Genomic DNA, 57,671 nt, shown 5'->3' with positions numbered 1-57,671 from the left:
CATTAAACATGACACCAAATCATAAAGTATAAAAATTTTTCATCATTCAGTTTTCATGTAGAACATCAGGGTTCTAAACTCTAGGAAAAAAGAACCCTGTTCTCTACAATTTAAGAAGAATACATTGACACCAAAATTTACATTATATTATCAGAAAAACCGAGTCTTATCTAAGGCTCGGTTTTTTTATGTTCTGTAAAATTGATATTACAAGATTTAATTGAAAATAAAAAGTGTAGATAATGAGAGAAGTTGAAATTTATTTAGAGTAAAGCTCGGTAATTAATCCGTTTCCTATGATCCCTGAATTATCGGATATTTCAAAGTCCATTCCTGTATATAATTTTCCGAGGAATAGTTCAGCACCGATTAAAGTAACATCCACAGCAATAGAATCTCCGGGAAAAATAAGTTCGTTTTCGGTAAATGTCTGAACTCCTAGATACGATACTAATTCGAAAGGAAATTTGAAAGACGCACGAAATCCTGTAGATACCGGCGTAACTAATCCTCCTTTTTCTGTTGTATGGTAATTGATTAAAGCCTTAAAATGAGTAAGTTTTTTCATAAAATTTAGATAAAACAAATGTAAAAAAATTAAATGAGAACAATTTTGAGCTTCTGGTAACCGCTTGATATTCATTAAAAACTTCTAATTATGATCATGCATCAGATGAGATTATTCAAATTTATAATTGACATTGCAGATATAATTTAACTCTTGTGGTATCAGGTATTTAAAGAATTCAATGATTAGCATAAGAAAAAAATATTTTCAACAAAAAATTAAATTTCTTGTTAATAATTTTAATATATGATAAGATTCACTTTTTTGGGAAATCGTCACGTAAGATTTTTATTTTTATGATTGATTTATCTAATTTTGTGCCTGAAAACTGAAATTTTTTAATGATGAAGTACCTCTTAGTTCTGGCTGGACTAGGAAGCTGCTCACTATTATTTGCTCAAAAACCCGTGTCGAGAATCTACTCTGATTATGCAGGATTTTGGGATAGTGAAACCAGTGCAGTTACAAAGCCAGACAACAGTCATAATTTACTAGCATTTACTTGGGATCCTGATGGTGCAGGACCGCTTCCCGAAAAAACCTTTAGCACCGGTGTCAACAACGGAATTCTTAGCACGAAAGGAGTGTCTTTCACTGCTGGCAGCTACATTGCATTGCCGGCATATACAATTCCTACTCCAAACAGTGATACCTATATAGGGGTGGGGCAGATGTATGGCGGAGCGGGTAATGTATCGCCTCTTCCCGTTAATAACAACTTGGTACAGTATCTTTCCGATGGAGTTCAAGGGCTTGATCTGGGCACTGCTTTGTTCAATATTACTTCTGGATCCAGTATTAGTCTGAACACGTTGGGAATTGTACCTTCTTCGATTGGTGATAATGTCCCGGACTTGATTTTTACCCAGGTTGGAACAATAAATAATACAACATTACCTGATACATTTAGATTTGTAAACCAGGCAGGCCAGAACGTAGGAACTCCCTATGTGGTTTCGTTCAGTTCGGTGCCGGTTATCGGTAATGCCTGCTGGAAATTTTATAATGCCAATACAAATCCTCCCACCTACAACGCAAACACCTCTAATTCATGTACTAGGGTGATTCGTGTTTTAGCTGCTGACTGGTCAGAATTTGGAATTACCAGTAGCAATTATTCACAAGCGGTACAGCTTATACAGACATTTTCAGGATCATCTGATTTGGCTTTTATAGGTGCTTACAATGAGCAATCGATTACATTTGCTGCAAGTTTCAATGGTTCTGTTTATAATGATAATAATGCAGGTACACCAGATGGTTTAGGAATTAATGGAGCATCATTAAATTTATACAGCAATGGAACTTTGGTGAAAAATGCCGTTACAAACAGTTCAGGATTTTATTTTTTCGATAATATTAACACCAATACTTATCCGGGACCTTACACGATACAATTGAACTTGCCGCAAGGTTTTTCTGTCGTTGGAAATCGTATGGGAACTACCTCCAATAGTATATCTGCTGTACTTTCTACAGGGTCGTCGCAAGGAAATAATTTTGGTATAAACCGTCCTCCTGTTGCAGGGAATGATATTTTAGCTGCTCCTAAAAACATCACAAAAACTTTTAATCTAATTGCCAATGATAATGATTTTGATGGTGGAGTGCTGGTTCCTGCAAGTATAAACCTGATACCGCCGGGAAATTCAATCAATATTGTAAATACGGGTGGAAATATTAAGGGCTTTACGATTACTAATCAGGGAACTTGGAATGTCGATAATTTTGGAATTCTGACATTTACGCCTGCGCAAAATTTTTATAATACTGCATCAACTGTACAATACACAATTAAAGATAATGCAGGACTTGTAAGTAATGCGGCAAATATAAGTATCGATGTTAACTATTGTTTTAAACCGGGAACAGCGGGTACACCATCGTCTTATACCAATTTGGGTATTTCAACACTATCTGAAAGGTACAAGAACTGGCCTGAGGGCCCCGGAATATCTCAGGGAGGAATTCCTAACGGATTTTTAGCACTTAATTCTACGAATAAAGGAATGGTTATCAGCAGGGTCTCAAACTCATCAGCCGTTTTGGAGCCTAAGAAAGGAATGATTGTTTATGACATCGCTGCCCAATGTGTAAAACTTTACAACGGTTCCGGCTGGAATTGTATCAAAAGAACCTGTAACGAACCCAACTAAAAAGATGAAAAAAACTCTAATATTAGCAATCACTGCATTTTTCTCCATTGCAAATGCACAGGTAGCGATAGGGAAAACAGAATTATCAGGAATCGGATCATTGATGGAATTTGCAGGCAATACTGCGACAAACGATACTTCCAATACCAAAGGCATTATTTTACCGGCTGTAAATACAGTTCTGTCACCGGCAAATTCTCAAAACGGAACATTTATTTTTGATAAACAAAGCAGCAAAACAAAGTTTTATGAAAATGGTACCTGGAAAGATATGTCAGATGAGGGAAGTGTTGCTGCATTGGTACCTGCAAGCGGAAATGAAGTAGGTAACGGTGTTATCATCGGTTCAGCTTCAAGTGCTGCAAAAGGAGTATTGATTTTTGAATCTTCAAACAAGGCTTTAGTAATTCCTCATATTAAAAATCCTCATGAATCTGTTTTGAGTCCTTATCCCGGGATGATGTGCTACGATACGGTAAGCAATTCGATAGCAGTTTTTGACGGGCTCAACTGGAGTTATTGGAAATAGGTTTCAGGTAAAAATCTACGTATGAAAAATTGAGAATCGTGCAAAAATTATACGTTTAAATTCTATAAAAAATTTATATCTAAAGATTTATTAAAACTATAAAAAGTGAAAATTACTTGTAGAATAGTTACAATAAGCTATCCTACAAGTAATCTTTCTATCTTGGAAGAAATATCGTCCATATCGAATGGTTTTGCTATAAACGTATCTGCACCTGCACTACTTGCTATCTCCTTACCATCTACACTCGCTGAAAAAATAATTACAGGTAAATTTTTCAACTCACTTGTCGTTCTGATTGTTTTAAGCAATTGATCTCCCGAAAGTACCGGCATCCAAAGATCCATCAGCAAAAGATCGGGGTTTACATTATTTATTTGTTTAATCAGATTGGTGCTGTTGTTTTCCAGAAAAACGGTGTATCCATCAAACTCAAGCATCATTTGAAGAACTTCCAGTATGCTGTCATCGTCATCGCAGATCATTATTTTTTTACCTTCCATTTCTATTTTCTTTTATAATTGGTAATGTGAAATTAAAGGTAGAACCTGCACCAATTTCACTTTCTACCCAAAGTGTACCATTATGCTTGGCGATGATCTCATGACATATATAAAGGCCAATTCCCATTCCCGGAAATTTTTTCTGAATATCTCTAGCTCTGAAAAATCTTTCAAATATTTTAGACTGATCCTGCGGGCTGATTCCCATGCCATAATCTGTTACTGAAACCTTTACAAAGTGTCCGACTCTGTTACAATAAACATCAATTTTATCAGACCCGGGTGAATATTTGATAGCATTTGAAATTAAATTATTAATCACCTGAGAAATCTGCAGCTCATCCCCGAAAATCGTAGCATTGGTATTGCTGCTGATGTTAATTTTGTAATCCGTCGCCAGAGAAAGATTCTCCACCGTATCTCTGATCAGGGTGTCAATTTTAAAAGGTTCATTATGTATCTCAATATGTCCAGACTGTATTTTGGAGGTATCCAACAACTCAGAAATTAAATTATTTAGCCTTTCAACATTTACAGATACTTTATCTAACGTGGTCAAAAACTTGTCTGAAGCTTCTTCAGGAGCCATTCGCTTAAGCAGCTGTACAAATCCTTTAATTGTAGTTAACGGTGTCTTTAATTCGTGACTTGCAATAGAAAGAAAATCATCTTTTCTACGGTCAATTTCCTTTTTTTCGGTAATATCTTCAATTGCAATCAATATTCTGTCTTTATACTGACCTTCAAACTCTACTCGATAGGCATTAACCAGCATAATTTTTCTTCCGATATAAGGGAAGTCGTGTTCTACCTCAAAATCGATTACAGGATTATTTGTTGGAAGAATTTTCGTTAAAAGCTCTTTTAAAGGTTCAATATCCCATTGATGATTTCCTAATTCAAAGAGTATTCTACCTACAGTATCTTCCGGTGTTACTTTAAAAGAATTCAGAAAGTGAGTATTGGCACTTAAAACCTTATAATCGGAATCTAATACTAAAAGAGATTCTCTTACGGTTTGAATAATACTCGAAAGAAATGCTTCATTATCATGAAGTTCCTTGGTACGTTCGAGGATCTTTTTTTCAGCTGACGCTTTTTCTTCCCGTAATTCATTTTCTGCTTTTTTTCTGTCGGTAATATCATTTTGAACTCCGATAAAATGAGTTACCTCACCTTCTTTATTCCTTACTGGAGATATGATAAGTTCGTTCCAGAACAATGTTCCGTTTTTTCTGTAATTCCTGATTTCCAAATGGCATTCTTTACCATTTTTTACTGCATCTTTTATCATTTCCCGTTCAGGTTGGGTGCGGTCTTGTGCCTGCAGAAAACGGCAATTATGACCAATTATCTCATTGTGCAAATAGCCTGTAATTTCTTCAAAAGACTTATTGCAATAGATAATTGGATTATCGGGCTGTCGGTTGTCAGTAATGATAATTCCCGATTTTGCAGAATTCAATGCCTGAAGATAAATGTTGTTATCCAGATTGTCATTAATCGAATTAAGATGATCGTATATTGTTTCCAAAATCTTTCTGTTTTAAATAAATAATTAAAAATCGGAACTGCAGATTTGACTTTAATTATTTTCAAGTTCACTTTTTGTTTAACCAAAATTTGCGCCAGATCTATTAATTGATGCTATTTGTGTTTACTATTTTTTAATTTTTTATGATTATTAATTACAATCGTCTGTGAATTAAATTTCCACTTGACAATTGCTTCATCATCTTTAATCTCAAATTTGATATTATATAATTTTGAAAAACATGCTCTATTTGGTAGATATGACAGTTATAATAACGGAGCCCAATATTATCAATAAGATTACAGAAAATTAAGCAATTTTAAAGTTTACTATTAATGTAAGTATTTAACATTCAGTGTTTTTTAAATAGTTTGATATTATTCTCTTTTTGTATTTAGTAATTTTATTTACAAAATTATTATTTGTTAAAAAAATCATAAAAAAAATTATTTCAATTGGTGAAATATTCTATCTTTGTCGAGTTATGCATTTTTAATAATAATTGATTATTACTTAATGATGGTATAATGTATTGAGATTATTTTCATCAAATTTTCATTTTAACACCAAATCAGATTAACAGAATATTATTTGAATATAACAGTTCAATATAATTTAGATACGATTTAGGATGAATTACAAAGAAGCATTGGCCAGAACTTTAAAGTTACAGGAATACGCTGCCGAATATAATCATAAGGATATACAATATATTGTAGTTCCGGCAGCTTATCAAGAAATGGAGAAGTTTCTTAAAGATTATAAAGATCATAAAGATCCCGACTGCAGACAATACTCTGTTGATGGAAATTTTTCGGTGTATAGAACAGAGATTTCAACTGATAGCTTAAAAGATTTTGCAAATAAGTAGAGGCGTGTAACAATGTGTAATTTGGCAGGTATAATTTTCTTTAATCTGCAACACTAACGTGTAGTTATTAATTTATTATAGACACAATAGCCAGATCTAATCTGAAATTGTTCCCCTAAATTGTATTCAAAAATTCACTTAGGTCTTCTTCTTTGGGCAATCCGATTTTTGATTTTATTTTCGCTTTATAAACTCTGATACTGCCGACTGTGAATTTTTCCAACAGAGCAATTTCCTTTCCAGATAAATTGAGTTTAAAATAAACGCAGAGCTTCAACTCCTGCTGAGTAAGAACAGGAAACCTTTCAGAAAGATTATCCATGAATAATTTATTTTCCAGCGAACTTTCATTAATAAGCTCAATATCTTTTTTATCAAGTTGTATTAAATTATTTATTTTAAATTGTAGATCTCTTAAAATTTCCTCAGGCTCGATGTTCTTCGTTTTCTTTATCTTTTTCAGATTTTCCAAAAATGCCCTTTGGGTTTCTGTTTTCAGATTGAGATTAAGATGAAGATTCTTTACCTTTTCTTTTTGCAATTGAAGATCTTTCTCTAGAATTTCTTTTGAAGTCTCAAATATTATTTTTTCTTTTTCTGTAAGTTCTTCTTTTTTCTTTTTTCTCATTCTCAAAATGATTATACAACCCGTAAAAACAGCTGTTATAAGGAATATGAAAAAAATCAGGAATACGTTTTGCTTCTTTTGATCCTCTTTATCTTTATTGATCTCTTTAATGATATAGCTGTCAATGGCATCTACTGTTTCACTTAGCGCTTTTTGAGACAAATGATCCTGCTCATCATTGAGATCGGCTAATTTCATCGAAATGCCTTTAAAATCTTTGAAATTATCATTTCTTAAATAATAATCTTTAATTAGTTTGGTCAAAATTATCTTATCTTCTACTTTTTCTAGCTTAGGTTCGATAATTTTAAGAGATTCGATAATTTCATCTTCATCAGATCTTTTGCCTGTAATATCATAGATATTCAAAATATCTTTAGCTGCAAAAAGTGCCATTCTGTTGTTTCCGTTTTTAAAGGAAAAACTCCATTTTTCTAAGAATAATTTTTCAGAAATATCATATTTTTTTAGTTCTAAATAATATTGAGCAAGGCTGCCCTTCATATAATATATAAAAACCCTTTGCTCATTATTTAATATGTTTTTCTGTGATAATATCTGTATAGCTTTATTAGTTTCCGAAATAGCAAGATTCAGTTTTCCCATTTTTGCATAACACATTCCAAAATTATTATGCATTGATGCAATATAGAGCAGTTCTTTCTTTTTGTTATAAGTATTTAAAGCTTTTTTAAAGAAAACCAATGCATTGGGATAGTCTGCTTTATTATACAACAGTCTACCCTTAAAATGATATAAATGAGGAAGATAATATTTGTTTCCTACTTTTTCATTGAGTTCTATTGCTTCATTGATATGCCGCATAGACCAATCGGGAGAACTGGTCTCAAACTGAGTTGCCAGATTGTAATTACAGGCAATACTTACATAATTATACTTCCCGTCACTCAGTCTTAAAAGTTCATACACAAGCGGAATCTGCTCATTTCTTTTATCTGCGAAGTAAAGCACATTTACATATTTACTGCTGATGAGATAAAGCTGTTTTTTGTCTTCATTATATTTTTGCAGTTCTTCATTATAAAATCTTTTAATAATAACATGACGATCTTCTTTTCGAGCAGCCAGAGATGTATTAATTTTCTTATTTAATATATCAAAATAATCATCTTCGCTGGAAGAATTGCAGGAAGTAAATAAAAAACTAAAGAATAAAAAATAAAGTAAATATTTAATCATATATGGCAAATGGCTTTACAGTGTCAATATCAGTAAATTTTTTTTATTAAAGATGTGCTAAAAAAAATATTAAAAAAAAACTTTTATAAAATTAATGCTTTTATTATATTAAAATATTGTTTTTCAGTTGATTGCTTTTTTAAAATTAATGTTTTTTTTTGATTATTAACAGTTTTATTAATGTTAATTAATGGCTCTATTCTCGTTTTTTGATTTTCCAGCATTTAATTTCGTTTTCGACAGGATTGAGAAAAGCAATTTCTGTCTGGAAAATAAAAATTTAATAAAACAGATGAGTCATTCTGTGAATGATGATTTATGAAAACGATGATTAAAAAATGAAGTTCGATTATAAAAAAATACACATTGGAAATTTAATTCAAAAAGAGGTCATTACAAAAAAAATTGAAAATGACCGAATATGTAATTTTATGAATTGTAATGAAGATGAAATAGAGGAGATGTATCGGTCAGTTGACCTTCCAACCAATATCATGTTAAAATGGTGTAAACTTCTTGAATATGATTTTTTCAGGCTCTATTCGCAACATCTTATTTTATTTTCTCCACAAAAGTCACCAAATGCAGGAAGTCATGAAAATAAAACTTCTCTACCTAGTTTCAGGAAAAACCTCTACACAAAAGAGATTATCAACTTTGTTCTGGAGCTTGTAAGAACAGGGAAAAAAACAAAGACAGAGATTATGGAAGAATATAAAATTCCTAAAAATACTCTGCTGAAGTGGATTGAAAAATATTAGATATATAAATGTAACTGCAAATGTTGGAACTATACTCATACTGAACATAGAGCAATCTTATTAATAAAAACACAAAAAAATGATTCGACCTGATTATCAAAGGATCTATAAAGATCTTTTAAAAATGAAATTTCCTGATAAGGAAAAAGATAGCGTAATAAAAGCTTTGTTAGAGAAAGAAAATTTTTCTCAGTTGGATGTTATTAAACTTGAAAGTATTTTATTTGGAAATACACAAAATGATAAACTGCTAAAAAACGGGAGTCATCGCTCTTATGATAAATCAACAATTTTTAAGATTCTGGAGTATCAAAAGAAAAATAATCTTAGCAATATAGAACTGGCAAAACATTATGGACTCAGCAGAAATACCGTTGCCAAATGGAAAAAGTATTTCTTAGTCTGATCATAATAATCTAAAAACACATAATAACAGAAGTATTTAATAATTTTCACTCAATTATTTTATAAAATATTCAGCAACTCTATCTTACAGTTCTGAATATTTAAAATGTACAATGTCAATAAGATCTATTGACGTTGTTTTTATATTTTTATACGGTAATGGCGTTTTTTGTTTAACTAAAAATAGAAAATGTTACTTATTTTCTTGAATTTTCTTAGCTGATAAAGTAATTTTTATTATCTTCATCCCATTAACTATAGACCAAATCATCAATGAATTTCGACAAACTAATAGATCATTTTAGACTCGACAAACAAGAATTTTATTTCCAGTTCAACTCTCATCCCAACTATCCTTCAGCTTTAGCGTTTAGCGACACACTCAATTTTTTGGGTTTAAAAAATGACGCTTATGAGCTGGATAAAGAATATTGGGACGAATTACCCGATGAATTCATGGCCTTGGTCGATAATTCCTTTTCCCTAGTAAAAAAGAAAGACAACGAGTTTACTATTTATTCTGATAAGGTAAAGAATATAAGTAAAGAAGAACTTTATAAAAACTCAGGTGATTTTGTGCTTCTTTTTGAAAAAACGGAGAATGTAAAGACGACAACATTTTTCGATTTCAAACCGTTTATTTATGTGATTTTCGGGTTCATTCTTCTTTATTCGTTTTTGCAGTTTACCTGGTACGAAAGCATTTTTAATCTATTGTCGTTACTCGGAATTTACATTTCTTTAGAACTTTTTAATCAAAAATTCGGGCAAGAATCTGTAGTAGTTAACAATATTTGCGGTGGCGCTTCAAACAGTAATACCCAAAGTGCATGTGCAACGATTTTTTCTTCAGATAAGACCAATATTTTAGGATTGAAGCTTTCTGATTTTAGCTTAATCTATTTCTTGGGAATAACTTTTATCGGGCTATTGTTTCCGAGTGCTCAGTTTGCTTTAAGAATTATTTCATTAATTTCCATTTTGGTTATTTTATATTCCCTGTATGTACAGGCTTTCGTAGAAAAATCATTGTGCAGAGTTTGTCTATTTATTATTTTTATTCTGCTGTCACAGATTGTAATCAGCAGCTTCTATTTTAGTCTAGAAGTTTACCTACCAATTGTCTTTATTGGCATTATTGCATTTATTTCGTTGTTTTTTACAATTGCTTTCCTAAATAATTTGATGAATCAAAAAGAAGAGCTCAAAAAATCGAATGCAAAAAATCTTAGATTCAAAAGAAATTATGATCTGTTCAAAAGAGAGCTTTTAAGTAATGAGAAAATTGAATTTTCAGATAAGAATACGTTTTTCTTAGGTAATAAGGATGCAAAACTTCACATTTCTGTGGTTTCTAATCCATATTGTGGTTTTTGTAAAAATGCGCATAAGATTCTTGAAGATTTATTAGCTAAATATCCCGATGAGATTTCTGCCCAGATTAGATTTAATTATTCAGGTGAAAGTGCCGGTGAAAAATATACCCAGCTTATTTCAGACTTTTTGAGCATTTATCAAAACAAATCACAACACGAGTTTTTAAATACTGTTGATATCTGGTTTGAAAATAGAAATGAGGATGAAATTAAGAGAAAATCGGGAACCAATCAACCGCAAAATCTTACCAATATTATTCAGATGACTTCAGAAAACAGTTCTGCCGGACTTACTTTCACACCCGTTTTTATTCTTAACGGTTATCAGTTTCCAGATAAGTATGATCGCGAAGACATCCATTATTTTATTAATGAATTAATTGAGGATGAAGATTTTTCTGCTTAAATTATTTCCATTTAATTAAAATTGATTAATTTTAAATGAATTAAAAGCGAGATCCGAAAAGCTTAAAAAGAGTAGGAAATTACCAAATTCAATTTTTATGAAAAATCTAAAAAAAATCAACCGACAGGAAATGAAAACCATTCAAGGTGGTATTAATTGCCAAGGCGGGCAAATTTGCCTGATCAACGGAAAATGGAAATGCATGCCATACGATGGATGCGGTGGCGGAAATCAGCCATAATTTAATCATCAAATCAAACTAAATTACAGTATTATGAAAAATTTAAAAAAAGTATCAAGAAATCAGATGAAAGACATTAGCGGAGGGGCTTCTGGTTGCTCTCAAGCATGTTGTCCTCCTCCGGGAATAAAAAGATGTCCTAATATTATTTGTATTATAGCATGTCCAGTAGAATCTTAAAAAATTAATGTTATGAAAAATTTAAAAAAAATTTCAAGAAATCAGATGAAAAATATTACCGGAAGCGGTGGAATAATTGTAAAACAATGCGTAAATATCTGTTGTCCGCCTCCTGGGCAAGTTAAATGTCCAAAATTGATTTGCCCGGCAGTAGTTTGTCCGCAGTATGTATAGAAATTTTGTACTATTCGACGAGATTAAAAAAAATCGAATAATTTTATTTTTTTATTAGATATAATGTTTGTATTTAAAAAAAATCCCTAAATTGGGATAAAAATAAAGCGGCATCCAAAAAGCTTAAATAGAGTAGGAAACCAAACATTATATTTATGAAAAACTTAAAAAAACTTACAAGAGAAAATCTTAAAACTGTACAGGGAGGAATTACTCTTGAATGTGTACAAGGGCAAGCTGCATCTGCAAAGTGCTACAACACAAACACAGAATGCGTAAATGATCCTAATTCAGGTGGTTTTTGCATTCGTTATTGCAATAAGTCTTGCTACTAAAGTCTAAAAGCTTATAAATTAGAAGAAAAATTGTCGTCTCTGAGGCGACAATTTGTTTTAAATAATTTGAATTAAATTTTGAAAAAAAAATTCCCAAATTACATACAGCCCGATTCCAAAGATTGTGGCCCCACTTGTCTCAGAATTGTCAGCAAACACTATGGAAAAAGTATTTCGCTGCAGCAGATTCGTAACCTTTCAGAAACAACCAGAGAAGGCAGCAGTCTGCTTGGTTTAAGCGATGCAGCCGAAGACTTAGGCTTCCGTTCTTTGGGAGTGCAAATTGACTTTAATACATTAGCTGAGGAAGTTCCTTTCCCTAGCATTGTTCATTGGAACAAAAATCATTTTGTAGTCGTTTACAAAATTGATAAAAATAATACGGTTTACATTTCAGATCCAAGTTACGGATTGATTACTTACTCCAGAGAAGAATTTATCAAAAGATGGATTGGCGAGAACGCTAACGAAAACACTGAAGAAGGAATTGCTTTAATCCTTGAAACAACACCGGCATTTTTCCAGACTGAGTTTGACGATAAAGAAAGTAAAGCAAGTTTTTCTTTTCTTTCAAAATATCTGCTGAAATATAAATCTTTAATCGTTCAGTTGGCTGTAGGCTTGCTTGCCGGAAGTTTACTTTCACTTATTTTGCCATTCCTTACTCAAAGCATTGTCGATGTTGGTATTCAGAATCAGGATCTGAATTTCATCTATTTGGTTCTTCTCGCTCAGGTGATGCTTTTTCTGGGTAGAATGGGAATTGAGGTCATCCGAAGCTGGATTTTACTTCATCTTTCCACCAGAATTAACATTTCAATCATCTCAGATTTCTTTATTAAATTAATGAAACTTCCGATTAGTTTCTTTGATACAAGAATGACAGGAGATATTATGCAGAGAATCAATGACCATCACAGAATCGAACAACTTCTGACTAATTCCTCCCTGAATACATTGTTCTCTTTAGTCAATTTAATTATTTTCAGTATTGTCTTACTGTTTTATGATTACAGGTTGTTTATTGTCTATATAATCGGAGCCGTTCTATACATTGGGTGGATTACTTTTTTCCTTAATAAAAGAAAAGAGCTCGATTATAAAAGGTTCTCGCAGGTTTCACAGGAACAGAGTAAAGTCATTGAACTGATCAACGGAATGCAGGAAATAAAAATGCATAACGCCGAAAAGCAAAAACGTTGGGACTGGGAGTTTTTACAAGTAAAACTTTTTAAGCTAAAAATAAAATCGTTGTCATTGGAGCAGTGGCAATCGGTTGGTGGGAATTTCATTAACCAGATGAAAGATATTTTGGTGAGTTTTCTTTCTGCTAAATTAGTATTAGAAGGAAATCTTACTTTGGGTATGATGCTTTCTGTTCAGTACATTATTGGACAGTTAAACAGTCCATTATTACAATTGATTGACTTTATCAAACAAACTCAGGACGCTAAAATTTCTCTGGAAAGGTTGGGCGAAATTCATGATAAAGAAGATGAAGAAAATAAGGATGAGCAGTATGCTACCGAAATTCCCGAAAAAGATATAGAAATTAGTAATATATCTTTCAGGTATATTGGTTCCGATATTCCTGTTTTTGAAAACTTAAGTTTAAATATTCCTCACCAAAAAACAACAGCAATCGTCGGAGCCAGTGGAAGTGGAAAAACAACACTTTTAAAACTGTTGATGAAATTTTATGAACCAAATGATGGCGAAATAAAAATAGGAAATACCCAGATGAAAAACATTTCACCAAGATTCTGGAGAGATCAATGTGGAGTTGTGATGCAGGAAGGATATGTTTTTAATGATACGATTGCCAATAATATTGCTGTAGGTGAGGATTATGTAGATAAAACTAAGTTAAGAAAAGCGGTAGAAATTGCTAATATTAAGGAGTTTATAGAAGGTTTACCCTTAAGCTATAATACAAAAATAGGAAATGAAGGCGTTGGCGTAAGTGGCGGACAAAAGCAAAGACTTTTCATCGCAAGAGCGGTTTATAAATCTCCTGAATACATTTTTTTCGACGAAGCAACGAGCGCTTTAGATGCGAATAATGAAAAAGTAATCATGGAAAATCTGGAGCAGTTTTTTAAAGGAAAAACAGCCATTGTAATAGCACACAGATTATCGACGGTAAAGCATGCCGATAAAATTATTGTTTTAGACAAAGGAAAAGTTGTTGAAGAGGGAAGTCATGTAGAATTGGTAGCTTTAAAAGGAGAATATTACAGACTCGTTAAAAATCAACTTGAATTAGGTAATTAATTTTAAAATAAATCATCTATATCAGAATTATTTTTTATATTTAATTTTTACTAAAAGCGTTATCCGAAAAGCTATAATAGAGTAGGAGAAAATAAAAACATTTATTATGAAAAATTTAAAAAAGATTTTAAGAAAAGACCTAAAGGAGATTAAAGGCGGTAGTCCAGGAGTGATCAATTTAGGAGGTAATGGGGGTTCAAAGAATAATCCATTGTGCTATCAAAATATGGATCAATGGTATTTTGACTGTAATTCTGATCCAGACAATGAAATATGTCGTTTATGTTTTAATCAACATTAATACAAATTTGCTAAATCCTCTATTTAGAGGATTTAGCATTCTTACAATACGAGGCTAAACTAAAATGTACCGAGGTATTGAAAATTGATTTGAATTAAGAATTTGAAATCTATTAAGAGAATAAAAAACAAAAAATATTATATGAAAAATTTAAAAAGAATCTCTAGAGCAGACTTAAAAAATATTAGTGGAGGCTACTCAACTGTTGATTGCTCAAACTTGGGTGAAGCTGTTGGTACATTTGCATGCTTGGGTAATCAGCTTGGATTCATTTCGTGTATTTCTTATTACAGTGATGATGCCATTGGTTGTAAGGAAGGAGAAATATGTAAAAATGGAACTTGTGTAACTCGTTAATTAAATTAATATCTCAACTTTTTATCAAAATTGTAAAGAGTTGAGAATTTTTTATGAAAGACATTCTAGATAACATAGAACTGCGCTCAGAAAGCGTTCAGGATATACTTACAGAGCCGCCACATTGGATGTTCCGATGGGGAAATACAATTATATTACTTATATTATTACTCATTCTTGCGATGAGTTACATCATCAAATATCCGGAATTTGTTCCGGCTCCGATTATTGTGACTTCACAAAATCCACCGGAGAAAATTGAAGCAAGAAGCAGTTCAAAAATTGAGAAAATATTCATTAAAGATCATCAAAAAGTAAAAAAAGGTGATGTAATGATGGTTTTGCAGTCTACAGCAAATTATCAGGATGTTTTAAAACTAAAAAAACTGGTAGATTCTATTGCTTCGGATCAACTGCTTTCTTTCCCTGTGAAAGAGGCTTCTCATTTTAAATTAGGCGAACTTCAGAGTGATTACAACAGTTTTGCAAAAGCTTTTCAGGATGAGAATTTATTTACCCGTTTACAGCCCTATGCGCCAGAAAATATTGCTACTAATCTGAGTATTTCAGAATCCAGAGGCCGAATTGCTAATTTAAAGCAGCAAAAAAATCTGGAAGCAGCAAAGGCCGAGCTTTCCCGTAAAAGCTATCAACGATCGCAGGAATTATTTAATCAAGGCGTGATTGCAGCGGTAGAACTCGAAACTGAAAAAATAAAATATCTGCAGGCTCAGCAAAACTTAGAAAATTTAAATATTTCTCTGTCTCAATTACAGGAAAGCATTTCTAATTTCAATAAAACAAAAAGCGGAACCGCAATCAACACCGAAAAAGATAAAATTACTTATTCGTCGCAAACTCTTCAACTATTCGAGCAGCTGAGAAAATCGTTAAAACAATGGGAACAGAGTTATCTTATTGTTTCTTCTACCAATGGAATGGCGAGTTTTCAGCAGTTTTATGGCGAAAACCAATTTGTAAAAGCTGGGGATCCTATAGTGTCTATTTTACCGGATAATACTGAACAATTGGTAGGTAGAATGTCTGTACCAACAGCAAATTCGGGGAAAATTATTCCCGGAGAAAAGGTGTTGATTAAATTAGATAATTATCGTTTTCAGGAATATGGAATTATCGAAGGGAAAGTACAGAATATTTCATTAATTCCGGATGATAAAGGAAATTATTATGTAGATGTTGTATTGCCAAAAGGTTTAAAAACATCGTACAATAAAACCCTTAAATTCGACAAAGAACTTAGAGGAAATGCCGAGATTGTTACACAGGATTTAAGATTAATTGAAAGATTCTTCTACCAGATTAGAAAATTATTGGGATATCAATCATAAAAACAGATATTATACTACTCTAATGTGTTTTTATTAGAGCTTTTAAACAACTGAACTACAATAAAGTTTAGTTTATACAAACTATTTTTCTATTTTTGTTAAGTGAAACTTTTAAGACTTATATTGACAATTTATTTCATTGCACTGCTCATTATGCCGTGCAGTGATGTCAAGGCTGAATCTGTAAAAGATAATCATACCCAAATTTCACTCAATACTGAGGATTCTCATTCTCATAATATAGATGATGGCTGTTCTCCTTTCTGCTTTTGCAGCTGTTGCCAGATTACGGTAACATCATTTAAAATGGAACCTTTTTTAGAAGTTTCTTTACAGGTAAAAGCCTATTTTTCAAAGAAAATTCTTTTCCATAGAAACAATATTGCCTATCAGGTTTACGACCATATTTGGCAACCTCCCAAAATTTAATTTTTAACGATCAGATGAAAGAATCCTTTCATCAAAAACTTTTAGGAAAGCTTTGCAATATGATTGCATAGTCTTCTTAGTCATCTTTGTATCTCAAAAATGCATCAATTATTTAATGCATAATGAGATTGCAGATCAATAAAAATTAAATAAAATTCTATGTTAGATAAAATCATAAAATTTAGCATCAAAAACAAGATAGTCGTTGGAATAATGACTTTGTTGTGGATAATTTGGGGAGTTTGGAGCGCGACCAGATTATCCGTCGATGCTGTACCCGATATTACCAATAATCAGGTACAAATTATCACGGTTTGTCCTACGCTTGCTGGTCAGGAAGTAGAACAGCTGGTTACTTTTCCCATTGAGCAAAGCATCGCCAATATTCCGGATATTGAGGAGACGAGAAGTATCTCTAGATTTGGATTATCAGTAATCACTGTTGTTTTTAAAGAAGATGTTGATGTGTATTTTGCACGTCAGCTTATCAACGAAAAATTAAAAGAAGCCGCAGAGGAAATCCCGAAAGGAATTGGAACTCCTGAATTAGCGCCCGTAAGTACAGGTTTGGGCGAGGTTTATCAATATATTCTGCATCCGAAAAAAGGAAGCGAAAACAAATACACTTCCCAGGAACTGCGAACGATGCAGGATTGGATTGTGAGAAGACAATTAAATGGTACACCGGGAATAGCAGAAGTCAATAGTTTTGGCGGTGAGCTGAAGCAATACGAAGTTGCTATTGACCCTAACCGACTGAAAGCAATGGGTGTAAGTGTGACCGATATTTTCACGTCATTAGAGAAAAACAATCAGAATACGGGAGGAGCTTATATCGATAAAAAACCAAATGCTTACTTCATCCGTGGCATTGGCGTTGTCGCTTCTCTGGAAGATATAAAAAACATTGCAGTAAAGAATAACACAGGTAGTGTTCCGATTTTTATAAAAGATGTTGCCGACGTAAGATTAGGAAGTGCAGTACGTTATGGAGCAATGACGTTCAATGGTAAAGTCGATGCTGTAGGCGGTATTGTAATGATGCTGAAAGGGGCCAACAGTAATGAAGTGGTGAATTTGGTGAAAGAAAAAATCCCGACAATTCAAAAATCTTTACCCAAAGATGTTGTTATAGAACCGTTTTTAGACCGAACAGATTTGGTGGGAAGAGCCATCAATACCGTTGAGAAAAACTTAATTGAAGGCGCATTGATTGTCATTTTTGTTTTGGTATTATTTCTTGGGAATTTCAGAGCAGGATTAATCGTTGCATCCGCAATTCCGTTAGCATTGCTTTTTGCGTTGGGAATGATGAATGTTTTTGGCGTAAGTGCAAACCTGATGAGCCTTGGAGCAATCGACTTTGGACTGATTGTAGACGGTGCAGTTATCATTGTGGAAGCTACACTTCACCATTTAGGACTCAGAAAATCGACTCAGAAACTTACGCAGGCTGAAATGGATGAAGAAGTTTTTCTTTCTGCTTCAAAAATCAGAAACAGCGCAGCTTTTGGTGAAATCATTATTCTTATCGTTTATATTCCTATCCTGACTTTGGTTGGAGTAGAAGGTAAAATGTTTACACCGATGGCAAAAACAGTAGGTTTTGCAATTTTAGGAGCTTTGATTTTATCACTGACTTACATTCCGATGATGAGTGCCTTATTTTTATCTAAAAAGCCTTCTACAAAAGAAAATTTTTCAGATAAAATGATGCGCAGGCTGCAGAATATTTACCAGCCTTTATTGCAAAAAGCATTACGGTTGAAATACATTTTAGTTTCGGCTACCGTTGCATTATTTGCAGTCAGTATTTTTGTATTCAGCAGAATGGGAGGCGAATTTATCCCACAATTACAGGAAGGAGATTTTGCATTTCACTGTATTTTACCGCAAGGAAGTTCACTTACGCAAAGTGTAGAAACATCGATGCAGGCATCAAGAATCATTAAGCAATTTGATGAAGTGAAAATGGTAGTTGGTAAAACGGGTTCAGCCGAAGTTCCTACCGACCCGATGCCACCGGAAGCAACGGATATGATTATTGTTTTAAAACCACAAAAAGAATGGAAAACAAAAAAATCTTACGATGAATTAGCTGATGAAATCTCTGAAAAACTTGAAAATATCCCCGGTGTTTTCTTTGAGAAAAATCAACCGATACAGATGCGTTTCAATGAACTGATGACGGGAATTCGTCAGGATGTTGCCGTGAAAATTTTTGGTGAAAACCTGGATTCTCTTGCAATTTATGCAGAAAAGGTGAATGATGTGATTCAAACTGTTGAAGGGGTAACTACACCTCAAATTGAACGGGTTAGCGGACTTCCGCAAATCAACGTAGAATATGACAGAACAAGAATGGCGAACTACGGATTGAATATTGAAGATGTGAATAACACGCTCAGTACAGCTTTTGCGGGTAAAAGCGCAGGTCTGGTTTTTGAGAACGAAAGACGTTTTGATTTGGTTGTACGATTAGACAGCATTCACAGAACCAATATTGATGACGTAAATAACCTGATGATATCTACAAGTTCAGGAAATCAGATTCCACTTTCACAGGTTGCCAATATCAGCTATAAACTCGGTCCTGCACAGATAAGCCGTGAAGAAGGAAAACGAAGAATCGTAATCGGGTTTAATGTGAAAGACCGTGATGTGGAAAGTGTGGTGAATGATATTCAGAAAAAATTAGATAATAAAATAAAACTTCCTTCGGGTTATTATTTCACATATGGCGGGCAATTCGAGAATTTACAGGCAGCAAGCAAACGATTAATGATTGCTGTTCCGGTTTCGCTTTTATTAATTTTTATGCTGCTATATTTTACATTTAAATCTTTCAAGCAAGCCGCATTAATTTTTACAGCCATTCCGATGAGTGCAATTGGTGGTGTTTTCGCATTAATTATTCGGGATATGCCATTCAGTATTAGTGCAGGGATTGGTTTTATCGCTTTGTTTGGGGTTGCAGTTTTAAACGGAATTGTTTTGATTGGAACATTCAATCAATTAGAAAAAGATGGTGAAACTGATATTCTGAAACGTGTTTTTGAAGGAACTAAAACAAGGCTTCGTCCGGTTTTGATGACTGCAGCGGTCGCATCGTTAGGATTTCTTCCGATGGCAATTTCCACAGGAGCGGGTGCAGAAGTTCAGAAACCATTGGCAACCGTTGTTATTGGTGGATTGATAACAGCAACTTTCCTTACATTATTCGTTTTGCCAATGCTTTATATTATTTTCAGCACAAAACTCAAAATAAAAAATATCAAAATGAAACCTTTAACGACGGTGATTATTTTAGGTTTTTTATTGTTTGGACAAACAATGGCTGCTCAAACTACAAAAACGCTATCGGTAGAAGAGGCAACAGAAATAGCGGTGAATAATAACTATTCGATAAAATCAAAAGACTTAGACGTTAAGGTTTCTGAAAGTTTAAAACCAACAGCCAATGAACTTCCGAAAATGGAGTTTAATGCGCAATTGGGACAATACAACAGTCCGAAATTTGACCAGTCGTTTTCCATTTCGCAAACGATTCCGTTTCCTACATTATTTAAAGCGAGAAAGGAACTCATTGCGCAGGAAATAAAAGGAAAGCAAATTAATCGTGAAATTACAGTTAATGAGTTGGCAAAACAGGTAAGAACCTATTTTTATCAAATTGAATATCTGCATTATAATCAAAATAAACTGTTGAAATTGGATAGTCTTTATCAGGATTTTATCAGAATTGCAACCGTAAGATTTAATGCAGGTGACATCAAGAAAATAGAAATAAGCACTGCAGAAACACAGAAAGGAGAAATCAATTTATTATTAAATCAGAATAAAATTTATCTTAATAATGCTTACAAAAATCTGAAAACGCTTCTGAATATAAATGACGATATTCAAATTCCTCTTAATAAAAGCTATGAACCGTTGAAAGCGGAATACGTTCTGGATAGCACAGCTATTGCCAATCATCCGACTGTAAAAGCTTTTTATCAGGAAATGGAAATCGCCGATAAGAACAAAAATGTTGAGAAGTCACAAGGCTTGCCGGAATTCACTTTAGGCTATACCAATCAGTCGATTATTGGTTTTCACACATTGAATGGTCAGGAAAAGTTTTATAATGCAGGAAACCGTTTCAGTGTTGCGAGTATCGGAGTTGCGATTCCATTGACTTTTGGAGCGACCAAAGCACGAATTCAATCTTTGGAATATCAGAAACAGATGGCAGAATCGAATGCCCAACAACAGCAAAAACAGTTGACCGCTCAGTTGGAAAATGCATTAAACCAATATCAGCAAGACATTCAGCAATACCAATATTACATTGACCAGGCTTTGCCAAATGCAGAAAAAATCGTCAAAGCAGGGCAACTCGGTTACAAAACCGGAGAAATCTCTTATGTCGAATATTTATTTGCTTTGCAGACTGCGACTAATATTCAGCTGAAATATTTGGAATCTATACAACAGGTAAACCAGTCTGTAATCACCATTAACTCTTTAATCAACAAATAAAATGAAAAGAAATATCATCTATACGGCTCTCACCTTTATTTTTCTTGTAAGCTGCGGAAAAGAAGCTTCCACAAAGGAATCTGAGGGCGAAATTAAAACCGAAAAAACCGAAGAACACGATGACGAAGCTCCACAAAGCATTGCCAGTCTTACCGATGAACAAATAAAAAGCGTAGGTGTTACCTTAGGAAAAATCGAAATGAAAGAGCTGACTTCTACGATTAAAGCTAACGGTGCACTGCGGGTTCCAAATAATAATAAAGCCACTATAACTTCAATGTATGGTGGAATTATTAAGACGCTGAATGTGCAGATCGGGGATTTTGTAAGAAAAGGTCAGGTGATTGCCTCCATAAGCAATCCTGAATACATACAGTTACAAGAGCAATATCTTACAGTGAAAAGCAGAATTGCGTTTGCAGAACAGGAATACAGAAGACAAAAAGAATTGTTTGATAATGATGCCGGTGCAAAGAAAAACCTGCAAAGCTCTGATGCAGAACTGAAAACTTTGCGAACGCAAAGATCATCCTTACAAAGACAGCTTCAGATTATGGGAATTAATCCTGCAACGGTTAATAACGGTAATTTACGATCTGGCTTGGTTATCACATCGCCAATCAGCGGAACGGTGAGTAATATTTCTGCACAGATAGGAAGTTACGTTGATATTTCGTCCCCCGTTGCCGATGTGATTGATAATGGTTCGTTACATCTTGATCTACAGGTTTTTGAAAAAGATCTTCCTAAAATGAAAGTCGGGCAGATCGTTCATTTTAAACTGACCAACAATCCGGAAATTGAGTACGATGCAAAGATCTACAGCATCGGTTCATCTTTTGAAAACGAGAGTAAAACGATCTCTGTGCATTGCTCTGTTACAGGAAATAAAACCGGACTGATCGACGGGATGAATATTACCGGAATTGTAAGTCTTGATAAAAGCACGACACCGGCAGTTCCGAATGAAGCCATTGTAGAAGCAGACAGCAAATATTATATTTTTATAAAGACAAATAAAAAACATGAAGAACATACTGAAGAAAAAGGTGAACACGCAGATGAAAAGCAAGCACACGGAAAAGAATCTAAGACAGTCAATTTTGAAAAAATAGAAATTGTAAAGGGTTCTTCAGATATGGGATATACGGCAATTACGACCGTTAATGAAATTCCTGCCGATGCATCGGTGGTTACAAAGGGTGCTTTTTTTGTGAATGCCAAATTATCAAATTCTGGCGAACACGGGCATTGATTTTCGCTAAACTATAATTTTAATGTTAAACTAACGTCTACAAAATCTGTAGACGTTAGTTTATTTAATTTTCATTCATCAATTCCTGAAACTGTTCAGCAAACAATCCGATATGAAAACCATCCATCAATCCATGATGCGCATGAATGGAAACAGACATCAACTTTTTACCATTATTTTCAGTGACTTTACCGAAAGAAATTTTGGGGCAACTGTCTGGAAATGTAAAACTTCTTGCGTGAGAAAGTGAAGTGAAATCTAGCCACGGAACAGCCGAAAAATGAATAACATTTTCTCCCGAACCTGCAGGAATTAAACCTTTAGATTGCTGTACTCTTGAAATCTCTTCTTTTGCTTTTTGATAAAATAATTCTTCATTTTTATCATAATCCATATAAGAAAAACCAAATGTTTCATCGGGTCTGTTGATGGTTGCAGAAGCATTGATCTGATCAAACAGATACACTTCTTTATCAATAATTCTATAACGGAAATTTTCTATTGCATTAGCTGCTTTTAAAGCTCTGTACAGATAATAAAGAAAAAATGAGTTGCCTTTTTCTTTTGCTTGTTGATAGGCTAAAGTACAGTCTATATTGATGGTTACACCAAAAAAAGGTTCTTCAAATTTTGAGAAAAACTGAAAATGGTCTTTTCTTTTCCAATCATCTAGCGTAATGAGTTGTTTCATATTTTATTAAATTTTATATAAATCGAGTAGGATTACTATTTTATTTTTCAACAGTATTGTGTATTTTTCTACCGCAAATTTCAACCTATATAAAAAATCCCGAAAGGACATTTGTCCCGATTAAAAATATGTTACGCACAAACCAGACGTTTTTAGATTTTATTACAAAACTTTACGAGAAGCAGGAACGAAAAGAAGATGTGATTTTGAAACAGTTCACAAAAGGACAAAAGCTTTTCATGCAGAATGACAAATCATCCAAAGTCATGCTGATGAAAGAAGGAATTGTGAAATGCTATTTCAGTGAAGAAAATGATAAAGAATTTATTCTCGAATTTTTAGGAAAAGGCGAAATTCTTGGTGAAATAGAATGCATTAGAAATATTCCGTGTTTATGCAATATTGAAGCGATGACCGATGTTTCGGCGTATGCATTGTCGGTTCCTTATTTCCGCGAACTTTTAAAAAATAATTTAGAACTCAATGCTTTACTCGTCGATGCTTTTGCAGAGCGCATTGTGAATACTTCAAAGCGGGCATCTTTTCAGCAGCTCTACACAGTTGAGCACAGTTTGCGAAAACTTTTGGAACTTCAGTCAAAACAGGATATTCAGCTTTCCAAAGAAGATTTAGCAGCGTATTTGGGAATTTCGGTAAGAAGTTTAAACAGAAGTTTAAAGAATTTGGCTGAGTAATTCTCAAGATTAATATTGATTTAGAAACTGCGGTACTTCATTAAAATATCACTTGAGTTTTCATTTTGCCGAATTTGCTCAAAACCAGCTTTTAAATAAAAATGTTTGGCTTGTAAATTATCAACAGATACTTCAAGGAAAATCTCTAAATCATGATATCGTTTCGTGGCTTCTTTTATGGTTTCATGAACTAAATTCAACCCGATGTTTTTTCCCTGAAAGCCTTTCTGAACATACATTTGATAAATATTTCCGATGTTTTCATCACTTTTTACAAAAGTGCATATTCCAATGAGTTTATGATGTACAAAAACACCATGTACAAACTTGTTGGCTGTTTGATTTTCAATATCGTTTTCTAATGTAAGTTTTTCTACATTCAAAGTTTCCTGATAGGTTGCAGAAAAAGCTTCCGGAAATTCTTTTAAACTTTCCAAACGTATTCTTCGGTACTCTTTACTTTCGTCTGGTAAAAGGCTTCGGTATTCAATAAGCATAAAAATATTTAAAGTTCAATCTGATAAATTCTGGATTCTTCTTCCCAAGGATGATACCCTTGTTCGATATATTTGAACCATATTTTTCGTAAAATCCGATGTAATCGGTACATAAATTCAGATATTTAAATCCTGAATCTTTGGTGCCTTCTTTAGCTTTATTAATCAAAAGTTCACCGTAATGATTTCCTCTGTAATCTTCATTGATAAATAGGGCACAAAGCCACGGATACAAATCCATTCTGCTGATAAAATCATTGGTTATTAATCCTGCGCAACCGATAATTTCTTCATCTTTTTCCAATAAATACCACTGTGGTAAAGATTGCTCTGCAGCAATACTATTCGATATACAGTCTTCATAAATAATTGGCGAAATTTCAGACCAGCTCTTCTGGAAAAATTTAATTGCTTTTTCTTTATATTCGGGATTTTGTCTTACGAATATTACTTTCATGATTATTAATTTTCAACTTCATTTAATACAAGAAAGATAAACTTAATGAAAATCCGTTGAATTTGAAAATTTTATTAAAGTCAAAAGTATCTTAAAATTTCCCACATGAAAGAGCAGGATGCTGTAAAGTGGCGGAATGTATATTTTTATGAAAATGAAATGAAAGAATAATTTTCTTTAAATAATGAAAGTTATTTTACTGATTTTTGTGGTTTATAATCAAGTATTCATAAAAATCAAGACATACAGCAATATAATAAAGTTATGAAATATCGAAATACATCTAATTTCCTTTGGTCTCTTTTAATTCTCGTTCTATCTTCTTCAGGTTTCAAAAGTCAGGATAAATTCCCTGACGGAACGACGATTCCAAAATGGTTTAAAGAAAATAAACCTACAGACATCAATAAATTAGGCAAAAAATATATCCTGACAGAAAATGGAGTGAAGAATGACAGTACCGTTCTTCAGACCAAGCAGATTCAGGCAATTATCGATTTGGCTGCTAAAAATGGGGGCGGTGTCATCATCGTTCCGAAAGGAACTTTCCTGATGAGTTCAGTTTTTTTTAAGCAGGGAACTCACTTACATTTAGAAAATGGAGCGAAATTAAAAGGAAGCGATGACATCAATGACTTTCCAGTAGTAACCACAAGAATGGAAGGACAAACGGTAAAATATTTTCCGGCTTTAATTAACGCAGATGGATTAGATGGTTTCACAATTTCCGGTAAAGGAACTTTGGACGGAAACGGACTTCGATTCTGGAAATCATTCTGGAAAAGACGCGAGTGGAATCCTAAATGTACCAATATGGACGAAATGAGACCTAGAATTATTTATGTTTCAAATTCTAAAAACGTTCAAGTAGAAGGAATTACCATTAAAAATTCACCTTTCTGGAGCACGCATTATTACAAAAGTGATTTTGTGAAATTATTAAATCTGACGATTTTAGCACCGAAAGAACCGGTTAAAGCCCCAAGTACAGATGCGGTTGACATCGATGCCTGTACCAATTTCTTAATTAAAAATTGTTATATGTCGGTCAACGACGATGCAATTGCATTAAAAGGCGGAAAAGGTCCAAAGTCCGATAAAGACCCGAACAACGGCGAAAACAGAAACATCCTTATCGAAGACAACAGTTTTGGATTTTGCCACAGTGTTTTAACGTGCGGAAGTGAATCGATTCACAATTACAACGTGATTTTGCGTAATTCTAAAGTGAAAGATGCCTCAAGATTATTACACCTGAAAATGCGTCCCGATACGCCACAACATTACGAATATCTTACGGTTGAAAATATCACAGGAAACGTAAAAACTTTCCTGTATGTAAAAGGTTGGAACCAGTTTTTTGATTTAAAAGGTGAAGAAAGACCTAAAAAAGGATTAGCAAATAATATCACAATAAAAAATATCGACATCAGTTGCGAAACTGCGTTTTCTATTGAAAAATCAGATTTATTCGATTTGAAGGATTTCACATTTGAAAACTTCAAAATAAAGGCTTTAAAACCTGAAATGCAAAACCTGAATAACATTCAAAATTTAAAACAAAAAAATATTAATGTAACTCAGGTTGCTTCTCTCACTCAATCTTACGACAAAAAAGACGATTCAGATATTGCCGCAAAATGAGATGTTTTTCCAAAATATTCGTTCTATTATGTTTATGCTCTCAATTGTTGCATTCTCAATCTAAGGAAATTCAATTCCTGAGTGGGACAGATTCTGAGCATACAAAAGAATGGGATTTTTGGATAAACGGTGGAAGAAAATCAGGAAGCTGGAACAAAATCCAAGTTCCTTCACAATGGGAACAGCAGGGATTTGGCTCGTACAATTACGGACGAGATTACGTAACCTACGGCAAAAACTTTAAATTTAACGACGAAACAGGTCTTTACAAACACAAATTTTCAGTTCCAAATTCGTGGAAAGGAAAATCTGTCAACATCGTTTTCGAAGGTTCGATGACCGATACCGAAGTGAAAATCAACGGTAAATTAGCCGGAGAAATTCACCAAGGTGCTTTTTATGAATTTAAATATGATATTTCTGATAAAATTCAATTCGGAAAAGAAAATATTCTTGAAGTCAAAGTTTCGAAAATGTCTGCTGATAAATCGGTCAACAATGCAGAACGATTGGCTGATTATTGGGTTTTGGGAGGGATTTTCAGGCCAGTTTATTTGGAAGCTTGCCCAAAAGAAAATATCTCAGCAACATCAATTGATGCCAAAGCAGATGGAACTTTTCGTTCAAATATTTATTTAAAAGGAATCCAAGCGGTTGATAATTTAAAGGTCGAAATCTTTGATGCAAAAAACACTCTTGTTGGTGAATCTCAGATTCAAATTCAAAAAGGAGATACCTTAAAACATATTCAATTCTCCGTTAAAAATCCTAAACTCTGGACAGCTGAAACGCCTAATTTATACAAAGCAAAATTCAGTTTAAATAAAAACAGAAAAAATATCTTCCAAACCGAAGAAAAATTCGGCTTCCGAACCATTGAAATTAAAAAAGGTGACGGAATTTACATCAACGGAACCAAAATCAAAATGAAAGGCATCAACCGTCACGTTTGGTGGCCTGAAACCGGACGTGCAGTTAACAAAAATATCGATTTGATGGACGTTCAGCTCATCAAAGAAATGAATATGAACGCCGTTCGATGTGCACATTATCCGCCGAATAAATCCTTTCTACAGATTTGCGATTCGTTAGGTTTATATGTTTTGGATGAACTCGCTGGATGGCAAAAAAAATACAGTACCGAAGTTGGTAAAAAGCTTGTGAAAGAAATGGTTTCAAGAGATGCCAATCATCCTTCCATTATTTTCTGGAGCAACGGAAATGAAGGTGGACATAATTTTGATTTGGATGCAGAATATGCAAAATATGACTTGTCAAACCGACCTGTCATCCACGCACATCACAAACCTGGAAATGCTTTCAATGGAATTGACTGCAATCATTATGAAGATTATTACAGCACAAAAAAAATCCTCGAAGGAGAAAATATTTATATGCCAACCGAGTTTCTTCACGCGCAGGATGACGGCGGTGGTGGAACTTCATTGGCAGATTATTGGGAGCTTCATTGGAATTCCCAAAAAGGAGCAGGCGGTTTTCTTTGGGCGTTTGCAGATGAAGGTTTGGTAAGAACTGATTTCAATAATCAAATTGATGTGAATGCCATCAACGCTCCGGATGGAGTTGTCGGACCACATCGTGAAAAAGAGGGGAGTTTTTATGCGATTCGGGAAATTTACAGTCCGGTAAAAATTGATTTGAAAACATTGCCGAATGATTTTAATGGAATCATTCCCGTTGAAAATCGTTATCATTTTACCAATCTAAATGAATGTCAGTTTGAATGGAAATTGGTCAAATTCAAAACACCTTTTTCGTCAGAATCAGGATTTGATGTGATTCAAAAAGGAAAAGTAGAATCTCGGAATATTAAACCGACGGAAAAAGGAAATATCAATTTAAATCTTCCAACCAACTGGAAAGAAAGTGAAGGTTTATTATTAACCGCAACCGATTCTTTTGGTAAAGAAATTTACACCTGGACTTGGAAAATTAAATCTAATGATGACATTTCAAAACAGTTTTCAAAATCTTTAATCAAAGAATTTCCAGTTTCAGTTTCAGAAAATGATTCATTATTTATTTTAAAATCAGAAGAAAAAGAATTCTCGTTTGGCAAAAAAGACGGATTACTACGGTCAGTCATTTTAGATAAAAAAGGAAAAAAAATAACTTTCCGAAACGGACCAATTTTCTTGAATGGAAAAACAGAATTATCATCCATAAAATCTTTTGCAGAAAGTGAAAACCAAGTCATTCAGATTTCCTACAAAGATGGAAAAAAAGTAGTTTGGAAACTGAATCAAAATGGAATTTTAGAATTAAATTATGAATATAAGCTTTCCGGAGATTACCAGTTTGCAGGCGTAAGTTTTGATTATCCTGAAAATTATGTCATCAGCGCAAAATGGTTAGGCAAAGGTCCGCATCACGTTTGGAAAAACAGAACTCAAGGACAAACTTATAATGTTTGGCAAAATCTACGAAACTCAACCCGAACTGGTTTTTCGCCTTGGATTTATCCTGAATTTAAAGGTTATTTCGATGATATTTCTTGGTTGCAACTCAATACAGCAGAAGGGAAAATCACTGTTGGAACTAAAGAACAAAAAATGTTCGTTAGGCTTTTTGATTTCTACGGAATTTATGGTGCTGAAGGTTATCCGAAACTTCCAACGGGTAATATTTCATTTTTAGATGCGATTCCGCCATTGGGAACTGTTTTGGCGTTTAATATTAATAATGATACTTCAACTTTAGGACCCGAAAGTGAACCAAATCATCTGAATGGAACGTTTAAAAGAACATTGTATTTCTATTTCGGTTTGCCGGATTTAGGCGATGAAAATAAGCAGTTTATAATGCCAAAAGAAAATATTTTAACAGATTAATGATGAAGAATTGGATGAAATTTTTAACGCTTTTCTTAGGTTCGTTTTTGTTAGCACAACAGACAACTTTTAAGTTTGATTTTGGTGGAAACAGAGTCGAAAAAGGTTTCATTCCGATTACATCAACTTCAAAATTTGACAAAAAAATCGGTTACGGATTTATGGATATTTCCGGTTTAAAATCTGTAGATAATGGAGGAAATGCTTTGACAGGTGATTTTATTTCGAGCGATAAACCGTTTTATTTTTCAGTTGCGATTCTTGAAGGTAATTATGATATTCAATTAAAACTAGGCGATTCAAAAGGAACTTCTGAAACAACTGTCCGTGTAGAAAACCGCCGACTGATGCTGAATGATGTCAAAACAAAAAAAGGCGAAATCACAGAAAAACAAATTACAGTTCACGTAAAAGACAGTATCATTCGTAATCAAAATGGAATTGAAATCGGGATTGTAAAGTTAAAACCGAGAGAAAGAAAATATTTACATTGGGACAACTTATTGACCATTGAATTCAACGACAAAGCTCCGAAAGTCTGTACGGTAATCATCCAACCCAACAAAAATGCTAAAACGATATTTATAACGGGTGATTCTACAGTTGTCGACGCACAATATGAACCTTGGGCGTCTTGGGGGCAAATGTTGCCGTATTTCTTTGTTCCGAATGAAGTCGTTATTGCGAATTATGCCGAAAGTGGGGAAACCTTAAAAGCCTTTGAAGACCGCCACCGAATCGATAAAATCTGGAATAAAATAAAACCTGGAGATTACCTGTTCATCCAGTTTGGGCACAACGACCAGAAATACGGAAACAGTACGAAATCCGGTTATAGAAAAAGGTTAAAAGAATGGATTCTGAAAGCAAAACAACTGGGTGCAATTCCTGTTTTAGTTACTTCTATGAACCGAAGAGTTTTTGATAAAAATAATAAAATTGTCAATACTTTGGATGACTTTCCCGATGCAATGCGTGAAATTGCGAAAGAAGAAAATGTATATTTAATTGATTTGAATGCGTTGAGTAAAACCTTATTTGAAGCAATGGATCCGGAAGCTGCAAAGAAAGCATTTGTCTATTATCCTGCAAATTCTTATCCCAATCAGGCGACCGCTTTGGCAGATGATACGCATTTCAACACATATGGAGCGTACGAATTGGCGAAGTGTGTAGTAAAATCTATTGTTGATGAAAATTTACCTTTGAAGAAATATATTTCAAAAAATTATAAAAATTTTAACCCTAATAAACCTGATGATGTTGAAAAATTCCATTGGCCGGAAAGTATCTTTATGGAAACTTTAAAACCCGATGGAAATTGAAAAGTGTATAATGATTCTTAAAGAAATTTTGTTAACCCCAACTATAAAGGGAGCAAAATTCTTTGAAAATTCCATTAAAATTACTCCCTTTAGGTTCGGGGAAATAATTTTAACAAACGAGTTTTAAATATAGAATAAAATCAGTGTTTTTCTAAAAAATAGAATCACTCACTTAAAGACAATTTAAGGTATTTGAAATGAATGGTTAAATCTAAAAAGTAATAATGAAAATTAAAAATATCATAAAAATCAGTGTTATCTGTTTTGCGTTCGGAAATCTCTCCGCACAAAATCCGTGGCCAAAAACTACTGAGACTGCAAAACCTTGGACGCGTTGGTGGTGGATGGGAAGTGCTGTTGATGAAAGAGGATTAGATAAACAATTGACGACACTTTCCCAAGCAGGTTTTGGTGGTGTAGAAATCGTCCCGATTTATGGCGCAAAAGGATTTGAAAATAAATATATTAATTATCTTTCTCCAGAATGGATGAAAATGTTGCAGTTCACGACCAACAAAGCAAAAAGCCTGAATATGGGTGTCGATATGTCGGTTGGAACAGGTTGGCCAATTGGTGGACCGCAAGTTGACGAACAGGATGCTGCGACGAAAATGATTGTTCAGACTTACAATATTCAACCTAATGAAAAATTCTCTGAAAAGATTGCTTTAAAAGATGAAAAACAAAAGAATTTAAAGACGGTTAAATTAGATATTGTAACGGCTTATAATGAGAAAAACGAAGCTGTTGTTTTGACTGATAAAGTGAATAGTGATGGTGTTTTAGATTGGAAATCTAATTCAGGTAAATGGACAGTTTATGCAGTTTTTGTTGGAAAAACGCTTCAAAAAGTAAAACGTGCAGCTCTGGGAGGAGATGGTTATACTTTAGACCATTTTTCACCGGAAGCAACTAAAGATTATTTGAAAACTTTTGATAAAGCTTTTGGAAATTCAAACTACGGAATCCGTTCTTTTTTCAATGACAGTTACGAAGTTTATAATGCCGATTGGACGCCGGATTTTAAAGATGAATTTAAAAAGAGACGGGGATATGATGTAAGTCCGTACATCCAATATTTGGTAAGTAATGAAGAAAACGAAATTGCAGGTAGAATAAAATCAGATTACAGAGAAACGATGAGTGAACTGATTTTAAACAATTTTACCAAAGATTTCACCAATTGGGCACATTCCAAAAACTCTAAAAACACCAATCAGGCACACGGTTCGCCGGGAAATTTATTGGATTTGTATGCTGCGGTCGATATTCCTGAATCTGAAACTTTTGGAAGTACAAAATTCGATATTACAGGGTTGAGAAGAAATGTGGAAGATATTAATACAAAGGAAATTCCTGATATTAATATGCTGAAATTTGCTTCTTCGGCTGCAAATGTTACCGGAAAACCTTTGATTTCTAATGAATCTTTTACGTGGTTGACGGAACATTTTAAAACTTCTTGGTCACAGGTAAAACCCGAAGCTGAGCAAATTTTCTTGTCTGGAATCAATCATATTTTTTACCACGGAACGACATATACACCTTCAGATGTTCAGTTTCCGGGCTGGTTATTTTATGCTTCGACCAATTTTGTTCCGGAGAATAGTTTGTGGTCACATTTGAAAGGTCTTAATTCTTATATTGAAAGAACTCAAAGTGTTTTGCAGAGCGGAAAACCAGATAATGAACTGTTGATGTATTGGCCAATTTATGACCAATGGGCGAGTCCGAAAGGGAAAGATGTGACATTCAAAGTTCATAATGTTGAAAAGTGGTTGCAGCCAACAGTGATGTACAAAATCCTGACGGAATTAAGCAAAATTGGGTATTCGATTGATATGGTTTCTGATAAAATGATTAGCGAATCGAAGTTGGAAAATCAGAATATTCAGGTTACCAAAAATGGTGGTTCTTACAAGGTTTTAGTTATTCCGGAATTGACGTATTTGCCAGAATCTACTTTAAAAAATATTTTGGAATTGGCTCAAAACGGAGCTTCAATTATTTTTCAAAACGAACCGAAAGATATTCCAGGAAATTTTGAAGTGGAAAAAAGAAGAACTCAGTTAAAATCTCTTTGGAATCAAATTCCGTTTCAAAACCAAACCGGAAATTTGAAAATGGCAAACTTCGGAAAAGGTAAAATTGTCTTAAGTTCAGATGTTTCAAAAGCTTTAGAATATTTAAAAATTGAAAGAGAAAAACTGACCGACACCGGATTGAAATTTGTAAGAAGACAGTTTGATGGCGGAAAATATTATTACATCGTCAATCATACTTCAAAAGAAATTAATGAGTTTGTTCCTTTAAATTATTCAGGAAAACAGGTGGCTTTGATGAATCCTGAAAATGGAAATTTTGGAATTGGTGAAATACAGAATAATTCGGTTAGAATTCAACTAAAATCTGGTGAATCATTAATTGTAAAAGCTTCCGAAAATACAGATAATTCAATTTCAAAATGGAAATATATTGAAAAAACAGATGCTCCGATTGTTTTAAATCAACCTTGGCAACTGACTTTCAAAGAAGGCGGTTCTGAACTTCCAAAATCCAAAACTTTAGACAAGCTTCAACCTTGGACGAATTTTACAGAAGATTCATCAACGCAGAGTTTTTCAGGAACAGGAGTGTATACAACTTCATTTAAATTAAAGAAAAACAAAGCAGATGATTTCGTCCTGAAATTTGATAAGCTGTACGAAAGTGCAAAAGTAATCGTTAACGGTCAGGATGCAGGAATTGTGTGGAGCATTCCGTTTGAAATCAACATCGGAAAATATTTAAAGAAAGGAAGAAATACCATTCAAATCGAGGTTTGTAATCTGATGGCGAATCGAATTAAATATATGGATGAAAATAAAATCCAGTGGAGAAATTATCACGAAATCAATTTTGTAAATATCGATTATAAACCATTCGACGCATCCAATTGGAAAGTACAACCTTCCGGTTTGGATGGCGAGATTCAATTAATTCCAATCCATTATTCAAAATAAAATTTTAAAATAAATGAATAACAAAATATTAAAAACATTCGCATTAGGAACTTTGCTGACATTCAGTTTTTCTAATGCTCAGCAGAAACCCAAAGTTGTTTTAGATAATTTTTTTAACAACGAAAAAAGAGAAAATAAGGAAACCAAAGAATTAGAATCTTGGCATTACACGTGGAACGACACGACCAATGGCGGATTTTCTTTGTTGGGAGAAATTTTCACAAAACAAGGCGCAGAAATCAGTACTTTGACAACTGCACCTACCAAAAAAGATTTGAAAAATGCCAATATTTACATCATCGTCGATGCAGATATTGACAAAGAAGCGTACGGCGGAAAGGCCAATCTGATAGACCCAACAAGCATCAAAAATTTGACGGAGTGGGTTAAAAAAGGAGGCGTTTTGGTTTTGATGAGCAACGATAACGGTAATTCTGAATTTGAACATTTCAACAAATTAGCTGGCGAATTCGGAATTCATTTCAATAATGACAGTTACAACCGGGTTCAGAAAAGAGAATTTGAACAGGGAAAAGTGATGGTTCCTGCAGAAAATGAAATTTTTTCTGAGCAAAAATTATATATGAAAGAAGTGGCAACGATTTCTGTGAAAAATCCAGCCAAAGAATTGTTGTCAGCCGAAGGGAAAAATATCGGAGCTATTGCAAAATTCGGCAAAGGGACGGTTTTCGCATTGGGCGATCCTTGGTGTTACAACGAATATATCGACGGCAAAAAATTACCCGCAGATTTTACCAATTATCAGGGAACTGAAGAATGGGTAAAGTGGCTGTTGAAGCAGACTTCCAAGAAATAAAAACAGAAGTGCAATCGATTGAATTTGATTAATTTGGGCAGCTTTATCCACCTTCCGCTCCCAATCTTTTTTGCAGACGAATTCCATTAAATAGAACTTAAAGTCCACGCAAAAAAGGATTTCCGCTCAAGTCGGGCTGCGAGTGATTCAGCGCAAAAAATCCTTGTCAATGTTTCAAACCTTGACAAGGATAAAACGAGAACAATAAATAATATCGAATATTATCAATAGGAATGGGCTTTAGCCCATTTGCAAAATGTTTTTCAAATCCGGCTTTAGCCAAAACTTACAAAATCAGAATTATGAATGTAAAATTAAAATTTATTTTAGGTACAATTCTTTTTTCAGAACTCCTTTCTGCACAAAGACAAATGGAATATCTGAAAAGAGGAATTGTCGCTATGCCTGCAGATTCCGGTGTTTTTGTAAGTTGGCGTTTGCTCGGAACAGAAGCTCAGAATACCCATTTTGATTTATTTCGCGTTGATAACAATTCGACCAAAAAACTGAATGAAAAACCACTTTCAAACGAAACTAATTTTCTAGATAAAACTGCCGACAAAACAAAGAATTATACCTATTTCGTCCAATCAAATACTCAGGATAAAACGATAGACATTGATTCTGCAAAATATGTAGCGAATCAAAAGCCATATTTTTCAATTCCATTAAAAACACCAGTTGGATATACTCCAAATGATGCTTCTGTTGCCGATCTGGATGGTGATGGCGAATATGAAATTATCCTTCATCAAACCGGAAGGTCAAAAGATAATAGCCAAAAAGGTGAGACAGACCCGCCGATTATTCAGGCTTATAAAATGAATGGTAAACTGTTGTGGGAGATTAATTTAGGGAAGAACATACGAGAAGGTGCGCATTATACACAGTTTTTAGTGTACGATTTAGACCAGGACGGTAAAGCCGAAATCGTAATGAAAACGGCTGACGGAAGCAAAGACGGAAGAGGAAAAATAATTGGCGATGCCACAAAAAATTACGTCAACGAAAACGGAATGATTCTTTCCGGACCGGAATTTTTAACGGTTTTTAATGGCGAAACGGGCGAAGAAATTCATACAGTCAATTATCAGGTTCCAAGGTTTGCTGAAAGTTTAAATCCAACCGCCGAGCAAATGACGGAAACTTGGGGCGATGCAAAAGGAAATCGTATCGACCGGTTTTTGGGAGCTGTCGCTTATTTGGACGGAAAAACGCCGAGTATCATTATGTCGAGAGGTTATTATACCAGAACTGCGATTGCGGCTTGGGATTTTAAAAATAAAAAACTCAGCCTTCGATGGCTTTTTGATACCGAAAGTTCAGAAGAAAATAAGCAATATAGAGGACAAGGAAATCATAATTTAACTATTGCAGACGTCGATAACGACGGAAAAGATGAAATTGTTTACGGTGCAATGACCGTTGATGACGACGGAAAAGTTTTGAACAGTACAGGTTACGGTCACGGCGATGCTTTGCACGTTGGTGATTTAGACCCAAGCAATCCGGGATTGGAAATTTTTGATATTCAGGAAAGGTTTGATGATGCGGGAGCGCATTTTCGGGATGGGAAAACCGGAAAAGTCTTATGGAAATTACCTTCGACAGTTTATAGTAAAGCAGGTAAATTTCAAGGACCGGGAAGAGGTTTGTCTTTAAATATCGACCCTCGTTACGAAGGTTCAGAATCTTGGGCTGCAGGAGCAGGATTAAAAGGTATTTATGATACCAAAGGAAAAAAAATCAGTAATAAAAACCCGCCTGCCAATATGGGAATCTATTGGGATGGAGATTTTTTAAGCGAAATTTTAGATGGAACTGTCGTTTCAAAATGGGACTGGAAAAAAGAAAAGGCGAACGTGATTTTCGATGCTAAAAGCTTTCAGTGTGAATCGAATAACGGAACTAAAAAGAATCCGTCTTTGGTTGCCGATCTTTTTGGAGACTGGCGCGAAGAGGTGATGTACAGAACATCAGACAATCAGGAATTGAGAATCTTCAGCACAACAATTCCGACAAAACACAGATTATATACTTTGATGCATAACCCGCAGTATCGTTTGAGTATCGTTTGGCAAAATGTGGGTTACAATCAGCCACCACACACTGATTATTATTTGGATGAATCGATTAAAGAAATGCCAAAACCGAATATTTATACGGTAACTCCTAAACAATAATTAATTATGAAAATCAAAATCATTATTCCGCTTATCTTATTGGTTGTATTTATTGGAGTTTCATTTCAAAAACTTCAGGAGAAACCTGTTCTTTACATTATCGGAGATTCTACGGTACAAAACGGTTCAGGCAAAGGTGCAGATTCACTTTGGGGATGGGGAAGTTTTATGAATTTATATTTTAATACAGATAAAATCGAAATTCAGAATCACGCAAAAGGTGGACGAAGCAGCAGAACTTTTATCACAGAAGGACGATGGGATTCAATTATGAAAACAATTAAAAAAGGAGATTATGTTGTGATGCAGTTCGGTCATAACGATGGAGGAGAATTGGCAGATACATTGCGCGCAAGAGGTACGATTAAAGGAATTGGAAATGAATCGAAAGATATTTATAATCCAATTAGAAAAGTAAACGAAACGGTTTATACATACGGATATTATATGAGGAAATATGCCAATGAAGCAAAAGCTAAAGGAGCAATTCCGATTATTGTTTCGCCAATTCCAAGATTTAAATTTGATGATAACGGTAAAATAGAAAAAGATCAATATGGAATTTGGGCACAGGAAGTAGCGAAACAAACCGGAGCTTACTTTATAGATTTAAATGAACTGGTGATTGAAAAATATGAGCAAATGGGACAAGAAAAAGTAAAAGGTTATTTTCCGAAAGACCATACGCATACGAACGAAGCTGGAGCGACTTTGAACGCAGAATTAGTAGCGGAAGGTGTCCGGAATTTAAAAAAATGTGAACTCAAGAATTATTTAAAAAGAAAATAAATATATACTATGAAAAAACTGTTAACAGCTAGTTTTTTTGCACTGATCATAGGAGGAATGACTTCCTGTTCAGTACAAAAACAGACTTCTGCAAGTAAGGTTGAGCTTCCGAATAAAAAAGAGGTTTTGGAAGTTTCAAGAAGAGCCAATCAATATTTTATGAACAAATGGCCCGATACGGGAAAAGATATCGTTGGTAAAAAAGTATGGCCAAGTAATCTTTGGACTCGTGCTGTTTATTATGAAGGATTGATTGCTTTATACAAAGTTGATCCGAAAAAAGAATATTATGATTATGCGATGTCTTGGGCAAATAATCACAAATGGGATTTGATGCGCGGAACATATACCCGAAATGCAGACCACCAAGCTTGTGGACAAACCTACATCGATTTGTATGAAATTGACGGCAAGAAACACCCGGAAAGAATTAAAAATGTAAAAGCATCGATGGATAGCATGATTGCAACACCAAAAGTAGATGATTGGTGGTGGATTGATGCGCTTCAAATGTCAATGCCGATTTTCACGAAATTAGGCAGAATTACAGGAGAGCAAAAATACTTCGATAAAAACTACGAGATGTATGCTTACACAAAATATAAGCACGGAGGAAACGGTCTGTACAATCCGGTAGACAAAATTTGGTGGCGTGACAAAAGTTTTGTTCCACCTTACAAAGAGCCGAATGGTGAAGATTGCTATTGGAGCAGAGGAAACGGTTGGGTAGTGGCTGCTTTGGCAAAAACTCTTGAAGATACGCCGAAATCTGACCCTCATTATCAGGAATATTTGCAGGACTATAAAGATTTGTTAGCGGCTTTGCTTCCGCTTCAGAGAGAAGATGGTTTTTGGAATGTGAGTTTGCACGATCCCAACAATTTTGGAGGGAAAGAAATGACAGGAACGGCTTTATTCGTTTACGGAATGGCCTATGGAATAAATAATAACCTAATCGACAGAGATACTTACCTGCCGGTTTTGGTGAAAGCCTGGAATGCCATTGCAAAAGATTCTGTACAGCCTAATGGATTTTTGGGTTGGGTACAAGGAACGGGAAAAGAGCCAAAAGACGGTCAACCGCTTTCTGTAAGTAAAGAACCAGATTTTGAAGACTACGGTTTAGGCTGCTTACTGCTTGCAGGAAGCGAAGTGTATAAATTGAAATAAATTTTTCATTTTTAACCAAATTGAAGACTTAATGATGAAAATTGTTAAGTCTTTTTTTGTTGATTTAATACTGTATGATGCTTCTAAATTGTTAAAAGGTTAAGAAAAGTAGGATTCAGTGTTATTTTTGGTAAAATAATTTAAACTGAAAATAGCTAAAAATTAATATAACTGTCAATAAAACAATAGATTGAAAAATACATGCATAACATTAGAAAAAATCCTATTTTTCCAAAAAGTTTAAGCATGACACTACAAGATGCGCAATCGATTACATCTTGTTAATTTTCAAACTCAACCAATACGATAAATTATGAATGCATTATTAGGGATTTTATTTCATTTTTTAGGAGGATTTTCTTCAGGAAGTTTCTATTTGCCTTACAAAAAGGTAAAAGGCTGGTCTTGGGAAACTTTTTGGTTGATAGGCGGGACTTTCTCGTGGATTATTGTTCCGCCATTGGCAGCATTTCTAACGATTCCTGGTTTTTGGGATATTATACAAAATGAAAGCTCATCTATTTTAGGGCTTACATTTTTATTTGGTGCGCTATGGGGAATTGGAGGCTTTATGTATGGTTTGGGAGTTCGCTACCTAGGGGTTGCTCTCGGAAGCAGTATTATGTTGGGGTTAACGATGGTAATTGGTTCGCTTGTTCCTTCAATTTTTTATGAATTTTCTCCACAAGACGGAAAAGATAATATTGGTTTAATGCTTTCAAACTCATGGGGGCAGATGGTTCTTTTAGGGCTTTTTGTATGCGTTATCGGAATTATTATCAGCGGAAAAGCTGGTGTGATGAAAGATAAAGAGCTTAAAACAGATTCAATAGATCCGCACGGTGTAGAAGTAAAAACAGAATATAAATTTGGCTTAGGTTTAACTGTTGCTATTATTTCGGGAGTTTTAAGTGCCTGTTTTAATTTCGGATTAGAGGCAGGAAAACCAATGGCAAATGTTGCTAATGAAGCCTGGAAAATAGCAAATCCTTCACAAGGTGAGTTTTTATTTCAGAATAATGTAACCTATGTGGTGGTACTTTGGGGCGGAATGGCTTCCAATCTTATTGGTTGCCTTTATCTTTCATTTAAAAATAAATCCTATACAGATTACGTCAAAAAAAATGTACCAGTTGCAAAAAATATCATTTTCTGTGCATTGGCGGGAACGATGTGGTTTTTACAGTTTTTCTTTTACGGGATGGGAGAGAGCAAACTAGGGAATGGCCCAAGTTCATGGATCTTACACATGGCATTTATCATTTTGATTGCTAATTTGTGGGGTGTTATCATCAAAGAATGGAAAGGCGTTTCCAAAAAAACTATTACCACGATTTCCGTGGGAATGATTGTCATGTTTATCTCAATTTTAATTGTAGGCTACGGAAATTCTTTACGATAATAAACGTATTGCATTATAGACTTTATTTTATCATATTCATATAGTTAGAGTTAAAAGCTCAATTTGGCACTGATATGTTTCGGTGCCTTTTTATGTTTATAATAAAATAATTTTGGGGCTGTAATTTGAGCATTGTCAACATAATATTATTTTATATTTAATTTTTTTATCAAATCTAACATAATTGAATTACTAATTATTTTTAAAATTTGAATTGATATATCTAAAAAATTAAGATAAATTATGAATTTTATGGTGCAGGATATTGCAGGATGCCAGAACTTCTGTAACTGTGTACTTTGGTACGTGATAATAATGTAAATAAAAGTTAATATATATGTCTTTAATAATTAAACAGAAGAATTTTAAGCCACTCATCGCACCGCTATTTTTGCTTGCGTCTGGCTTTATGTTCGGACAAAAGGCAGTAAGTGATACTGCAAAGACTGATACTAAAGATATCGAAGAGGTAGTAGTTATCGGATATGGTAAAGTGAAAAAATCTGACCTTACCGGATCTGTATCCTCAGTATCTGCGAAAGATCTTGCTGCAACTCCCTCTATGAATGCTTTGCAGGCATTGCAGGGTAGAGCTGCCGGACTAAATATTGTAACGGCAGGTGGTGCTCCTGGAGCAAGTGCAAATGTTACAATTCGTGGTGGTGCCTCAATCACTCAAGCAACAGAGCCATTGTATATTGTAGATGGTTTTCAATTAGATAATGCATTAAATATTATCAATCCTAATGATATTGAAAGTATTGATGTCTTGAAAGGTGCTTCTGCCATTGCAATCTATGGTTCTCGTGGTTCTAATGGTATTATAGTTATTAAAACGAAAAGCGGAAAAAAAGGGAGAATCACCATTCAGTATAACTCTTTTATGGCATTTGATATGCTTTCGAAGAAGCTGGATATGGTTTCCAATCCTGAGCAATATGTGAAATATCAGTATGAAATGGCACAACTTCAGGGAAAAACAACTCAGTGGAGTAATGTTTTTGATAATAGCTTAGGGATCGATTCACCAGGATTTTATACCGGAGCATTTAGCAGAATCAGTAATAGATACGGATCGGAAAACGGATTAGACTGGCAAGAAAAAATGCTTGGCGGAACAGGGCTGACTCAGAATCATAACGTAAGTGTTTCTGCAGGTACAGATAAAACACAGGCATTCATTAGTTATAACTACAACAAACAAGAAGGACTTTTACAAAATTTCAGCGAAACACGAAATTCATTACGTGCAAATATCAATTCAGAATTATATAAAGGAATTCGTTTAGATTTCAGCTCAATGTTCACTTCCAATTCTACAAACGGAGGTGGAGCGTATTCCGGGATGAAAAAAATATTGCTACAGCCTATTACCGGAGGAACATTGTTTACGCAGGATCAGTTGTTTAATACACAGACATTTGCAGATTATTCAAGCTTAGATTCTTCCTTTGATACGGAAAACCCGTATATTGAAACGGCGGCATCCACTCAAAACAGAAGAACCAGAACATTTTTAGCGAATGTAGGTCTTGAATTTGATTTATTTAAAGACTTTACATTTAGAACTGCGGGTTCTTATAACTGGACCAACGCTAAATCTACTTCATTTTCAGATAGAAACTCCCGTGCATTTCTTACAGATCCTATAAATACAGGGATCAACGGAAGTATTGGGAATTCTGAAGCTTATCGTTATCAGATCACAAATACATTAACGTACAATAAAACTTTAGGTGAAAAACATAAATTCACTGGTTTAATCGGTAATGAAATCTTATACCAGGAAAATGAAAGCAATAGTATGAGATTGATAAAATTTCCTACTATTCTAAATTACGGGTTAGATGATATTACAAATGCTACCGTTGCCGATAAAGATGCAGATAGATCTTCTTATAGTTTACTTTCATATTTTGGTCGTGTAAACTATAATTATGATAATCGTTATTTGTTAACAGCTACCTTACGTCATGATGGTTCTTCAAAATTTAAAGATAATCTTTGGGGAATGTTTCCATCTGCAGCTGTAGCTTGGCGTGTTTCTGAAGAAGGTTTTTGGAAAAATTCTAAAATTGATAATTATATCAATGACTTGAAGTTAAGAGGAGAATATGGTGTGGTTGGTAATAATGGTATTCCAAATAATGTATTTAGAACCAATGTCGTAGGTACAGATTATCCTACTAATAATACCGTGGGTAATTTAGCTTTAGTAACAAACTCTGTTTTAGGTAATCGTGGTGTAGAGTGGGAGTCGATGAGATCTACAAACATCGGGGTTGATCTTGCATTATTTAACAACAGAATCAAATTAACTTCCGAATGGTATAACAACAATGTAAACGGTATGTTGTTGGAAACTGTACTTCCTGCTTCTACTGGATATAAAAGTAAGTTTATAAATATTGGTTCTATGGTAAATAGAGGTATGGAATTTACTTTAAATTCTATTAACTTAAAATCTGAAAACTTCAGATGGTCTACTGATGCCAATATAGGTTTCAATAAATCAAAGGTATTGTCTCTTGATGAAGGAAGAACTTTCAGAAATTTCAGTGTAGGAGGCAACAGATCAGGTATGGTAACCTATTATGCGACCGTTGGAGAAGAATTAGGAGATATGTACGGATATGTTTATCAGGGTATTTATACAACTGATGACTTTACACAAGCTGGGAACGGAACCTTAACTCTAAAACCGGGAGTTGTAAAACCTGCTTCAGGAACTCCAAAACCGGGAGATATTAAGTTTGCTGCTGATAATGAAGCAGGAGATCAGTTTACAAGAAAACTGGTGAAAATAGGAAATGGTACTCCGGATTTTATTGGAGGAATCAGTAATAATTTTTCTTACAAAGGTTTCGATCTTGCGGTATTTTTGAAATTCAGCGTCGGTGGTGATGTGTACAATGCGACCAAGCACAGTATGAGCCCGTATGCAATGTTCCAGAATGTACCTTCAGAATTTGGAGATAACTATTATCATGTGATAGATCCTAATACAGGGCAGGCTGCAACTAGTTTGGTGAGACTAAAAGAGCTTAATCCTAATGAAGATTCAAGTCTTTGGAGTTTAGGTACAACCAATTCTAGCTACATCACTTATCCTTCATCATATTATGTAGAAGACGGTTCATATTTAAGAGTTTCTATGGTAACATTAGGCTATTCTTTTTCTAAAGAATTCTTAAGCCATATTAAATTGACAAATGCACGTATCTATGCAACAGTTAATAACCTAGCAACCATTACTGGGTATTCCGGATTTGACCCGGAAGTTTCAGCAGCAAGTGGTGTTGCGGTAACACCTGGTTATGATAGTTCTTCATTCCCAAGATCTAGAAGTTATGTTTTAGGGATCAATCTTACTTTTTAATATTTAATTGTTTCAATCATGAAAAATATATTTACTAATCGCAGCGTTTTAAAAAAACTAATCATAGTTCCATCTATTTTGATTGCTGGTTTAAGTATCAATGCGTGCAGCGAAGATTTTTTAAATCAACCTGCTTATAATTCATCAGATACAGAATCGGTATTTACCAATATAGAAACTGCAGATGCTTTTGTTCAGGGTTTATATAGAGGTCTTGTTCCTACCGAAATGTTCTATCAGTTAGGAGCCGGCGACACAGTTACTCACTCTGCAGAAGACGGATCAACAAATAATTCTAAATATAATATCTGTAATTATCAGTACGATGCAAAAACACCTAATACGGTTACAGGAATTTATTCTGCAATGTATGCGGTGATTGAAAGAACCAATATCGCCATCGACAGATTACCAGATATGCCGGCAAGCCAAAAGCGTGATGCATTATTAGCAGAAGCAAAGGCTATTCGTGCATTTTGCTACTACAACCTGATCAGAGTTTATGGTGATGTACCAGCAATTTGGATACCTTTGGAAGAAGCAGATCCTAATGATCCAAGTACATTGTATCCTAAACGTAGTTCGCGTGATGTGATTTATGATAAAGTGATTGCAGATATACAGGAATCCATAAACAATATGCCTGCTTCTAACGGTACACCGGAGAGATTAAACAAGCAGTCAACCAATGCACTTTTAGCTAAAATTGCTTTGTATGCAGGAGGATATTCTCTTCGTTGGGATCTGAATACAAATTCGCCGGGGATAATGTCTCGCCGTCCGGATAATGCCAGAGTTCAGCAATTATATCAGATTGCAGATACTGCATTAGAATCTGTAATTAAAGGCGGTACCAATAGTTTGGTACAGGCTCAGGGAGGAAAAAGTGGTTTTGAAGCTTTGTGGTTTAATTTCGACAGAAGAAACTTTTCAACCGTAAATCAGGAAATGATGTGGCACATCGCAGAATATGGCCCAAATACCAATTCAGCATTTGGAGTATATGCTCATCCTGGTTCTAGAGGAGGTACTTACGGCTCTCGTAAAGCGTTACAGTTTATACTTCCAAGTTATTATCTTTCTTTTAATGCGGCAGATAAGCGCAGAGATGTTGCGACTACTTCTTATAGTATTTACTTCTTGAACTCTGGTAATGCAAGTGATACTTGGGTAGATGTCGGAACAACCTATTCGTGCATTATGCCGGGTAAATTCAGAATTTCTTGGTGTGTGGAGCCTCAGGCTGCAGATGCACGTAACCTGAATATTCCTATCATCAGATACGCAGATGTATTATTAATGTATGCTGAAACACAAAATTATTTAAATAACGGACCTACCGCTGCAGGAATTGCTGCTTTAATGGAGGTAAGAAACAGAGCGGGAATCGGTTCATTACCAATACCAAGCGGTCAGCAGGCTTTTGAATCAGCACTTGTTCAGGAGCGTAAGTGGGAATTTTCAGACGAATTTATGCTTCGTACTGATTTAATCAGAATGAATCGTATCGCAAGCGAAATTGAAGCGACAAAACAAGCTATGAAAAACTTATCAAACCGTACAGGTCAGTTTGCGTCAACACCGGTTTATCGTTTGTATAAATTTCATAAAAATGCTCAGATTTACGGAGATCCGTTCTTGGCAGTTACTTACATTGATTTAACTAATCCTGCACAGATTGCACAGGTTCAGACAGTTCCTACCAGTTCATCAGGATATGCTGCTTATCAAACTACTTTAAAGGCAATAGCATTAGCGAACGGACAAACTTCAACAGCTGATGACAAATGGTATCCTGTAAATATGTTCCAGGCTTATACAAGTACATTCAATGGTAATGCAAGAAAAGCTGTAGGATTTACAGGAGGATTTAATACCCTTCAGGTTGGTAATATTATTTATACAAAACCAACGGGTTCAGCTGAAAATGGCGGAACATATCCAAACTGGATCGAAGGTGGCGGAGATGGTCTTTTCTATGGATTTGTGCCTAATAAAACGGAATTACTTCCTTTTGCAGCAGCTTCTGCGGGGCATCCGTTAATTGATAATCCAAATTTGACCCAGCTTCCTGGTTATTAATCGATAATAAACACCAAATCACAATATTAACTAATAATTAACCTTAATGAATTGACTGTACAGCTGAATCGAAAAGTGATAAATATCAGTGTTAATTTATCTTTAAATAATCGATTCAGCAGTATAGTACGGGATGCTGTACAAAATACTACAGTCTAAATTTGGGTTAAAATTCAGAAAACAAAAAGAAAACAAATGGAAAACGTAAAAACATTTAAATACGTAGATTATTTATGGGATGAAAGCAAGGCCGCATCTTTAGCAAACGATCAGGTGGCTTTATTTTTATACCGTTCAAACATATTAGGAGCAGATCTTAGAATTACAAATTATGGTGGTGGTAACACAAGTTGCAAAACCATCGAAAAAGACCCATTGACGAATGAAGAAGTTGAGGTAATGTGGGTAAAAGGTTCAGGTGGTGACATCGGAACTTTGACTAGAAAAGGAATCGCTGGATTATATACGGAAAGACTGAGAAACCTTAAAAATGTTTACGGAGGTTTAGCAGACGAAGACAGAATGGTAGGTCTATTCGATCACTGTATTTTCGATTTAGACAGCAAAGCGCCTTCTATTGATACGCCTCTTCACGGTTTACTTCCATTTAAACATATCGATCACCTTCATCCGGATGCATTAATTGCAGTTGCAGCAGCAAAAGACAGCGAAGCAATTACCAAAGAAATCTGGGGTGACACAATGGGGTGGGTGCCTTGGCAAAGACCTGGCTTCGACTTAGGTTTGCAGCTTGAAAAATGTTTAGCTGATAACCCTGGAATCAGAGGAATCGTTTTAGGAAGCCACGGATTGTTTACTTGGGGAGACACTTCGTACGAATGTTACATCAACAGTTTGGAAGTAATCGAAACTGCTTCTGAATATATTGCTAAAAAAATTGAAGAAAACGGACAGGTTTTTGGCGGACAAAAAGTAGAATCTCTTCCTGCTGACGAACGTAAAAATAAAGCCGCTCAAATCATGCCTTTACTAAGAGGTCTGGCTTCTTCTGAAAACAGAATGGTCGGTCATTTTACAGACAGCGACGTTGTTTTAGAATACATCAACAGTAATGATTTGGAGCGTTTAGCACCATTGGGAACTTCTTGTCCTGATCACTTTTTAAGAACAAAGATTCAGCCTTTAGTGTTGACTTTAGATAAAAATGAAGATTTATCTGATTCTAAAGCTATCTTAGATAAATTAAATCCACTTTTCGAACAATACAGACAGGAATATAAAGACTATTACGAAACTTGCAAACATCCAAACAGCCCTGCAATGCGTGATCCGAATCCGGTGATCATCATTTATCCGGGAGTGGGAATGTTCAGTTTCTCAAAAGATAAGCAGACAACTCGTGTTGCGAACGAATTTTATGTCAATGCAATCAACGTAATGCGTGGTGCAGAAGCCATTTCAGAATACACATCTTTACCAAGACAGGAAGCATTCGATATCGAATATTGGTTATTGGAAGAGGCAAAACTTCAAAGAATGCCTAAAGAAAAACCTCTCTCAAGAAAAGTTGCGATCGTAACCGGAGCAGGAGGCGGAATCGGGCAGGCTATTGCTGATAAAATGGTTGCTGAAGGTGCAGTTGTGGTTTTCACAGACTTAAATCAGGAGGCGGTAGAATCTGTTACCGCAAAATACAACAAAGATCAGGCAGTGTCTGTTCCGTGTGATGTGACCAGCGAAGAATCTATTGCCAATGCTTTCAAAGAAGCTGTTTTAGCATTCGGTGGAGTAGATATCATCGTTCATTCTGCAGGTTTGGCTATTTCTAAATCTTTGGAAGATACAACTACGAAAGATTGGGATTTATTGGAGAATGTATTGGTAAAAGGTCAGTTTATGATGGCTAAAAGCGGTACTGAAATCATGAAAAAGCAAAATTTAGGTGGAGACATCGTGAATATTGCTAGTAAAAACGGTTTGGTTGCCGGACCAAACAACGTAGCCTACGGAACTGCAAAAGCAGCTCAACAGCACATGACCAGATTATTGGCAGCAGAATTGGCAGCTGATAAAATCCGTGTAAATGTTGTAAATCCGGACGGAGTTATCGTTGGAAGCAAGATCTGGGAAGGTTCTTGGGCAGAAGGTCGTGCAAAAGCAAACGGAATTTCTGTAGAAGAATTACCTGCATTTTACGCAAAGAGAAATTTATTAAACGAAATTATACTTCCCGAAGATATCGCAAACGGAGTTTTCGCTTGTGTTGCGATTTTAGATAAAACAACAGGAAATATCATCAATGTAGATGGCGGAATGGCAAATGCTTTCCCGAGATAATAATGTATTAATATATTTTATTTGGGCAGCTTAATCCGCCCTCCGTTCCCGCTTTTTTGCTCGTCGTTCCTCCTCGCAAAAAGAGCTCCACTCAGGTCGGGCTGCAAGATTAGAAAGTAATTGAAAGGTCGGAATCAATATTTAATACTAATTTTAATAAATCATTTAGCCTTGTCAAGGCTCAAAACCTTGACAAGGTTAATTAAAAATCAAACTATGATTATAGGAAAAGATATCATTGAACAATACAATAAAAACGAAGTCGAAAACTTTAATTCAGACTTTGATTTTCTTCAAAATAAATTAACAAAAGCAGGCGCAAATGTTGCTGAAATCGTCAACAAAATTGCTGATTTTCAGGTAGCAATTCCAAGTTGGGCTTTAGGAGCAGGTGGAACCCGTTTCGGAAGATTTTCTTACGGTGGCGAACCATCTTCTTTAGAACAAAAATTAGATGATGTAGGATTGATTCACGCTTTAACGCATTCTGCGGGAGCTGTTTCATTGCATATTCCGTGGGATATTCCGAGTGATGTGAAAGCGATTAAAGAAAAAGCAGTTTCTCATGGACTTGTTTTTGATGCGATGAATTCAAACACTTTTCAGGATCAGCCGGGAGCAAAACAATCTTATAAATTTGGTTCTCTAAACGCTGCAAATGAAGATTCTAGAGCGTATGCAGTTGAACACAACAAAGAAGTAATAAGAATCGGAAAAGAATTAGATTCAAAAAGCTTAACCGTTTGGTTGGCAGACGGATCAAGTTTTCCGGGACAGCTGAATTTCCAGACCGCTTTATCAAATACTGAAAAAAGTTTAAAAGAAATTTACGCAGGAATGCCTGAAGACTGGAAGCTTTTTATTGAATATAAACCTTACGAACCGAATTTCTATTCAACAACCATTCAGGATTGGGGAACTTCTTTTATGCTGGCAAATGCTTGTGGCGAAAGAGCGTATACTTTAGTTGATTTAGGTCATCATTTACCGAATTCAAATATTGAGCAAATCGTTGCAACCTTGATGTATAAAGGAAAATTAGGAGGTTTCCACTTTAATGACAGCAAATATGGAGATGATGATTTAACGGTTGGTTCTATTAAACCTTATGCTTTATTCTTGATTTTCAATGAATTGGTATACGGAATGGAAAACAATCCAAACAATCCTTATCCGGCTTGGATGATCGATGCAAGTCACAATATCAAAGATCCTTTGGAAGATTTATTACAATCTCTTGAAGCGATTTTAATTGCTTATGCGACAGCACTTTTAGTTGATCAAAAAGCACTGAAAGAAGCACAGCAAAATAATGATGTTGTTTTGGCTCAGGATATATTGCAGAACGCATACAGAACCGATGTTCGTCCGTTACTGAGAGCAGCAAGATTACAGACAGGTGCCGCTTTAGACCCGATCGCAACATACAGAAACCTAAAAGTAAGAGAGCAATTGATTTCCGAAAGAGGTCTTAATGTTAAAGCAACAGGATTATAAAACCTGTTTTAAAATTGATAATTTCAGCTTTCAAGTGCAATTGAAAGTTTAATTATATGTATCCTTATATAGTTTCGTTAAGGGAAAAGTGTTTAGATTATTAGTTTTTTCTTTTTGTCTAAACACTCCTTAATGATTTAATTAAAAAACTCTGACAAGATTTAAAATCTTCGAGATCTTTGCTGAGTGAAACGCTTTCGGATGAAAATATGTAAAGTATTTTAAAAGAAATCTTTGCGGACTTTTCGTCAAAAAGATTGCTTCATTTCGCAATGACAATAATAAAAAATAATTCATCTTAAGAATGTCCAAGAAAAAGGTAACCATAGTTTTTGATATTGGAAAGACCAATAAAAAATTCTTTTTATTTGATAAGAATTATAAAGAAGTTGTGCGGGAATATACAGAATTACCGCTTACGACAGATGAAGACGGTTATCCGACAGAAGATCTTTCTGCCTTACAAAATTGGATAAAAGATAACTTTAATGCCATTCTTGATGATGAAAATTTTGAAGTAAAAGCAATCAATTTTTCTACTTACGGAGCAAGTTTTGTGCATCTTGATCAGAAAGGAAATGTTCTGACGCCTTTGTACAATTACACCAAACCGATGGATCAGGAAATTCTTGATCTGTTCTACGAAAAACACGGCAGCAAACTGAAAATTGCGCGTGAAACAGCTTCGCCTCAAGCCGGAATGCTGAATTCTGGGTTACAATTGTTCTGGATGAAATATAAACACCCGGAAATATTCAAAAAAATCCGTTACAGTCTTCATTTACCACAATATTTATCGTATTTATTTACAGGAATTTGTGTGTCAGAATTTACCTCAATTGGTTGTCACACCAATCTTTGGGATTATGACAAAGCAGATTACCACGATTGGGTTTACGAAGAAGAAATAGATGCTTTATTACCTCCAATCGTTCCAACTTCTGCGAGTATCAACACTTCTTACAGAAATAAAAAAATTAAAATCGGTGTCGGAATTCACGACAGTTCATCAGCACTTTTACCTTATATTTTAAGCAAAAAAGAACCGTTTTTATTGCTTTCAACGGGAACATGGAGTATTTCTTTAAATCCATTTAATGATGAAAGCTTGACTGATGAAGATATAGAAAACAACTGCCTGAATTATATGCGAATTGACGGAAAACGTGTGAAAGCATCACGCTTTTTTATGGGAAATGAATATAAAATCCAGGTTGAAAAATTATGTGATTATTACGGAAAAGAATATGGTTTCCATAGAGAAGTAAAATTTGATCAGGATCTGTACCTTCGTTTGATGAAGCACAAAGCGATCTATTTCCGCTTTGAAGGGATTATTTTAAAACGAAAAATGATTACCGCTACCGATCTCAATTCATTCGCTACATTTGAAGAAGCCTATCACCAATTGATGATTGAATTGATGGATCTACAGATTCATACCATTACCAATGCCATCGGAAATTCAGAAATTAAAAATATTTACATTGACGGCGGTTTTACAGACAATGATGTTTTTATGAAACTGATGTCTCATCATTTTCAGCATTACAATGTGATGTCTACACATTCTCCGTTGGGATCGGCTTTGGGAGCATCAATGGTGATTTCAAATAAAAAAATAGACGAAACTTTTTTACAGCAGCATTATCAGATGAAAGTGCTTCAGCCTTTAATTTTTAATTTATAATTAATTAGTTAATGCGTAGAAAGTTTTAGCCCTAAAACTAAAAACCATTGACTAAAAACAACCAACAACTAGTTATGTCATTTCCATTTGATACCCGTTACGCTTCGCTTGAACTTTTAATCGAAAAAGCAAAAAAAAGAATGCCCCGTTTCGCTTTCGAATATCTCGATGGCGGATGTAACGAAAACATCAACCGAGACAGAAATACAAGCGAATTGAGAGAAGTTCTGCTTCGCCCACAATATCTGAATAATAATTATGCGGAAGCCAATATGGAAACCGAATTGTTTGGTGTAAAATATTCTGCACCTTTCGGAATTTCTCCTGTAGGTTTGCAAGGATTAATGTGGCCCAATGCTCCGGAAATTTTAGCGAAAGCAGCCTTTAAACATAATATTCCTTTTATTTTAAGTACCGTAACGACAAGCAGCCTTGAAAGAATTTCTGAATTAACAGAAGGAAAAGCCTGGTATCAATTATATCATCCGAGAGAAGAGTGGTTGCGTGACGATATTCTAGACCGTTGTGAAGCTTCTGGGTATGATGTATTGGTAGTTTTGGCAGACGTTCCGACCTTTGGTTACAGAGCGAAAGAAATCAGAAATGGTTTGGCAATGCCTCCTCAATTGAATTTCAGGAACGTTTCACAAGCTTTGGTAAAACCGGAATGGTGTCTGGAAATACTGAAACACGGAGTTCCAAGTTTTAAGACCATGGAAAAATACATGGATAAAAATATGGGCGTGAAACAATTGGGACAGTTCATGAATTCTACATTTTCCGGAAGATTAAATTCAGACAGAATAAAAGCTATTCGCGATAAATGGAAAGGAAAATTGGTCATTAAAGGGGTGGCTTCAGACGAAGATGCTGCAGAAGCAGTTCGTTTAGGATTCGACGGAATGATTATTTCAAATCACGGAGGAAGGCAGCTTGATGCAGGAGAATCTACGATTGCTGTAGTGAAAGACATCAGTGAAAAATACAAAGGTCAAATTAAAATAATGATGGACAGCGGCGTAAGAACCGGTCCTGATGTTGCCCGCGCTTTAAGTTGTGGAGCAGAATTTACCTTTATGGGAAGAACTTTTATGTACGCCGTTGGAGCTTTAGGCGATAAAGGTGGTGATCATATTATTGAGATGCTTAAAATGCAGTTCAGACAAGTGATGGAGCAGGTTTGTTGTGAAAAAACAACAGATCTACAGAACTTTAGAGTGAAGTAATACGATCTTAAATTTTAATAAATCAATTCCTATTATAATTATGATTAAGAAAATAATTTTTACCATCAGTTTTTTAATGGCGTTCGTTGTATTCGGACAGAAAAAGAACGACAAAGATGTTGTTGCTGACGCTGCCGAAAAACTTCGCTTAGCAATGGTAAGCGGTGATAAAGCAATGCTGGAATCTTTGATTTTACCGGAATTAACATATGGTCATTCGGGAGGACATATTGATGACGCAAAAGAGTTTGTCGAAAAATTAGTAAGTAAAAAATCGGATTTTGTAACGATTGACATTACCAACCAAACGGTAAATATTGTAGGAAATACGGCAATTGTTCGTCACCATTTCTATGCAACGACTGCTGATTTCGGAAAAGCTCCGGGTGATGTAACATTAGATATTGTATTGGTTTGGGTGAAAACCGGAAAAAACTGGAAACTATTAGCGCGACAAGCCGTAAAATCTGAAAAGAAAAAATAAATTATTTTAAGATTATAAAACAAAAATTCGTAAAGTGAGCTTTACGAATTTTTTTATGAACAATTTCTACAGAGAATCTCTTTCAATATATTTAAAAACATTATTCACCTGCTCTTTCTTATTTTTTAAAACCATATAGGCTGCAGATTCTGCCATTGCTTTAAAATCTGTCGTGATCACAGTAATTCCCAGCAATTCCTTCAAAGGGGTTTCATTGTAGGAAATAATGCCGATGTCTTTTCCTAATTCAAGATTTTTCTGTCTGATTTGTTTTACTAAATTCACCAGATCACGCTCCCGAATGGTGATGAATATATCCTTATCCTGAAGTTCCATGTCGGGATAAATTTCATCTAAAATTTCATAATCCAGCTTAAAATCTTCACAAAACTTCTCAAAACCACGTACAATTCTGAAAGGATAGGGGTGAATCGATTTATCAGGATACACAAGAATGATCTTCTCGTATTTTTTTATTTTTTCTAAGCCTTCCTTCAAAGCATTATAAATATCATGCTCAAAATCCTGAAAAATGGTACCGTATTCTCCCGAAATATTAGGTTTGGTATTATCAAGCAACAATAATTTATTCTTCGGAATCTTTTCAATCATTTCAATGACCTCTTTTGTTGAGCTTGTATGCTTCGACTGTTCATCACGGAAGTGAGGCATGATGACATAATAATCAAATCCGCCAAGATTTTTTTTCAAAGCATTAATGAAAAGCGTTTCGTCACAGTGATAAATATACATCTCAACATTCCCTTTGGTACCGATTGCATTGACGAAATAATTGTAAATCATCATCTTGTAAGTACTCGGTTTGTTGATCAAAAAGAAGATATTAATGATGTCATTCTTATTGATGCGTGAAATATAATATCCTTTTCCTTTTACAGACTCTATAATTTGCCTTTTGCGCAGTTCTTTATAAGCTTTTTCAACGGTGTCCCTCGACAGAAAACATGATTCACTAAGTTCATTGATTGAAGGAATTTTTTCCCCGATCTTTATTTCCCCGCCATCGATTCCATTTAGGATAGAATCAACAATCTGTTTGTATTTAGGAACTCTGGAGTTTTCATTGATATTTATTTCGAACGTTTCAGCCATGACTTTTCGGTAAGAGAAATTATTTTAATTAAACTAAATCTAATTTGAAAAAAGATTAGTGCCAGAAGACAAGTTACAAAAATTTACATTAATTGATAAATGTCATTTATTTTTATAAAATCATATTTAATTGTTTGATTTTTAATAGGTTTTTATTAGCGTTTTTATGAATTGTCTTTTTTGAAAATCACCAATTTCTTGACATAGAATTAAAATTGCTTTGTTTCGATTAAAAAAAAGTGATGCGGAAATTTAGTTTTGTGTATTATATTTTTGATAAAATAGTAAAATATTAAATCATTTTTTACATTGTCTAAAATTTCTAAGAAACTATAAAAATCTTAAACACAAACAAAAAAGCCTGCTCTTTTCAGAACAGACTTCAATTAATATGAATGTGAAATTTTTTAAGGCATTTTTTTGAAACCTTCAGCTTTTATTTTCCAGCTTCCATCTTTTGGAAAGCCAGGGAATTCACCGGTAGAACTATCCCAACCTTCAAGCATCATCGCAACGGTTGTTAAAACGCCACCGTTTCCTGGAAGGTAAATACGAAGACGTTTGTCTTGGAAATTATGCCCGTTTTTCAAATATGTATTGGTTTGAATATCCATAAAAAGAGCATCCAACGCTTTATTTGGAAGTCCAAGTCTTGCTGCATTCATTGCGGTCATCGGAAAATCCCAACCCCAAGTGTGCTCCCAATTCCATCTTTCCCAAACGATATCCAACGTATTTTTCATTATTTTTTTATCCAGTTTCGGAGATTCAGGAACCATTCCTAATGCTCCCAAAACTGCAGGGTGATCGGTCATCCATTTTGAAAATGTGAAAGAATCTTTCGCTGATTCTGTTGACAAATAAACTCCATCCTGAACCGGAAGCGGAGCTAATTTATTGATCACATCATCCCATTTTTTATCTCTTGGCTGTCCCAATCTTTCTTTCCATTGCTGGGCAACTTTCAATGCCCAGTCCCAATACGCAACTTCATAAGTTGGGTTGTATGTATCTTTCGCCGGGAAAACTTCCTGTGCCGGAATTACGCCTTTCCCTAAGTTATAACGGTTTTTCTCTTTATCATACGTTGCAAAATCTGCCATAAAATCTGCCGTTGCAAAAATCAGATCTTTATATTTTTCCAATACTTTTTTATCATTGCCGTTGCGGTACAAAAGTTCGGTCATATAAATAATATGCGGCTGTTCCCAGATCAAAAATGCAGCTACAGAAGACGGACTTTCGTTTCCTTCATTATCAGACATTTTAATCCAACGAACTCCTTTATAACCTTGCCTTTCAGCTAATTTTTTAGCTTTATCAAATGATCTGAAATAATAATCCAATTGTTTTTCCAAAATTTCAGGTCTTCCCCATAAAGCATAATGTACACCGTGCCACCAATGCATTTCTGTATGCGGTTTTCCGTACCAACTGTTGAAAGTTAAACCTGTTTCCTGCGGCGGATTGCTTCCTCCACATTGCACTTTTGTTAAATATTCTGACAAGACAACTCTTCTTTCCAATTCATTGGCTCTCGGATCTTTACTTCCTTCAAAATCAACGGCAGCACCGCTTTTCCAGAAAGATTCCCAGCCTGTTGCACTTTCTTTCTCAGCATCAGCGAATAAAGTTCTTCCGGACTTTGGATTTTTAGCTGAAAATTCAACGCTTAATTCTAATTTTTTATTTTTGGAAGAAGGTTCGTACACGAAATAATGTTTTCCGGCTTCCCGAAGTTTTCCTTCTGTAAAATTAAACTGAGTATAGTAATCGGTGCTTTGCAATTTATGCTGAATCAAACCTTGCGTTGATTGTGACGAAACAATTTTCGTGGTGTGATCGTTTTCATTTCCATAAAATGCCGCATCATCCAAAAACTGACCGGTTGGAGACGGGTAGCGTGCAAAAACCTTCAATCTACCTTTAGAAATCAAATCTGATTCAATTTTAACTCCAATTTTATCTGAATTCTGGAAAGAAGCAGTCCATACTTTTACAGGGATTCCCTCCAAAGAAAATTCACTGGTAATAATTCCGGTCCACAAATCTATTTTCTGATTGATGTTTGTGAGGTCTGAAATTTTTGCTTTCTGACCGTCTTTTTTAAGCAGCTCAATCCCGATATTTCCCAATTGCAAACGGTGTTGGTTCACCCGGAAATAATCAACAGCACCTTTATTTCTTTCCGGTTCTTTAATCTGAACACTGTACAAAGCTTTTCTTCCGTCGTTATTGAAATCGTAAGCTCTTAAAGTTTCTTCGAATTTATAATTTTCTTTATTTGGAAAACTGTTCCAGCCCCATTCGGATTGTGTTCCCAATGAAACTCCATTTTTGTAATATTCAGGAAACGACTGCATTCCGGTAATATCAACCGTGTAGGCGAATTTCCCGTTTCCAACCGTCAAAGTAGAAAGCGTGTCTGCTTTTGTATTGACTACATTGTGACGCTGTACGACCTTTTTTCGGTCAATTTTCTGGGCATTAAGTGAAGAAATTCCCATCAGGAAAATCCCAAGATATATTGCTATTTTTTTATTCATAATTCATTATTTATAGATGAAATTCGAATTTTTATTTTTGTTAATTTTTTTATTGCTAAAACTTTTGTCTGCCACGAATCCACAAATATTTTATGGTGCATATATTTTTATTCGTGCATTCGTGGCATTAAACCTTATTTCAAAACCGTCGCACTCATTATTCCAATCACAACATCGTTGCTTACTGCGGTTAGTGTTATAGATTTTAATTCTTTATTCGGGTCAATTGGTAAATCCAAAATAGTGGCCGCTCCGCCTTCTACAGCACGGTTGCTCACTCCTTTGATTTCTAAATATTTACTTAAACTTCCTCCTTTGTACAATTCTCCAGTTTTTAGTTTTACTCTGTACGGAATTTTGTCATCCTGAATTTCAAACGCAAAATTATCATCAAACAAATCCTGCTCAATCGGCCACCAATTTGTTGGATTTTTCAGTTCTAATTCTGTATTTGAACCATCAGAATATTGAACCGTAATTTTTCCATTAATGATTTGCGACTGCATCGGATTGGTAGAACCCGCCAAAAGGAAATATATTTTTTTACCTTTTCCATTTAATGGAATTTCAACAGCATTCGGATAATTATCCCATTGACTTGCAAAAACAATATTTTTATCTTTATTATCAATTAAAAACGGAATTCCTAAAAATTCTAGTTTTCCATTTTTACGATTTGTCATCAATCCACTGTCGTCAATTTGAGTAGTTGCCAAAGGATAACACCAGTTGCCGATTCCCTGCCACGGAAGTTGTAGGGTAGGAACGGTTGGTCTTGGCGAAAGATATTTTTGATCGAAAATTTGGCTTACTCGGTCGTTGTATTTTGATGCTAATGAAATGGTATTAAATTCACTTTTATTTTCAATTTCCCAATCTGTGATTTCAACATTTTGCTTAATTCCATTGTAATCTAATTCTAAGTAATTGGTTCCTTTGCTTAAAATATTTGTCGGAATTTCAACGGTTGAATTCTGATTTTTAGCAATTGAAAATGTTTTAGTTAAACCATTAACAGTCAGTTTTCCATTATAATCTTTCGATGATTTATTTTGAATCTGAAGTTTTTTATTCACCCATTTTGTTTGCAAAGGACGTTGAACATCAACGTTTACAGGTTGCCACCATTGGGTTTCGTTTTGTTCAAGCTGAACGAAAAAAGTTCCTTTTCTTTCTTCTTTAACCAACTCAAATTGGTTACCATTTTTGGTTTTTATTAATTCCTGTGGATCATTGACTTGAAGTATTTTCTTTTTTGAATCGAAATTAAGTTGCAGATTTTCAGAAAGATAATTAATGTAATTTGTCTTTTCAATTTTTAATTCCTGTCCGGAATAGGCGATTTCTATATTGAATTCTTTTCCGATTGGTGTTTCAAACTGAATAAAAGGCTGTAAAATAGAATTGGGTTTAATTTTCCAATCTACTTTCTTACCATTCACTTTTACGGATTTTATTTCGGTATGATTTACCGGA

43 protein-coding genes (1 of these 43 only partly in view) are annotated in these 57,671 nt (G+C 34.6%); 33 read left to right on the top strand and 10 right to left on the bottom strand.

Annotation, left to right across the window (positions count from 1 at the left end):
* Positions 1 to 259: 259 nt before the first annotated feature.
* A complete protein-coding gene (locus OH814_RS06615) occupies positions 260 to 568 on the bottom strand; it encodes a hypothetical protein (RefSeq protein WP_201134776.1) in 309 nt (102 codons plus the stop codon).
* A gap of 344 nt (positions 569 to 912) precedes the next feature.
* Between OH814_RS06615 and OH814_RS06610 the strand changes: the two genes are divergently transcribed.
* Positions 913 to 2,724, top strand: coding sequence for an Ig-like domain-containing protein (locus OH814_RS06610; RefSeq protein WP_308827611.1), 1,812 nt, complete (start codon positions 913 to 915; stop codon positions 2,722 to 2,724).
* A gap of 4 nt (positions 2,725 to 2,728) precedes the next feature.
* Entirely contained in the window at positions 2,729 to 3,253 is a 525-nt protein-coding gene (locus OH814_RS06605; protein ID WP_308827610.1) for a hypothetical protein, read from the top strand.
* A gap of 137 nt (positions 3,254 to 3,390) precedes the next feature.
* Here OH814_RS06605 and OH814_RS06600 read toward each other — a convergent pair whose 3' ends face one another.
* Positions 3,391 to 3,756 (bottom strand): response regulator, encoded by a 366-nt coding sequence (locus OH814_RS06600; RefSeq protein ID WP_308827609.1) that lies wholly within the window; start codon positions 3,754 to 3,756, stop codon positions 3,391 to 3,393.
* Positions 3,746 to 5,290 (bottom strand): PAS domain-containing protein, encoded by a 1,545-nt coding sequence (locus tag OH814_RS06595; protein ID WP_308827608.1) that lies wholly within the window; start codon positions 5,288 to 5,290, stop codon positions 3,746 to 3,748. The genes OH814_RS06600 and OH814_RS06595 overlap by 11 nt, the downstream gene beginning before the upstream one ends.
* A gap of 631 nt (positions 5,291 to 5,921) precedes the next feature.
* On the opposite strand from OH814_RS06595, the gene OH814_RS06590 reads away from it, so the two are divergent.
* A complete protein-coding gene (locus OH814_RS06590; protein ID WP_308827607.1) occupies positions 5,922 to 6,161 on the top strand; it encodes a hypothetical protein in 240 nt (79 codons plus the stop codon).
* A 115-nt stretch (positions 6,162 to 6,276) separates the two neighbouring features.
* On the opposite strand, the gene OH814_RS06585 is transcribed toward OH814_RS06590, so the two are convergent.
* Positions 6,277 to 7,989, bottom strand: coding sequence for a tetratricopeptide repeat protein (locus OH814_RS06585; protein ID WP_308827606.1), 1,713 nt, complete (start codon positions 7,987 to 7,989; stop codon positions 6,277 to 6,279).
* 431 nt (positions 7,990 to 8,420) lie between these two features.
* Between OH814_RS06585 and OH814_RS06580 the strand changes: the two genes are divergently transcribed.
* The 13 genes from OH814_RS06580 (at position 8,421) to OH814_RS06520 (ending at position 22,356) form a co-directional block, all read left to right on the top strand.
* Positions 8,421 to 8,750, top strand: a complete 330-nt coding sequence (locus OH814_RS06580; protein ID WP_308827605.1) for a hypothetical protein — start codon at positions 8,421 to 8,423, stop codon at positions 8,748 to 8,750.
* A gap of 124 nt (positions 8,751 to 8,874) precedes the next feature.
* A complete protein-coding gene (locus OH814_RS06575) occupies positions 8,875 to 9,156 on the top strand; it encodes a helix-turn-helix domain-containing protein (protein WP_228421291.1) in 282 nt (93 codons plus the stop codon).
* Positions 9,157 to 9,428: 272 nt separating this feature from the next.
* A complete protein-coding gene (locus tag OH814_RS06570) occupies positions 9,429 to 10,937 on the top strand; it encodes a vitamin K epoxide reductase family protein (protein WP_308827604.1) in 1,509 nt (502 codons plus the stop codon).
* Between the two features lie 97 nt (positions 10,938 to 11,034).
* Positions 11,035 to 11,178, top strand: coding sequence for a hypothetical protein (locus OH814_RS06565; RefSeq protein ID WP_159436361.1), 144 nt, complete (start codon positions 11,035 to 11,037; stop codon positions 11,176 to 11,178).
* 192 nt (positions 11,179 to 11,370) lie between these two features.
* Entirely contained in the window at positions 11,371 to 11,532 is a 162-nt protein-coding gene (locus OH814_RS06560) for a hypothetical protein (protein ID WP_308827603.1), read from the top strand.
* Positions 11,533 to 11,687: 155 nt separating this feature from the next.
* The gene (locus OH814_RS06555) at positions 11,688 to 11,867 is read left to right on the top strand and encodes a hypothetical protein (RefSeq protein ID WP_308827602.1); all 180 of its coding nucleotides are present in this window, start codon (positions 11,688 to 11,690) and stop codon (positions 11,865 to 11,867) included.
* Between the two features lie 78 nt (positions 11,868 to 11,945).
* Positions 11,946 to 14,141 (top strand): peptidase domain-containing ABC transporter, encoded by a 2,196-nt coding sequence (locus OH814_RS06550; RefSeq protein ID WP_308827601.1) that lies wholly within the window; start codon positions 11,946 to 11,948, stop codon positions 14,139 to 14,141.
* Between the two features lie 106 nt (positions 14,142 to 14,247).
* Entirely contained in the window at positions 14,248 to 14,442 is a 195-nt protein-coding gene (locus OH814_RS06545) for a hypothetical protein (RefSeq protein ID WP_308827600.1), read from the top strand.
* Between the two features lie 141 nt (positions 14,443 to 14,583).
* Positions 14,584 to 14,799, top strand: a complete 216-nt coding sequence (locus tag OH814_RS06540) for a hypothetical protein (RefSeq protein ID WP_308827599.1) — start codon at positions 14,584 to 14,586, stop codon at positions 14,797 to 14,799.
* A 53-nt stretch (positions 14,800 to 14,852) separates the two neighbouring features.
* Entirely contained in the window at positions 14,853 to 16,148 is a 1,296-nt protein-coding gene (locus OH814_RS06535; protein ID WP_279195431.1) for an HlyD family secretion protein, read from the top strand.
* 102 nt (positions 16,149 to 16,250) lie between these two features.
* On the top strand, positions 16,251 to 16,577 hold the full coding sequence (locus OH814_RS06530; RefSeq protein WP_308827598.1) for a DUF6660 family protein: 327 nt from the start codon (positions 16,251 to 16,253) through the stop codon (positions 16,575 to 16,577).
* Positions 16,578 to 16,736: 159 nt separating this feature from the next.
* Positions 16,737 to 21,101: a CusA/CzcA family heavy metal efflux RND transporter gene (locus tag OH814_RS06525; RefSeq protein WP_308827597.1), complete on the top strand. Its 4,365-nt coding sequence runs from the start codon at positions 16,737 to 16,739 to the stop codon at positions 21,099 to 21,101.
* Between the two features lies 1 nt (position 21,102).
* Positions 21,103 to 22,356, top strand: a complete 1,254-nt coding sequence (locus tag OH814_RS06520) for an efflux RND transporter periplasmic adaptor subunit (protein ID WP_308827596.1) — start codon at positions 21,103 to 21,105, stop codon at positions 22,354 to 22,356.
* Positions 22,357 to 22,420: 64 nt separating this feature from the next.
* Here OH814_RS06520 and OH814_RS06515 read toward each other — a convergent pair whose 3' ends face one another.
* A complete protein-coding gene (locus tag OH814_RS06515; protein ID WP_308827595.1) occupies positions 22,421 to 23,047 on the bottom strand; it encodes a chloramphenicol acetyltransferase in 627 nt (208 codons plus the stop codon).
* A 128-nt stretch (positions 23,048 to 23,175) separates the two neighbouring features.
* Here OH814_RS06515 and OH814_RS06510 point away from each other — a divergent pair, with 128 nt between their 5' ends.
* Positions 23,176 to 23,742: a Crp/Fnr family transcriptional regulator gene (locus tag OH814_RS06510; RefSeq protein ID WP_201134762.1), complete on the top strand. Its 567-nt coding sequence runs from the start codon at positions 23,176 to 23,178 to the stop codon at positions 23,740 to 23,742.
* A 20-nt stretch (positions 23,743 to 23,762) separates the two neighbouring features.
* Here OH814_RS06510 and OH814_RS06505 read toward each other — a convergent pair whose 3' ends face one another.
* Positions 23,763 to 24,239, bottom strand: coding sequence for a GNAT family N-acetyltransferase (locus OH814_RS06505; protein WP_308827594.1), 477 nt, complete (start codon positions 24,237 to 24,239; stop codon positions 23,763 to 23,765).
* The gene (locus OH814_RS06500; RefSeq protein ID WP_308827593.1) at positions 24,229 to 24,696 is read right to left on the bottom strand and encodes a GNAT family N-acetyltransferase; all 468 of its coding nucleotides are present in this window, start codon (positions 24,694 to 24,696) and stop codon (positions 24,229 to 24,231) included. Before OH814_RS06500 ends, OH814_RS06505 begins: the two co-directional genes overlap by 11 nt.
* Positions 24,697 to 24,960: 264 nt before the next feature.
* On the opposite strand from OH814_RS06500, the gene OH814_RS06495 reads away from it, so the two are divergent.
* From OH814_RS06495 to OH814_RS06420, 16 genes are all read left to right on the top strand, one after another.
* Positions 24,961 to 26,340 carry a glycosyl hydrolase family 28 protein gene (locus OH814_RS06495; protein WP_308827592.1) on the top strand — a complete coding sequence of 460 codons (1,380 nt, stop codon included), beginning with the start codon at positions 24,961 to 24,963 and terminating at the stop codon, positions 26,338 to 26,340.
* A 47-nt stretch (positions 26,341 to 26,387) separates the two neighbouring features.
* Complete coding sequence (locus OH814_RS06490) at positions 26,388 to 29,192, top strand: glycoside hydrolase family 2 TIM barrel-domain containing protein (RefSeq protein ID WP_308827591.1); 2,805 nt, start codon at positions 26,388 to 26,390, stop codon at positions 29,190 to 29,192.
* Entirely contained in the window at positions 29,192 to 30,517 is a 1,326-nt protein-coding gene (locus tag OH814_RS06485) for a rhamnogalacturonan acetylesterase (RefSeq protein ID WP_308827590.1), read from the top strand. The genes OH814_RS06490 and OH814_RS06485 overlap by 1 nt, the downstream gene beginning before the upstream one ends.
* Before the next feature lie 224 nt (positions 30,518 to 30,741).
* A complete protein-coding gene (locus tag OH814_RS06480; protein WP_308827589.1) occupies positions 30,742 to 33,519 on the top strand; it encodes a glycosyl hydrolase in 2,778 nt (925 codons plus the stop codon).
* A gap of 13 nt (positions 33,520 to 33,532) precedes the next feature.
* On the top strand, positions 33,533 to 34,336 hold the full coding sequence (locus OH814_RS06475; protein ID WP_308827588.1) for a lacto-N-biose phosphorylase central domain-containing protein: 804 nt from the start codon (positions 33,533 to 33,535) through the stop codon (positions 34,334 to 34,336).
* 302 nt (positions 34,337 to 34,638) lie between these two features.
* Entirely contained in the window at positions 34,639 to 36,519 is a 1,881-nt protein-coding gene (locus OH814_RS06470) for a rhamnogalacturonan lyase (protein ID WP_308827587.1), read from the top strand.
* Positions 36,520 to 36,525: 6 nt separating this feature from the next.
* Complete coding sequence (locus OH814_RS06465) at positions 36,526 to 37,308, top strand: rhamnogalacturonan acetylesterase (RefSeq protein WP_308827586.1); 783 nt, start codon at positions 36,526 to 36,528, stop codon at positions 37,306 to 37,308.
* Positions 37,309 to 37,317: 9 nt separating this feature from the next.
* Positions 37,318 to 38,478 carry a glycoside hydrolase family 88 protein gene (locus OH814_RS06460; protein WP_308827585.1) on the top strand — a complete coding sequence of 387 codons (1,161 nt, stop codon included), beginning with the start codon at positions 37,318 to 37,320 and terminating at the stop codon, positions 38,476 to 38,478.
* A gap of 313 nt (positions 38,479 to 38,791) precedes the next feature.
* Positions 38,792 to 39,880 carry an L-rhamnose/proton symporter RhaT gene (gene rhaT / locus OH814_RS06455; RefSeq protein ID WP_308827584.1) on the top strand — a complete coding sequence of 363 codons (1,089 nt, stop codon included), beginning with the start codon at positions 38,792 to 38,794 and terminating at the stop codon, positions 39,878 to 39,880.
* A 337-nt stretch (positions 39,881 to 40,217) separates the two neighbouring features.
* On the top strand, positions 40,218 to 43,259 hold the full coding sequence (locus tag OH814_RS06450; RefSeq protein ID WP_308827583.1) for a TonB-dependent receptor: 3,042 nt from the start codon (positions 40,218 to 40,220) through the stop codon (positions 43,257 to 43,259).
* Positions 43,260 to 43,277: 18 nt separating this feature from the next.
* A complete protein-coding gene (locus OH814_RS06445) occupies positions 43,278 to 45,341 on the top strand; it encodes a RagB/SusD family nutrient uptake outer membrane protein (protein ID WP_308827582.1) in 2,064 nt (687 codons plus the stop codon).
* 195 nt (positions 45,342 to 45,536) lie between these two features.
* On the top strand, positions 45,537 to 47,639 hold the full coding sequence (locus tag OH814_RS06440; protein ID WP_308827581.1) for a bifunctional aldolase/short-chain dehydrogenase: 2,103 nt from the start codon (positions 45,537 to 45,539) through the stop codon (positions 47,637 to 47,639).
* A 216-nt stretch (positions 47,640 to 47,855) separates the two neighbouring features.
* Complete coding sequence (locus tag OH814_RS06435; RefSeq protein ID WP_308827580.1) at positions 47,856 to 49,136, top strand: sugar isomerase; 1,281 nt, start codon at positions 47,856 to 47,858, stop codon at positions 49,134 to 49,136.
* 304 nt (positions 49,137 to 49,440) lie between these two features.
* On the top strand, positions 49,441 to 50,826 hold the full coding sequence (locus OH814_RS06430) for an FGGY-family carbohydrate kinase (protein ID WP_076559115.1): 1,386 nt from the start codon (positions 49,441 to 49,443) through the stop codon (positions 50,824 to 50,826).
* Positions 50,827 to 50,900: 74 nt separating this feature from the next.
* On the top strand, positions 50,901 to 52,052 hold the full coding sequence (locus tag OH814_RS06425) for an alpha-hydroxy acid oxidase (protein ID WP_115619487.1): 1,152 nt from the start codon (positions 50,901 to 50,903) through the stop codon (positions 52,050 to 52,052).
* 40 nt (positions 52,053 to 52,092) lie between these two features.
* Complete coding sequence (locus OH814_RS06420) at positions 52,093 to 52,536, top strand: nuclear transport factor 2 family protein (protein ID WP_308827579.1); 444 nt, start codon at positions 52,093 to 52,095, stop codon at positions 52,534 to 52,536.
* Positions 52,537 to 52,602: 66 nt separating this feature from the next.
* On the opposite strand, the gene OH814_RS06415 is transcribed toward OH814_RS06420, so the two are convergent.
* From OH814_RS06415 to OH814_RS06405, 3 genes are all read right to left on the bottom strand, one after another.
* Positions 52,603 to 53,649: a GntR family transcriptional regulator gene (locus tag OH814_RS06415; RefSeq protein ID WP_076559109.1), complete on the bottom strand. Its 1,047-nt coding sequence runs from the start codon at positions 53,647 to 53,649 to the stop codon at positions 52,603 to 52,605.
* 407 nt (positions 53,650 to 54,056) lie between these two features.
* The gene (locus OH814_RS06410; protein WP_308827578.1) at positions 54,057 to 56,195 is read right to left on the bottom strand and encodes a hypothetical protein; all 2,139 of its coding nucleotides are present in this window, start codon (positions 56,193 to 56,195) and stop codon (positions 54,057 to 54,059) included.
* 134 nt (positions 56,196 to 56,329) lie between these two features.
* Positions 56,330 to 57,671 carry the 3' end of a DUF4450 domain-containing protein gene (locus tag OH814_RS06405; protein ID WP_308827577.1) on the bottom strand. 2,222 nt of this gene lie beyond the right edge of the window, so only the last 1,342 of its 3,564 coding nucleotides appear in the window; its start codon lies off the right edge, out of view; the stop codon is at positions 56,330 to 56,332.

It is taken from the genome of Chryseobacterium sp. CFS15, assembly GCF_031118795.1.
GTDB classification, from domain to species: Bacteria; Bacteroidota; Bacteroidia; order Flavobacteriales; family Weeksellaceae; genus Chryseobacterium; species Chryseobacterium indoltheticum.
The sequence above is the reverse complement of the archived record's forward strand: the minus strand, read 5'-3'. Positions and strand labels throughout refer to the sequence as shown.

Excerpts from the sequence above, each read along its gene's own strand:
- OH814_RS06615 (WP_201134776.1), bottom strand. The coding sequence starts at position 568 with ATGAAAAAACTTACTCATTTTAAGGCTTTAATCAATTACCATACAACA.
- OH814_RS06610 (WP_308827611.1), top strand. The coding sequence starts at position 913 with ATGAAGTACCTCTTAGTTCTGGCTGGACTAGGAAGCTGCTCACTATTA.
- OH814_RS06605 (WP_308827610.1), top strand. The coding sequence starts at position 2,729 with ATGAAAAAAACTCTAATATTAGCAATCACTGCATTTTTCTCCATTGCA.
- OH814_RS06600 (WP_308827609.1), bottom strand. The coding sequence starts at position 3,756 with ATGGAAGGTAAAAAAATAATGATCTGCGATGACGATGACAGCATACTG.
- OH814_RS06590 (WP_308827607.1), top strand. The coding sequence starts at position 5,922 with ATGAATTACAAAGAAGCATTGGCCAGAACTTTAAAGTTACAGGAATAC.
- OH814_RS06585 (WP_308827606.1), bottom strand. The coding sequence starts at position 7,989 with ATGATTAAATATTTACTTTATTTTTTATTCTTTAGTTTTTTATTTACT.
- OH814_RS06580 (WP_308827605.1), top strand. The coding sequence starts at position 8,421 with ATGAATTGTAATGAAGATGAAATAGAGGAGATGTATCGGTCAGTTGAC.
- OH814_RS06575 (WP_228421291.1), top strand. The coding sequence starts at position 8,875 with ATGAAATTTCCTGATAAGGAAAAAGATAGCGTAATAAAAGCTTTGTTA.
- OH814_RS06570 (WP_308827604.1), top strand. The coding sequence starts at position 9,429 with ATGAATTTCGACAAACTAATAGATCATTTTAGACTCGACAAACAAGAA.
- OH814_RS06565 (WP_159436361.1), top strand. The coding sequence starts at position 11,035 with ATGAAAAATCTAAAAAAAATCAACCGACAGGAAATGAAAACCATTCAA.
- OH814_RS06560 (WP_308827603.1), top strand. The coding sequence starts at position 11,371 with ATGAAAAATTTAAAAAAAATTTCAAGAAATCAGATGAAAAATATTACC.
- OH814_RS06555 (WP_308827602.1), top strand. The coding sequence starts at position 11,688 with ATGAAAAACTTAAAAAAACTTACAAGAGAAAATCTTAAAACTGTACAG.
- OH814_RS06545 (WP_308827600.1), top strand. The coding sequence starts at position 14,248 with ATGAAAAATTTAAAAAAGATTTTAAGAAAAGACCTAAAGGAGATTAAA.
- OH814_RS06540 (WP_308827599.1), top strand. The coding sequence starts at position 14,584 with ATGAAAAATTTAAAAAGAATCTCTAGAGCAGACTTAAAAAATATTAGT.
- OH814_RS06535 (WP_279195431.1), top strand. The coding sequence starts at position 14,853 with ATGAAAGACATTCTAGATAACATAGAACTGCGCTCAGAAAGCGTTCAG.
- OH814_RS06525 (WP_308827597.1), top strand. The coding sequence starts at position 16,737 with ATGTTAGATAAAATCATAAAATTTAGCATCAAAAACAAGATAGTCGTT.
- OH814_RS06520 (WP_308827596.1), top strand. The coding sequence starts at position 21,103 with ATGAAAAGAAATATCATCTATACGGCTCTCACCTTTATTTTTCTTGTA.
- OH814_RS06515 (WP_308827595.1), bottom strand. The coding sequence starts at position 23,047 with ATGAAACAACTCATTACGCTAGATGATTGGAAAAGAAAAGACCATTTT.
- OH814_RS06510 (WP_201134762.1), top strand. The coding sequence starts at position 23,176 with ATGTTACGCACAAACCAGACGTTTTTAGATTTTATTACAAAACTTTAC.
- OH814_RS06505 (WP_308827594.1), bottom strand. The coding sequence starts at position 24,239 with ATGCTTATTGAATACCGAAGCCTTTTACCAGACGAAAGTAAAGAGTAC.
- OH814_RS06500 (WP_308827593.1), bottom strand. The coding sequence starts at position 24,696 with ATGAAAGTAATATTCGTAAGACAAAATCCCGAATATAAAGAAAAAGCA.
- OH814_RS06495 (WP_308827592.1), top strand. The coding sequence starts at position 24,961 with ATGAAATATCGAAATACATCTAATTTCCTTTGGTCTCTTTTAATTCTC.
- OH814_RS06485 (WP_308827590.1), top strand. The coding sequence starts at position 29,192 with ATGATGAAGAATTGGATGAAATTTTTAACGCTTTTCTTAGGTTCGTTT.
- OH814_RS06480 (WP_308827589.1), top strand. The coding sequence starts at position 30,742 with ATGAAAATTAAAAATATCATAAAAATCAGTGTTATCTGTTTTGCGTTC.
- OH814_RS06475 (WP_308827588.1), top strand. The coding sequence starts at position 33,533 with ATGAATAACAAAATATTAAAAACATTCGCATTAGGAACTTTGCTGACA.
- OH814_RS06470 (WP_308827587.1), top strand. The coding sequence starts at position 34,639 with ATGAATGTAAAATTAAAATTTATTTTAGGTACAATTCTTTTTTCAGAA.
- OH814_RS06465 (WP_308827586.1), top strand. The coding sequence starts at position 36,526 with ATGAAAATCAAAATCATTATTCCGCTTATCTTATTGGTTGTATTTATT.
- OH814_RS06460 (WP_308827585.1), top strand. The coding sequence starts at position 37,318 with ATGAAAAAACTGTTAACAGCTAGTTTTTTTGCACTGATCATAGGAGGA.
- rhaT (WP_308827584.1), top strand. The coding sequence starts at position 38,792 with ATGAATGCATTATTAGGGATTTTATTTCATTTTTTAGGAGGATTTTCT.
- OH814_RS06450 (WP_308827583.1), top strand. The coding sequence starts at position 40,218 with ATGTCTTTAATAATTAAACAGAAGAATTTTAAGCCACTCATCGCACCG.
- OH814_RS06445 (WP_308827582.1), top strand. The coding sequence starts at position 43,278 with ATGAAAAATATATTTACTAATCGCAGCGTTTTAAAAAAACTAATCATA.
- OH814_RS06440 (WP_308827581.1), top strand. The coding sequence starts at position 45,537 with ATGGAAAACGTAAAAACATTTAAATACGTAGATTATTTATGGGATGAA.
- OH814_RS06435 (WP_308827580.1), top strand. The coding sequence starts at position 47,856 with ATGATTATAGGAAAAGATATCATTGAACAATACAATAAAAACGAAGTC.
- OH814_RS06430 (WP_076559115.1), top strand. The coding sequence starts at position 49,441 with ATGTCCAAGAAAAAGGTAACCATAGTTTTTGATATTGGAAAGACCAAT.
- OH814_RS06425 (WP_115619487.1), top strand. The coding sequence starts at position 50,901 with ATGTCATTTCCATTTGATACCCGTTACGCTTCGCTTGAACTTTTAATC.
- OH814_RS06420 (WP_308827579.1), top strand. The coding sequence starts at position 52,093 with ATGATTAAGAAAATAATTTTTACCATCAGTTTTTTAATGGCGTTCGTT.
- OH814_RS06415 (WP_076559109.1), bottom strand. The coding sequence starts at position 53,649 with ATGGCTGAAACGTTCGAAATAAATATCAATGAAAACTCCAGAGTTCCT.
- OH814_RS06410 (WP_308827578.1), bottom strand. The coding sequence starts at position 56,195 with ATGAATAAAAAAATAGCAATATATCTTGGGATTTTCCTGATGGGAATT.